This window comes from Armatimonadota bacterium, assembly GCA_016789105.1.
Taxonomy (GTDB): domain Bacteria; phylum Armatimonadota; class Fimbriimonadia; order Fimbriimonadales; family Fimbriimonadaceae; genus UphvI-Ar2.
Map to the genome: position 1 here is coordinate 338,849 of JAEURN010000006.1, position 41,418 is coordinate 380,266.

The 41,418-nt window shown below is 58.3% G+C and carries 45 protein-coding genes (1 of these 45 running past the window's edge); 27 read left to right on the plus strand and 18 right to left on the minus strand.

Features of this window, described 5'->3' with window-relative positions:
- The 5 genes from JNM28_07340 to JNM28_07360 all read right to left on the minus strand — a co-directional run.
- Positions 1-1,012, minus strand: the 5' portion of a protein-coding gene (locus JNM28_07340; protein MBL8068247.1) for a D-alanyl-D-alanine carboxypeptidase. It extends 353 nt beyond the left edge of the window; 1,012 of the gene's 1,365 nt are visible here — the first part of the coding sequence; its start codon is at positions 1,010-1,012; the stop codon falls past the left edge of the window.
- A gap of 74 nt (positions 1,013-1,086) precedes the next feature.
- Entirely contained in the window at positions 1,087-2,901 is a 1,815-nt protein-coding gene (locus JNM28_07345; GenBank protein MBL8068248.1) for an ABC transporter ATP-binding protein, read from the minus strand.
- 141 nt (positions 2,902-3,042) lie between these two features.
- Positions 3,043-3,201 carry a hypothetical protein gene (locus JNM28_07350; GenBank protein ID MBL8068249.1) on the minus strand — a complete coding sequence of 53 codons (159 nt, stop codon included), beginning with the start codon at positions 3,199-3,201 and terminating at the stop codon, positions 3,043-3,045.
- Positions 3,189-4,037 (minus strand): prepilin-type N-terminal cleavage/methylation domain-containing protein, encoded by an 849-nt coding sequence (locus tag JNM28_07355; GenBank protein MBL8068250.1) that lies wholly within the window; start codon positions 4,035-4,037, stop codon positions 3,189-3,191. Before JNM28_07355 ends, JNM28_07350 begins: the two co-directional genes overlap by 13 nt.
- 138 nt (positions 4,038-4,175) lie before the next feature.
- Positions 4,176-5,366 carry an acyl-CoA dehydrogenase family protein gene (locus JNM28_07360; GenBank protein MBL8068251.1) on the minus strand — a complete coding sequence of 397 codons (1,191 nt, stop codon included), beginning with the start codon at positions 5,364-5,366 and terminating at the stop codon, positions 4,176-4,178.
- A 152-nt stretch (positions 5,367-5,518) separates the two neighbouring features.
- Between JNM28_07360 and JNM28_07365 the strand changes: the two genes are divergently transcribed.
- Positions 5,519-8,077 carry a hypothetical protein gene (locus JNM28_07365; GenBank protein MBL8068252.1) on the plus strand — a complete coding sequence of 853 codons (2,559 nt, stop codon included), beginning with the start codon at positions 5,519-5,521 and terminating at the stop codon, positions 8,075-8,077.
- A gap of 138 nt (positions 8,078-8,215) precedes the next feature.
- Here JNM28_07365 and JNM28_07370 read toward each other — a convergent pair whose 3' ends face one another.
- The gene (locus tag JNM28_07370) at positions 8,216-8,665 is read right to left on the minus strand and encodes a DUF1801 domain-containing protein (protein MBL8068253.1); all 450 of its coding nucleotides are present in this window, start codon (positions 8,663-8,665) and stop codon (positions 8,216-8,218) included.
- A 15-nt stretch (positions 8,666-8,680) separates the two neighbouring features.
- A complete protein-coding gene (locus tag JNM28_07375; protein MBL8068254.1) occupies positions 8,681-8,911 on the minus strand; it encodes a hypothetical protein in 231 nt (76 codons plus the stop codon).
- A gap of 148 nt (positions 8,912-9,059) precedes the next feature.
- Here JNM28_07375 and ffh point away from each other — a divergent pair, with 148 nt between their 5' ends.
- The 8 genes from ffh (at position 9,060) to JNM28_07415 (ending at position 14,769) form a co-directional block, all read left to right on the plus strand.
- Positions 9,060-10,385 carry a signal recognition particle protein gene (gene ffh / locus JNM28_07380; protein MBL8068255.1) on the plus strand — a complete coding sequence of 442 codons (1,326 nt, stop codon included), beginning with the start codon at positions 9,060-9,062 and terminating at the stop codon, positions 10,383-10,385.
- 151 nt (positions 10,386-10,536) lie between these two features.
- Positions 10,537-11,007, plus strand: a complete 471-nt coding sequence (gene rpsP, locus JNM28_07385) for a 30S ribosomal protein S16 (protein ID MBL8068256.1) — start codon at positions 10,537-10,539, stop codon at positions 11,005-11,007.
- Positions 11,007-11,252 (plus strand): KH domain-containing protein, encoded by a 246-nt coding sequence (locus JNM28_07390; protein ID MBL8068257.1) that lies wholly within the window; start codon positions 11,007-11,009, stop codon positions 11,250-11,252. Before rpsP ends, JNM28_07390 begins: the two co-directional genes overlap by 1 nt.
- 9 nt (positions 11,253-11,261) lie before the next feature.
- A complete protein-coding gene (gene rimM, locus JNM28_07395) occupies positions 11,262-11,765 on the plus strand; it encodes a 16S rRNA processing protein RimM (protein ID MBL8068258.1) in 504 nt (167 codons plus the stop codon).
- Between the two features lie 35 nt (positions 11,766-11,800).
- Positions 11,801-13,033 (plus strand): GTPase ObgE, encoded by a 1,233-nt coding sequence (obgE, locus tag JNM28_07400; GenBank protein ID MBL8068259.1) that lies wholly within the window; start codon positions 11,801-11,803, stop codon positions 13,031-13,033.
- Entirely contained in the window at positions 13,020-13,622 is a 603-nt protein-coding gene (gene nadD / locus JNM28_07405; protein MBL8068260.1) for a nicotinate (nicotinamide) nucleotide adenylyltransferase, read from the plus strand. Before obgE ends, nadD begins: the two co-directional genes overlap by 14 nt.
- Before the next feature lie 19 nt (positions 13,623-13,641).
- On the plus strand, positions 13,642-14,031 hold the full coding sequence (gene rsfS / locus JNM28_07410) for a ribosome silencing factor (protein ID MBL8068261.1): 390 nt from the start codon (positions 13,642-13,644) through the stop codon (positions 14,029-14,031).
- A gap of 9 nt (positions 14,032-14,040) precedes the next feature.
- Positions 14,041-14,769, plus strand: coding sequence for a hypothetical protein (locus JNM28_07415; protein MBL8068262.1), 729 nt, complete (start codon positions 14,041-14,043; stop codon positions 14,767-14,769).
- Here JNM28_07415 and JNM28_07420 read toward each other — a convergent pair.
- Both JNM28_07420 and JNM28_07425 read right to left on the minus strand, forming a co-directional pair.
- The gene (locus JNM28_07420) at positions 14,766-15,989 is read right to left on the minus strand and encodes a 2-oxo acid dehydrogenase subunit E2 (protein MBL8068263.1); all 1,224 of its coding nucleotides are present in this window, start codon (positions 15,987-15,989) and stop codon (positions 14,766-14,768) included. The two genes, JNM28_07415 and JNM28_07420, sit on opposite strands and share 4 nt — an antisense overlap.
- Positions 15,990-16,084: 95 nt before the next feature.
- A complete protein-coding gene (locus JNM28_07425; GenBank protein MBL8068264.1) occupies positions 16,085-17,098 on the minus strand; it encodes an ROK family protein in 1,014 nt (337 codons plus the stop codon).
- Positions 17,099-17,213: 115 nt separating this feature from the next.
- Between JNM28_07425 and JNM28_07430 the strand changes: the two genes are divergently transcribed.
- From JNM28_07430 to holA, 4 genes are read left to right on the plus strand one after another with little or no spacing between them, the layout of a single operon-like run.
- Positions 17,214-18,173, plus strand: a complete 960-nt coding sequence (locus tag JNM28_07430) for a MoxR family ATPase (protein MBL8068265.1) — start codon at positions 17,214-17,216, stop codon at positions 18,171-18,173.
- A gap of 7 nt (positions 18,174-18,180) precedes the next feature.
- Complete coding sequence (locus tag JNM28_07435; protein ID MBL8068266.1) at positions 18,181-19,392, plus strand: DUF58 domain-containing protein; 1,212 nt, start codon at positions 18,181-18,183, stop codon at positions 19,390-19,392.
- Positions 19,389-21,455 carry a transglutaminase domain-containing protein gene (locus JNM28_07440; GenBank protein ID MBL8068267.1) on the plus strand — a complete coding sequence of 689 codons (2,067 nt, stop codon included), beginning with the start codon at positions 19,389-19,391 and terminating at the stop codon, positions 21,453-21,455. Before JNM28_07435 ends, JNM28_07440 begins: the two co-directional genes overlap by 4 nt.
- 11 nt (positions 21,456-21,466) lie before the next feature.
- Positions 21,467-22,525, plus strand: coding sequence for a DNA polymerase III subunit delta (gene holA / locus JNM28_07445; protein MBL8068268.1), 1,059 nt, complete (start codon positions 21,467-21,469; stop codon positions 22,523-22,525).
- Here the strand turns inward: holA and dnaB are convergent.
- The 4 genes from dnaB to JNM28_07465 all read right to left on the minus strand — a co-directional run bounded on the left by dnaB (position 22,522) and on the right by JNM28_07465 (position 26,593).
- Positions 22,522-23,946, minus strand: a complete 1,425-nt coding sequence (gene dnaB / locus JNM28_07450) for a replicative DNA helicase (protein ID MBL8068269.1) — start codon at positions 23,944-23,946, stop codon at positions 22,522-22,524. The genes holA and dnaB overlap by 4 nt on opposite strands.
- A 74-nt stretch (positions 23,947-24,020) precedes the next feature.
- Positions 24,021-24,668 carry a (d)CMP kinase gene (locus JNM28_07455; protein ID MBL8068270.1) on the minus strand — a complete coding sequence of 216 codons (648 nt, stop codon included), beginning with the start codon at positions 24,666-24,668 and terminating at the stop codon, positions 24,021-24,023.
- On the minus strand, positions 24,665-25,978 hold the full coding sequence (gene aroA / locus JNM28_07460; protein ID MBL8068271.1) for a 3-phosphoshikimate 1-carboxyvinyltransferase: 1,314 nt from the start codon (positions 25,976-25,978) through the stop codon (positions 24,665-24,667). Before aroA ends, JNM28_07455 begins: the two co-directional genes overlap by 4 nt.
- 15 nt (positions 25,979-25,993) lie before the next feature.
- Positions 25,994-26,593 (minus strand): N-acetylmuramoyl-L-alanine amidase, encoded by a 600-nt coding sequence (locus tag JNM28_07465; GenBank protein MBL8068272.1) that lies wholly within the window; start codon positions 26,591-26,593, stop codon positions 25,994-25,996.
- Positions 26,594-26,616: 23 nt separating this feature from the next.
- On the opposite strand from JNM28_07465, the gene JNM28_07470 reads away from it, so the two are divergent.
- Positions 26,617-26,961, plus strand: coding sequence for a VOC family protein (locus tag JNM28_07470; GenBank protein ID MBL8068273.1), 345 nt, complete (start codon positions 26,617-26,619; stop codon positions 26,959-26,961).
- An 11-nt stretch (positions 26,962-26,972) separates the two neighbouring features.
- On the opposite strand, the gene JNM28_07475 is transcribed toward JNM28_07470, so the two are convergent.
- Complete coding sequence (locus JNM28_07475) at positions 26,973-27,425, minus strand: peroxiredoxin (GenBank protein ID MBL8068274.1); 453 nt, start codon at positions 27,423-27,425, stop codon at positions 26,973-26,975.
- Positions 27,426-27,719: 294 nt separating this feature from the next.
- On the opposite strand from JNM28_07475, the gene JNM28_07480 reads away from it, so the two are divergent.
- From JNM28_07480 to JNM28_07530, 11 genes are all read left to right on the plus strand, one after another.
- The gene (locus JNM28_07480) at positions 27,720-28,709 is read left to right on the plus strand and encodes a prepilin-type N-terminal cleavage/methylation domain-containing protein (GenBank protein MBL8068275.1); all 990 of its coding nucleotides are present in this window, start codon (positions 27,720-27,722) and stop codon (positions 28,707-28,709) included.
- A 2-nt stretch (positions 28,710-28,711) separates the two neighbouring features.
- Complete coding sequence (locus tag JNM28_07485; protein MBL8068276.1) at positions 28,712-28,864, plus strand: hypothetical protein; 153 nt, start codon at positions 28,712-28,714, stop codon at positions 28,862-28,864.
- 75 nt (positions 28,865-28,939) lie between these two features.
- Positions 28,940-30,397, plus strand: coding sequence for a leucyl aminopeptidase family protein (locus JNM28_07490; protein ID MBL8068277.1), 1,458 nt, complete (start codon positions 28,940-28,942; stop codon positions 30,395-30,397).
- A gap of 4 nt (positions 30,398-30,401) precedes the next feature.
- Positions 30,402-30,893, plus strand: a complete 492-nt coding sequence (locus tag JNM28_07495; GenBank protein MBL8068278.1) for a YajQ family cyclic di-GMP-binding protein — start codon at positions 30,402-30,404, stop codon at positions 30,891-30,893.
- Between the two features lie 84 nt (positions 30,894-30,977).
- On the plus strand, positions 30,978-31,385 hold the full coding sequence (locus tag JNM28_07500) for a response regulator (protein MBL8068279.1): 408 nt from the start codon (positions 30,978-30,980) through the stop codon (positions 31,383-31,385).
- A gap of 111 nt (positions 31,386-31,496) precedes the next feature.
- Positions 31,497-31,871 carry a hypothetical protein gene (locus JNM28_07505; protein ID MBL8068280.1) on the plus strand — a complete coding sequence of 125 codons (375 nt, stop codon included), beginning with the start codon at positions 31,497-31,499 and terminating at the stop codon, positions 31,869-31,871.
- Positions 31,872-32,040: 169 nt separating this feature from the next.
- Positions 32,041-33,030, plus strand: a complete 990-nt coding sequence (locus JNM28_07510) for a LacI family DNA-binding transcriptional regulator (GenBank protein MBL8068281.1) — start codon at positions 32,041-32,043, stop codon at positions 33,028-33,030.
- Positions 33,027-35,114: a hypothetical protein gene (locus JNM28_07515; protein MBL8068282.1), complete on the plus strand. Its 2,088-nt coding sequence runs from the start codon at positions 33,027-33,029 to the stop codon at positions 35,112-35,114. The genes JNM28_07510 and JNM28_07515 overlap by 4 nt, the downstream gene beginning before the upstream one ends.
- A gap of 7 nt (positions 35,115-35,121) precedes the next feature.
- Positions 35,122-35,958, plus strand: coding sequence for a prepilin-type N-terminal cleavage/methylation domain-containing protein (locus tag JNM28_07520; protein MBL8068283.1), 837 nt, complete (start codon positions 35,122-35,124; stop codon positions 35,956-35,958).
- A 7-nt stretch (positions 35,959-35,965) separates the two neighbouring features.
- Positions 35,966-36,235 (plus strand): hypothetical protein, encoded by a 270-nt coding sequence (locus JNM28_07525; GenBank protein ID MBL8068284.1) that lies wholly within the window; start codon positions 35,966-35,968, stop codon positions 36,233-36,235.
- Positions 36,236-36,307: 72 nt separating this feature from the next.
- Entirely contained in the window at positions 36,308-37,237 is a 930-nt protein-coding gene (locus tag JNM28_07530; GenBank protein ID MBL8068285.1) for a phenylalanine 4-monooxygenase, read from the plus strand.
- Here the strand turns inward: JNM28_07530 and JNM28_07535 are convergent.
- The 4 genes from JNM28_07535 to hisB all read right to left on the minus strand — a co-directional run bounded on the left by JNM28_07535 (position 37,234) and on the right by hisB (position 39,363).
- Entirely contained in the window at positions 37,234-37,578 is a 345-nt protein-coding gene (locus JNM28_07535; protein MBL8068286.1) for a hypothetical protein, read from the minus strand. The two genes, JNM28_07530 and JNM28_07535, sit on opposite strands and share 4 nt — an antisense overlap.
- On the minus strand, positions 37,571-37,855 hold the full coding sequence (locus JNM28_07540; protein ID MBL8068287.1) for a hypothetical protein: 285 nt from the start codon (positions 37,853-37,855) through the stop codon (positions 37,571-37,573). Before JNM28_07540 ends, JNM28_07535 begins: the two co-directional genes overlap by 8 nt.
- Positions 37,856-38,060: 205 nt before the next feature.
- Entirely contained in the window at positions 38,061-38,765 is a 705-nt protein-coding gene (gene hisA, locus JNM28_07545) for a 1-(5-phosphoribosyl)-5-[(5-phosphoribosylamino)methylideneamino]imidazole-4-carboxamide isomerase (protein MBL8068288.1), read from the minus strand.
- 1 nt (position 38,766) lies between these two features.
- Positions 38,767-39,363: an imidazoleglycerol-phosphate dehydratase HisB gene (gene hisB, locus JNM28_07550; GenBank protein ID MBL8068289.1), complete on the minus strand. Its 597-nt coding sequence runs from the start codon at positions 39,361-39,363 to the stop codon at positions 38,767-38,769.
- A 104-nt stretch (positions 39,364-39,467) separates the two neighbouring features.
- Between hisB and JNM28_07555 the strand changes: the two genes are divergently transcribed.
- Both JNM28_07555 and JNM28_07560 read left to right on the plus strand, forming a co-directional pair.
- On the plus strand, positions 39,468-40,598 hold the full coding sequence (locus tag JNM28_07555) for an SPFH domain-containing protein (GenBank protein MBL8068290.1): 1,131 nt from the start codon (positions 39,468-39,470) through the stop codon (positions 40,596-40,598).
- Positions 40,599-40,618: 20 nt separating this feature from the next.
- On the plus strand, positions 40,619-41,418 hold an 800-nt coding region (locus JNM28_07560), incomplete at its 3' end, for a hypothetical protein (protein ID MBL8068291.1).

A 41,418-nucleotide genomic window follows, 5' to 3' on the forward strand; every position in this document is an offset into this window, starting at 1 on the left:
GGTAGGGTTGTGAATAAGCGTGGCGCAACAACTGTGCCAACGCAAAGGGAGTCGCGAGATTATGCCGGCTCATTCCACTGCCGTCCTCTGGCCGTATGGCCCCGGGACGCAGCTGTAACAGGTTTGTGTGGTACTCCGCCATAGATTTGGCGGCATCGGGCCAGTTCCCCTTGCCGCTTCCGGAGAGCAACAAGCTTTCGGCTAGCAGGTTGTCGGAAGGTTCCAGGCAGAGCCGGGCGTAGTCCCTCAGGGGCACGCTCAGGATCTCAGCATCGGGCTCGCGGTCTGGCACCTTTTGCGTTGGGACAAACTGCATTCCCAGGATGCGAGAAGCGGCTAGGTCGGGGTCGCGGAGGGCGAATGTGGCCAAGACCCCCGGTTTTTCGTCGATATTCCCGCGGATCGTCACCTCCGCATGGGTGCGGTCATATTCCACGGTGGCCGGCAGGGCCCCGCCGATGTGCCGGATCGTCACGCCGCACCAATCGGGAACTGTCGGGATGCCTCCGGAGATGCTGACGTCGAACTGCGCTCGGTCAACGCTAAAAGCCGTGCAAGCCGGTGCATACCGGAACGGCTTGTCGTCGTCTTCCCAACTCGGGCCGAAATCGAACCGGTATGCCTGGCGGACATGAACCACGCCCCTCCCCGAGACGCCAAGCCTTCGTTTGACATCAAACAACTGGCTTGATGTCATCGTTTGGTCGCCTGGCGCATCGACCCACACGTCGTCGCCATCTCGCCAAAATCGGGTCCGGAACCGGAAGTCGGAGCCCAACCGGTCGAAAGCCAAAACCGAACTCAAAATCTTTTCATTGCTGGCCGGGACGAACCGGGTGTCCGCCATTCGGCTATAGAGCACTTTGCCATCTGGTTGGCAAATGTAGATTCCCACCATCGTTCCATTTTCGACTTCGGCTTGAATCAGGGAATCGATGGCCATCCCCAAATCGGGTGCCGGGGCGGGCGCACGGAGGCCGATCAACGAGGCCAGAAGCACCGGGACGACCATTCCCCAAAGTTACCCGCCAAGCCAGGTACCGCGGGGAGCCTGCGGGTAAGCCGGGCCTGAATTCATCGAGAAACTCAAACTTCGAGCGGCTCTTGGCCCTCTTGGGTCTGCCGCGCGGCGATTTGCTCGCTGTAAAGCTTTGCGTAGAGCCCGCCAGCTGCCAGCAAGTCGGAGTGTTTGCCCGATTCGACGATCCGCCCATTTTCCAACACCAAGATTTGGTCGGCATGCAGGATGGTGCTCAGGCGGTGGGCAATCGCAAACGTCGTGCGGCCCGCCATGAGGGTGGCCAGAGAATCTTGGATGAGCCTTTCTGAACGGGTGTCCAAAGCGGAAGTCGCCTCATCTAGAATCAGGATCTTAGGGTTCTTCAGAATCGCGCGGGCAATTGCCAGACGCTGTTTCTCACCGCCGCTGAGCTTGTAGCCCCGCTCACCGACGATGGTCTCGTATCCGTTTTCAAGACTTGCCACGTGGTCGTGGATGGCCGCGAGTTTGCAGGCTTCTTCCAGTTCAGATTGAGTCGCATTCGGTTTGGCGACCCGCAGGTTCTCGGCAACCGTCGTGTGCATCAAGTAAGTTTCTTGCGTGACGGCGCCGACCACTTTGGCCAAGTCGTCGAGCTTAATATCCTTGACATTTTTCCCGTCGATCAGGACTTCGCCGGAATCCGCATCGTAAAGCCGGGGAATCAGATAGGTCAGCGTTGTTTTTCCCGCACCGGATGGACCGACCAAGGCGATGAGTTGGCCTGGTTCGGCTCGGAAGCTGATGTCCGAAAGCGTGTCGCGGTCAGACTCCAGGTCATATTTGAACCCGACATTCCGGAACTCAACCGCGCCCGGGGTGTCGGAGGAGATTGACGCCGCATTGGGCTTGTCTTTGATGTCCAACGGGTAATCGGTGTACTCGAAAATCCGTTCGAACAAGGCAAATGACTTCATGATTTCGATCTGCGCGCCAAAAAGCGCCGTCATCGGGAAGTACAGCCGAATTTGCAAACCCGTAAAGGCCACTAGGAGGCCGATCGTGATGTATTTATCCCCCTGCTTGATCAGCAGCCATCCGGCCAACAGATAAACGAGGGCCGGCGCCACTTGCGTGATCAACCGGATCATGCCGAAAAAGATGTACTGAATGACCGACGCTTTCACCTGCCAACCTGCAAGCTTCTGGTTTTCAGTATCGAATCGCTCCGAAAGCGTGTGGTGTTGGCCGACGGCCTTGGTCAACAAAATCCCGGAAACCGATAGGGTCTCCTGCATCATGGCGTTCAACTCGGCGGTTTGCTCCTGGGTGCCTTTGCTGACGTTGCGGGCAAAGTCCCCAACCGACTTACCAATCACCATGAACAAGGGCACCAGCACGATACTAAGCAGCGTGAGACGCCAATCCATCACCACCATTGCGATCAACGTGCTGATGACGATCCCGATGTTGCTGATTTGGTCGACCAGCGTGTTGCTGACCACCGTTTGCACTCCCTGCACATCGCTGATCAGTCGCGTTTGAATTTCACCCGTGCGTGCATTGGTGAAAAACCGCAACGACATCTTTTGCAAGTGGTCAAAGAGTTGTTGTCGCAGATCGCACATGATGCGTTGGCCAACAACCACGCCCCAATAGCCGTAAAGGAGAGTCATGCCGGCACCGGCCAGCACGGAAATCAGAATGTAGGCGGAATATTCGCCTATGATGGGGAAGTTCTTTTGGGCGATCCCCACATCGATAACCGTCTTGATCAAATACGGCGGCACGATGCCCAAAACCACCCCGAGCAAAACGGCCCCGCACGTCAGCCAAACCATCTTGGCGTGCGGTTTGAACAGACCGATGATCCGCCGAATCATGGCCCGGTCCAACTGCTTCTTGTCGGCGGTTTCTTCCACTAAGTTGCAGGATACCGCTGGTCAAAAGGCAAGCCAGGAGACTCGGTCCGTCCGCCGGTTGATTGCCGTTCCAACATGCCCGACAATAAAAAAGGGGCCAGGATCGTCACTTGCGCTTTGATCCTGACCCCGCTTGCGGAGTTACTTGCCGGTGTCGATGTCTCCAGCCGACAACTGCTGCTGGGCGGCATCCTGCTCAGACTTTTCCTTGCTTTGGGGTGCCTCGGAAGATGCCGAGCACCCCGCAAGGGCAAGGATGGCGGCCGCCAAGGCGATTGCTCCCAGTTTTAGTTTGTCCAAGTCCTGGCCCAGCCTTTGTTCGTCGCCGCGCTACCACTCCAAGACGGCGTGTTGTAACCGACCGGATAGAGGGTGCTGGTGGTGACGACCTTGACATGGGAGTCTGCGTAGCTGACAGCCGTCTTGGCGCCGCAGAGCAGCCTCATGATGTTGCCCGGTGCCGTAGAAGCGGTGTTGGCTTCGTTGGTGATCGGGGTTTTGCCAGACATGTCATAGGGGCCGTAAACCCCGATGTTCCGAGGGTCGCCACCCGGGAACGCCGTCCGGTACTGGGGCGGGCGGCTCAGCTGGGCACCGTCAGAAAAGACGATGGTCGACGCCACATCTTGCAATCCGGTCGAAGAGGCCGGATAGTTGTAAGCGGTGTCAGCGAACTCGCCATATTGGGCAACCGTGCGCGTTCCGCAACTTGCCGGAGGAACCGGTTGCGCACAGGTGGAAAATCCACCGAGCGACCAGTAGTTGTACGCCCAAGTGTTGCTGATGTTGGACAACAGCTCTTTGGACATCGGGCTGGCCCAAACTCCGTTCAATTCACCGGTTGTGGTGTTGACCCCGTTCTTGATATACGGGTTGATCAAACCGGGATACATGTATTGAAGGCTGAACAAAGTCGCTGAATTGGCCATGCTCGCCGACCAGACGGGGAGGACATCGTCGTAGTCACCCATGTAGAGCTGGGTTGCGGTGCCAATGTTTTTGAGGTTCGAAATAGATTGCGTCTTCTTGGCTGCCACCTTGGCCTGGGCGAAGACAGGGAAGAGGATCGCCGCCAGGATGGCGATGATCGCGATCACGACCAGCAGTTCAATGAGTGTAAATGCATGTTTCCGCATAGGAATCCCCCTGGCACAATTCGGGCCTAGGTTGGTTGACTTTATCACAAAACCCGCCCAACTGTCTCTAAACAGTTCGGATTTGACTCAAATGCTGGCGTCATCCCCGGCATGGTTCACCGGGGAATTTGCTCCTCGTCATTCGAACGGATAGGGCGGCAGCATATTGGCGATCGGCTTGTCCGACCGGTATCCCAGCGCATATTCCGCCTGGACGAGCGTGTGGATCTCGTGGGTGCCTTCGTAGATCATGGCCCCTCGCGAGTTGCGGAAGTACCGCTCAACCGGGAATTCGTCGCTAAATCCGTATGCCCCGTGAACCTCAATGGCCTTGTTCGCCGCATCAAAAGCCGCTTCGCAGTTCACCCATTTGGCCATGCTGACTTCCCGGGTGTGGCGTTGGCCGGTGTTCTTCATCCAGCCGACCTGATAGTAGAGCAAGCGCCCGATGTCGCGTCCCCGGGCCATGCTGGCAATGAGCTGCTGGACGAGTTGTTTCTTGCCGATCACCTCTTCGCCGACTTTACGCTCATTGGCGTACTTGACGCAGGCTTCCAGCGAAGCGGTGATGATGCCGACGGCACCGGCCGCGACGGTATACCGTCCGTGATCCAGCGCCGACATGGCAACTTTGAACCCGTCACCTTCGGCTCCGATCATGTCGGATGCCGGAACCCGCACATTTTCAAAGAAGATTTCTCCTGTGTTGCCGGCCCGCACTCCGAGCTTGCCTTTCAGTGGCCGGCTACTGAACCCCGCGGCTTCCCGGGGGATGATAAATGCCGCATAGGGCGCTTTGGCTTCGGTTTCGGCCAGCTTTGTGATCACCAAGAAGTGGGTGGCATAGTCGGCAAGGCTGATCCAGGTTTTTGAACCGTTGATCACGTAGTGGTCCCCATCCATGCGCGCCGTTGTTTTGATGTTCACGGCGTCGGAACCGGCATTGGGTTCCGTCAGCCCGAACGCCCCAAGGTGCTCGCCCGAGGCCAGCTTGGGAAGCCAACGCTGCTTTTGTTCTTCGGTGCCCCATTGCATCAACGTCATGCAGTGGAGCCCGCTGTGGACGCTCATTGCGACGCGGGCCGAGGTGTCGGCCTTTTCTAACTCCTCGCACACGATCCCAAGGGAAATGTAATCGGTGTCGGTCCCCCCGTATTTTGCCGGGATGGAGATCCCTAACAAACCGGCCTCGCCCATTTTCTTAAGTGTCTCAGGATTGGAAGTGTGGGCTCGGTCGAGTTCGCGAACCGTCGGGAGGATATGTTGTTCGGCAAATTTCGAAGCCGATTCCCGAATCAATTCGTGCTCTTGCGTCAGGGCAAAGTCCATGGTTTGGAGTGTACGGGCTTTGGGGAACCGTCCCATGGACACCCCATTTGGCATAACTCCCGTTCGACCCAGGGCATATCTCAACCGAGGTTGTTTCCGCCGGCAATGAAATTTCGGCACTCCCCGCATTCGGATTAAGTAAAGTCACCGGTATGGTTCTCACCCGAGCTCGCCAGGCCCTGTTCTTGGCCCTGGCTTTATCTGCTTCGGCCGCATTGGCGCAAACCGATCTGTGGGCCCCCCAGTTGCAGGCCCTCAAACCCCGCAACATTGGCCCGACATCGATGGGGGGGCGCACGGTCAACCTCGCCGTGTACGAAAAAGACCCCAGGATCTTCTACGTGGCAACGGCCGGGGGAGGGCTCTGGAAAACCACCAGTGCCGGCACGACGTTCAAGCCGGTTTTCCAATATGAAAGCTCGGTCGCCCTGGGCGCAGTCACGGTGGATCAAGAAGACCCGAACACCGTGTATGTCGGTACCGGGGAAGAGAACAGCCGGAACTCCACCAGTTGGGGCGACGGCGTCTACCGATCCAAAGATGGTGGGCTGACTTGGCAGCACCTTGGCCTTGCCAAGACCCGCCAAATCTCGTCGATCCGCATCAACCCAAAAAGCAAAGACATCCTCTACGTCGGCGCACTCGGCGATCTCTGGGGGCCGAGCGAAGACCGCGGGGTTTACAAATCTACGGACGGCGGCAAGAGCTGGAACAAAGTGCTTGCCGGCGCCAACAACATGACGGGATGCATCGAGCTGCTGATGGATCCGCGGAACCCCGATGTCCTTATTGCCGCCATGTGGGAAAAATCACGGACCGCCTACAGTTTTTCCAGCGGCGGGCCGGGGAGCGGCCTCTTCAAATCAACCGATGGGGGGAAGACCTGGAAAAAAATCACCAAGGGCTTGCCTGCCAGCACAACGGGTCGGATCGGCATCTCCAGGTTTGCCGCAAAACCAGATGTCTTGATCGCTTCTGTTGAAAGCCAAGACGACCGCGGGATCTACAAGTCCACTGACAACGGGGAAAGCTGGACCTTCCTCAACAACCTCAACCCGCGACCGTTCTATTTCAGCACCCCGATGATCGACCCGGTCGACGAAAACCGGATCTACCTTCCGGCTGTGAACTTCCACTACTCCGACGACGGCGGAAAAACGTGGAAAGTGATGCAATCGGACATCCACGTCGATTACCACACAATCTGGGTCAACCCGAAAGACAACAATACGATCTTAGTCGGTGAAGACGGCGGCTTGGCGGTCACCCGCGACCGCGGAGAGACCTGGGAACACCTTAACAACTTGCCGATCGGCCAATTCTATGCCGTGACGGCCGATATGCGCCGCCCCTATTACGTCTACGGCGGATTGCAAGACAATGGCACTTGGGGCGGCCCGACCCAAACCGACAAGGGCACCGTCACATTCGCCGATTGGCGGTTCATTCTGGGCGGCGACGGGTTCCACGCCCAAGTCGACCCCAGCGACTGGAGGATCCTCTATTGCGAAAGCCAAGGAGGGGCCATTTCGCGACAGAACCTGGAGACTGGGGAGCAGGCGTTCATTCGGCCCCGTGCCCCCCAAGGCGAAACCTACCGGTTCAACTGGTCGGCACCAATCCTGCTGAGCCCGCACAACCCCAAAACGATCTGGTTCGGGGGTAACAAGTTGTTCAAGAGCGTCAATATGGGCGATTCGTGGATCGAAGCCAGCCCAGACCTCACCACCAACAATCCGGCCAAGATCGGTGTCAAAGCCGGCGTGAGCCCGGAAAGCACCGGGGCAGAAAACCACTGCACGATCATCACGATCGGGGAATCCCCGATGAAGCCAGGCGTCGTATGGGTCGGAACCGACGACGGCAACGTTCAACTCACCCAAGACGACGGCAAGAACTGGGAAAAGATCACCGTGCCGGGCGTGCCGGAGTTCACCTGGGTCAGCCGCGTCATGCCCTCGCGCTATGTCCTCGGCCGGTGCTATGTCACATTCGACGGGCATCGCAACAACGACTACTCCAGCTATGTCTTCGTGACGGAAGACTTCGGCAAAACTTGGAAGAAGCTCAGTGACAGCTTGGGCGAAAACCGGGTCGCCTACACGATCGTCGAAGGACGGCAAAACTCAAACCTCCTTTTCCTCGGTACAGAAATGGGCCTGTTTGCCAGCCTGGATCGGGGTGAGAACTGGACACCGATCCATAAAGCCGTTGGATTCCCAACCGTGAGGGTCGATGACTTGCTCATCCACCCGCGCGAGCTTGACCTGATCGTCGCCACCCACGGCCGCTCGTTCTGGACAATCCCCGTCGGGGCCTTGGAACAACTGACCAAGGAAAACCTGGATAAGGACGTGTACCTTTGCAAGCCGGCCGACGCCTACAGCTTTGGCCGTGTCTTTGACGGTTGGTTTGAAGGGAACCGGATCTGGGGCAGCCCCAACACCCAACCCGGAACATCGGTCTACTACCACCTGAAAGCGGCAACCGATCAGAAGGTGGAAGTGACCATCACGACCGTGGATGGGCAAGAACTAGCTCGACTCAGCGGGACCGGCAAGCAGGGCCTGAATGCCGTGGATTGGCAAGCTCGGGGTCGGCGTGGCGTCACGCTCGTCACCGGAGACTATTTGGTGACCCTCAAAATCGGTGATCAAGAGTACAAGACCACCCTCCGTTACGAAGACCTTTCCAGCCGAGCCAAGGGGTAACGCGCAAAAATTGGATCGGGCCGCCGCACTAATTATGCGGCGGCCCGATTTTATTCAGCATGCAAGGGAACACCGTGCTTCAGTTCTAATTTGTCATAATATTGATTATCAGAAAATAGGAATCCGCTTCCCCGGGGATTACTTCCGGATGTGGGCCTCGTAATGGGCGATCCACTTTTTCACGGGGATTTTGGCGATGAGTTGTCCGATTAGCTCAAACGGGATCTGTTCCGGCTTTTTGAATCGGATGCACGATTTGCCCATGTCCAGCTTGCGGCCCGTCTTGGCAAACTCCTCAACAAACCACGTCCGTAACTCCTCGTCGCCGGCAAAGTTCGCATAAAAGTTGATCGAGTTCTTTTGGCTCGCGACGGCCGTGTAATACAGCGGGAGTTTGGGATCGCAGTGGTATCCGGCCGGATAGAGGGATTTGGGGACGAACCAAGACGGCATGCCGTAAAGCATCCCTTCTTCAAACCCAGCCGGAAGGTTGCTGTTGATCGCCTCCCTCAGTCTTTGGACGGCGGCCCTGCGGTCGGGGGGGATCTCGGCCAAGTAGTCGTCCACGGTAGCGGCGGCACTCGTCATGCCCCCATTATGAATCTAGCCGGCTTGACGGGAATGCTCGGCGAACAGGATTTCGTCCAAACGCGCGGCGGCGGCATCGCAAGCCTGAATGATGCGTTCGGGATCCAAAGCGATTTTTGCCTTGTGGCGGCGGGTCAGGAACCAAGCAGCGGCCCCCAGACCAATGGCGAGTCCGGCCGCCCCCATCACCCAAGTAGTCGGTGCGGCGGTATTGGTGCCCTTATCGGCGATAGATCGTTTGGACATTGTTTGGACTCCTATCAGTTCTTTCGACTCGCAATATTTATTCTTGGTTTGTTAAGAACAGAGTTTCAGGTCGAAATACCGGGTTTTCCACCGACATGCCTGCGCCCGGCGGGGCTAGTTCCCAGGCGGTATCCTGTCCCCTTCCCCCATGCTCGACAACCTGACCCGCCGGCTCGGAAGCATCTTTTCTGGCATCCGCAAAAAGGGGCGCCTGACCGAAGACGATGTCAAAGAGGTGATGCGGGAGATCCGGGTCGCCCTTTTGGAGGCCGACGTGAATTTCCAAGTCGCCAAGGAGTTTATGGCCCGGGTCAAGGAAAAGGCCGTTGGCGAAGAGGTGTTCGGGAGCCTGACGGCGGATCAGACCATTGTCAAAATCGTCCGGGACGAACTGGTCGGGTTGCTCGGGCCGGAAGAAACTCCGATGAACTGGGGGTCTTCCCCACCCGCTGTCATTTTGATGTGTGGACTGCAAGGGAGCGGGAAAACAACCACAACCGCCAAGTTGGCCGTTTGGATGAAGGCGCGCGGCAAGAAGCCGCTCCTTGCGGCATGCGACCTGCAGCGCCCGGCCGCAATCAAACAACTCCAGGTTTTGGGCGAGCAGGTCGATTGTCCGGTATTCGCAGGGGAGCCCGGAGGCGACCCCGTGCAAGTCGCCAAAGACGCCCTGGCCCGGGCCAAGCACCTGTTCTGCGATGTCCTGATTTTGGACACCGCCGGACGCCTGGCCATCGACGAAGCATTAATGCAGGAGTTGGCCCAGGTAAAGAAGGCCGTTCCGCCCAACGAGGTTTTCCTCGTCGTGGATTCTACAACCGGCCAAGAGGCGGTGAATGTCGCCCAAGCGTTCCACGAACGGCTCGGGGTCACCGGGGCCATCTTTACCAAGATGGATGGCGACGCCCGGGGCGGGGCCGTCCTCAGCGTGCGCGAGGCGACCGGGGTTCCCGTGCGATTCCTTGGGGTTGGTGAGCAAACCGAGGCCCTCGACGCCTTCCAAGCCGTCCGCATGGCCGAGCGGATCATCGGCATGGGCGACGTCATGGGCATCATCGAAAAGGCTGAACAGGCCTTTGCCAACGAAGACGTCGAAGCGCTGGAATCCCGGATGCGCACCGGCAAACTGGACTTCCATGACTTCTTAGACCAAATGCGGATGGTCCGCAAGATGGGCCCGATCAAGAACGTCATGAAAATGATCCCTGGCGTGGCCAGCCAGATCCCGGAAGAGGCGCTAGATTCGATCGACGATCGGCAGGTCGACCGGCTGGAAGCCATCGTGCTCAGCATGACGCCAAAAGAACGGTCTAATCCGGACATCCTAAACGGTTCCCGGCGCAAGCGGATCGCCCTTGGTTCGGGGACCTCGGTGCAAGAGGTCAACAAACTGGTCGAACAACTCTATGGGATGCGCCGGGGCATGAAAGAAATGGCGAAAATGCAAAAGCAGTTCAAAAAATTCCGCCGCTGAGTCCGCTCAATCCCGGGCCATTGGCCCAATTGCCGCCCCAGTCCCTCACCATGGCAAAGGCTCGGGCTATAATTGCTAGTCCGCGTCCGTTCACGTGCGCAAACCCCCGCTGCCGGTACCGGCGGCACCCCAAAAGGAATTCCAAACAACCGTGGTCAAAATCCGTCTGAAGAGAATGGGCAACAAGCACCGGCCGTTTTATCGGATCGTCGTTGCAAAAAGCGCCAGCGCACGAGATAGCGCGGCGATCGAATACCTGGGTTCATACAACCCGATCAGCAAGCCCTCCACCGTCGAAATCAAGGGCGACCGCGCGTTGCATTGGTTGCTCGAAGGCGCCCAGCCAACCGAAACCGTTGCAATCCTGCTGAAGCGTCAAGGCATTCTCGACGAATTCTTTGCCCAGCGCCCCGCCGCCAAAAAGAAGTACGGCTTCTTGGATAAACGCACGCGGGCTATGACTGTCGAATCTGCCGTCAGCCAAGTCGCCGCCGCGCCGGCGGAAGAAGCCCCGGCGGCTGAAACCAAGGAAGAACCGGTCGCTGCAGCCCCGGCCGAAGAAACCACCGAGTCCATTGCTGTCGAACCGGCCGCCGAAGAACCCGCAGGGGAAACCGAATAATGGAAACCGTTGTCGCCTTTGTCGAAGAAGCGGTCAAGCAATTGGTCAACGAGCCCGGCCAAGTCAAAGTCGAAACCGTGGCGGATCGCCATGGCAAGATCATCAAAGTCACCGTCGCCCCGGGAGACGTGGGACGGGTCATCGGCAAAGATGGAAGGGTGATCACTAACCTCCGGACGATGTCCAATGCCGTGGCCGCAAAAGCCCGGGTCAAGGCCGTCGTCAAAGTCCAGTCGGAAGACTAAACGAATTCAATGCCGGGCCGGCGAACCCGTCCATCGCACGTTACGATCGGAAGGGTTGTCGGCCCGCATGGCATTCTGGGAGGGTTGAAAATCGTCCCGGCAACCGACTTCCTCGAGCGGTTTGAACCTGGACGCACGATCTACCTGAATGGGCAGCCGGTCACCATCAAAAGGTTGGGATTCCACAAGACACAAGTGAGAATTGAAACCAACGAAATCCGCGACCGCAACCGGGCTGAAGAATTGAAATGGGCGGAAGTCACCGTGCCAAGCGACGAAATGCCCGACTTGGAGGAAGATGAATTCTATACAGCCGACCTCATCGGCCTCGAAGTGATGGATGGATGCGGAAACAAACTTGGAAAGGTTGACAGCGTGTTTGCCAGCCCCGCCCACGATATCCTGGTTGTTGGAAAGGCGATGGTGCCAGCCGTGAAAGAATTTGTCAAGGAGATCGATTTTGACCGCAAAGTCGTGGTGATCGCCCCCATTGCGGGGATGTTTGAGGATTAGACGTGCAATTCATTGATGAAGCTGAAGTCCGGTTCATGTCTGGACGCGGGGGCGACGGCGCCGCGACATTCCACCGGGAAAAGCACGTCCCGAGGGGCGGGCCGAACGGGGCCAATGGGGGCCGAGGCGGTGATATCGTCTTATTGGCAGACCGCAATAAGCGCACGCTCTACGACTTCAAACTCCGCGACAACTACAAAGCCAACGACGGTGAGCGCGCCCACGGCAACCAAACCGGCAAAGACGCCAAGGATGTCGTGATCCGCGTCCCCGTTGGCACGGTTGTCACCGATGCTGAAGATGGCGAGACTGTTGTCGACCTCTCGGTTGAGGGGATGAAGTACGTCGTTTGCCGGGGAGGGCGCGGCGGGATGGGCAACCTCTACTACACAAACAGCGTCCGCCAAGCCCCGACGTTTGCCCAGCGCGGCGCCCCCGGTGAAGTACTGGAGGCCAAGCTTGAACTCAAACTCATCGCGGATGTCGGACTCATCGGGCTTCCCAACGCAGGGAAATCCACTTTGTTAAGTGTCCTCAGCGCAGCCAAACCCAAAATTGCCGACTACCCGTTCACGACCCTTGCCCCAAACCTTGGGGTCGTTACCGTCGGCGACCATTCGTTCGTCATCGCCGACCTCCCGGGACTCATTGAAGGGGCAAGCGAGGGAGTTGGCCTGGGGCACCAATTTTTGCGGCACGCCGAAAGGAACAAGGTCTTACTGCACGTGGTCGATGCCTACCCGCCCGACGACAGCGACCCGGTCGGAAATTTCCAGTTGATCGAAGAAGAGCTCCGACGATACAGTGAAGAGCTGAGCGCCCGCCCCCGGATCATTGCCTTGAACAAATCCGATCTGGGTATCCCCGAAGCTGAAGAGGAGATCGTTGCCAGACTTCAGGAAACCGGGTTCCCGGTCTTCATCATCTCTGCCGCCACAAACAAGGGGCTGGATCCGCTCAAGTGGGCGCTATGGAAGGAGATCGAAGTCAGTTCGCAAGAAGAGGCCGTGCCGATCTTGATCCCAACCTATCGCAATGAATCCGACTCAGCATGGGATATCGAGGCCGTCCACGACGGGTACCGGGTATCCGGTAAAAGGATCGAACGTTTGGTCGAGATGACAAACCTCGGCAACCGTGACGCCATCCACTACCTTTACCGTAAGCTGAAGCGGATCGGCGTGATCGAAAAATTGGAAGAACTGGGGGCCGGCCCGGGCGACAATGTGTACATAGGAGAATTCGAGTTCCAATATGAAGAGTGGTGAATACCGTTATGCGCTGTTCGGGGGCTCCTTCGACCCTCCCCACTTGGGCCATCTTGCCGTTGCCAAAGCCTGCCTTTCGGCACTGGACTTAAAGGAAGTCGTGTGGGTGCCCAACTTCCGGAACCCCTTGCGGCGGAAATCGTTCGCCACCGCCACCAACCGACTGCAGATGTGCCAATTGGCCATCGAAGGCCACCCAGGCATGGCCGTCAGCGACATAGAAGTCACCCGGGGGACGAAGAGCTACACCTATGAGACCGTGGAAGAGATCCTCATGGTCAAGCCCGGAAAGTTGTGGATCATTGTTGGGGCGGACGCCTTGGAGCACTTCCGGGAATGGAAGGAGCCGGCAAAACTAGTCCGCCTTTGCCGCATCGCCGCCGTCGCCCGGCCCGGGCACGAGATCGAAAGGGCGCTTGCCTATTTGGATGAGGAAATGCGGGATGCCGTCGATTTTGTCCGGATGGATCCCAGCCGCGCCAGCAGCTCAGCCGTCCGGGACGACATTGCCCGGGGCCACTCTCCCGAGTTGATGATTGAACCCAAAGTATGGGAATATATCCAAGAACGTGGACTCTACAGTGACTGAAATGACCGCCAAAAGCCCAATGGACTCGCAAGAGAAAGCCGCCCTCATTATGGAGTTCGCGGACGATATCAAAGCCCAAGACATCCAACTCCTCGATGTCCGGGCAAAGACTTCGATCGCCGACTTTTTCGTCGTGTGCACGGGCACCAGCGACACCCACGTTCGCTCGATTTGCGAGCGCGTCGCCGAAAAACTTCGGGAAATCGGCATCCGGCCCCTCCGGCAGTCGGATAACGGGCGGGCCGGCGGCGGGTGGGTGTTGTTCGATTACGGGGATGTTGTCCTGCACGTGATGTTGGAAGAAAAACGGCAGTTCTACGATTTGGAGAGTTTTTGGTCGAACCTGCCCAGTGACCCCAACCTGATGTTTGGGTCGGATGCACCGGCAACGCCAGAAAACCCGTCCTAACAACTACTTGTGAGTGACCACGACCATGAACCGTCGGCACCCCTCCCTGCCGGACAGGATGCCGAATCCGAGTTGACCGGCGAATCGGCCCAACCGGCCGTTGCCGACGACCCGGTCAAGGTGGAGCAGGCCGAACGCATGTTGCGCGAAGCAAACCTGGCCAGGGTCAGGGGCAACGCCACGGTCGCCGACCGGTTGCTCAAAGAAGCGGCAGATCTCGCCCCCAACACGCCTTCCGTCCTTGCCGCTTTGGGCGACGACATGGTTGCCCGGGGGCAATTCCGCCGCGCCAAAGAATTTTTTGCCCGTGCCCACCAATTGGATCCCACCAATGCCGTGATCGAAAACAAATTCGGCGAGATGGTTCTCAAGGTCGATCTCCACATCGACCCGTTCGCCCACAATCAGGAGTTCGATTCCTTTGCAAGGCCGGGGATCCTCATGTTCCTCAGCGCAATCCTGCCTGGCACGGGGCAGATGATCGTCGAACGGTACGTCAAAGGCGGGATCATGTTGGCCATCTTCGCCGCTTGCATGGGAGGTATCGCCATGCTGCCAGGTGGGTTCAAGCTCATCGGGACGCTGTTCACCGGAAAAGGCGAATATGACCCCATGGCTGCGATCCTGCTTGGCGTATCGGGGATCGATGCCATGTGGTCGGTCGTCGACCTGGCTTCACTCAAAAAGGCGCACGAGAAAAAGATTGGCCGGCCAACCCCTCCGGTCGATGGCTTTTAGCTCAGCAACCGCGTTGGGTTTTCCAGGTACGAGCGGACAACGTTCATGAACTGGGCGCCCACCGCCCCGTCGACGACGCGGTGATCGAACGAACCGGTGATGTTCATGCGCCACCGGATCTCCAGTTCGTCGGATTCGTTGACCACGACTTTCCTTTGGGCCGTGCTGATGGCGATGATGGCGGCATTCGGCTCGTTGATGATCGCACTGAAGACATCGACGTTTAGCATGCCCATGTTGCTAATGCTGAATGTGCTGCCTTGCATCTCGTTGGGCGTCAGCTTCCCTTCCCTGGCTTTGGCGACCAGACGCTTGCTTTCTTCGCTGAGCTGTCTCAAGGTCATGTTTTGCGCCCCATGGATCGTGGGCACCAGCAACCCGTCATCGACTGCGGCCGCAACCCCAATGTTGATGGATCCATGTTGGAGGAGGTGGTCGCCCTTGAACGAGCTGTTGACGACCGGCATATCCTGCAAGGCCAACACGCAGGCCCGGATCACGAAATCGTTGACGCTGACTTTGCCGCCGTCTTCCTCCTTGAACATCTCGCGGATGGCATGGATTTTTTCAATGTCCACCTCCAGCGTCACATAAAAATGCGGCACGGTCGATTTGGCATGTTGCGTCCGTTCTGCAATGATGCCGCGCAAAAAGTTGAGCGGAACCTTGACGTCTTCCGCGCTGGCCACGGGGGCAAATGCCGGTGCCGGGATCTTTGTGCCTTGGCGTTCGATCGCCGCACGAACATCTTTTTCCACGATGCGGCCACCGGGCCCCGTTCCCGCAACGGTGCCAAGGTCAACGCCGGCTTCTGCGGCGATTCTTTTGGCGAGCGGGCTGGCTTTGACCCTTTGGCCCGATGCCGGGGCAGGCTCGGCAGCCGGCGCGGGGCTCATTGCGGCGGGTGCTTCGGATTCGGCGGGCGCGGCGGACGTTTGGGCGGGTTTTGCTTCCCCGCTGCCCCAATTTGCCGGCAGTTCTTCCCCGCTCTTGAGGATAGCGGCAATCGGTTGCCCGACGGGCACGGTTGTCCCAGGCTGGATCAAAATGCCGGCGAGTTTGCCTTTGCCTGGTGCTTCCAACTCCAGGATCGCCTTGTCGGTTTGGATGTTGCCGATCACCTCTCCCGACTTAACGTCGTCGCCTTCTTTCTTAAGCCATTCGAGGAGCGTCCCCTCTTCCATGCCGTCGCCCATTTTGGGCATGATCACTTCCGTCATATCCGAAACTTCCGTTGGGTGGGAAACGCCCTTGTCTCCAGCCGCGTTAGTCTACGCGGAAATGCACTTTGAATTCCCGGCCCGTCCCGGATCGGTCACCGAATGGCTTCGAGCGCCAAGGCGGCTCCGCCAAGGATCCCGGCGTTCTCCACTTGCTCCGCGATCATGATTTCACAGTCCCGGCCCAAAGTCGGGGCGGCAATGTTCCGAGATTCCGCCAATAGGTGCGGCATAAAGTGCTTTCCGGCCTTGCTCACCTGGCCACCGATCGCCAAAACGTCGGGAGCGAAAATGTTGATCAGGCTCCCCACCGAAATCCCCAGGAATTGCCCGAACTCCCGCCAGATCTCCAAGGCGAGCCCATCCCCATGGTCGGCAGCTTGGCTGATGGTGGCCGGCGTGATCTTGCCCCATTCACCCTCAACTAATTCGCCGATGAGGGATTTGTATCCCCGGTTCAGCCGGTGTTGGGCCCGGCGGATGATCGCATCCCGTTGGCAATACGCCTCCAGGGTGCCATAGGCTCCACCCGAAGAATCCAACCCATTCATTGAGAGGATTGTGTGGCCCAACTCGGCCCCGCCAAGGTTGCCCCCCAGCATCAGCAGCGGCCCCTCGGCTTTCCCGAAAACCGTGTCGCCCGACATCACGATCCCCCCGCCGATACCCGTTCCCAGGGTCAGCATCACCAGGCATTTCGCCGAGTTGCGGCCAACCCCGAACTTGTATTCGCCCAAGGCAGCCGCGTTGGCGTCATTGCCCATGGCCACTTTCAGGCCAGATTGCTCTTCTATAGGCCGCTTGAGTTGCACATCCTGCCAGTAACGGAAAACGCCATCAATCGTCTGGCCGAAGTTGGGAGCCCACTTGACCAACCCGGATCGGTCGTCGATGTGTCCGGGAACGGCCAGACCGACAGCAGACACGTCGGCGCCGCAATTAGCGGCCGCCTCGGCAATCACATGGGAAACCGCTTGGATGACGGGATCCACCCCGCTCTGGGCATCCGATGGGTGTTGGACCCGCTCACCCAACAACTGACCGTCTTCCAAAACCGCCTGGGCCCGGACATTCGTCCCGCCCAAATCCACCCCAATGACACATTTCATCGTCCGGGAGCATTATGGCCTGCCATTAGTGGCTGTATTGAAACATCTGGACCTACGGGTAACGTAGTGAAACCAAGCCGCGCTGCCGGCTTCATAAAAGAGGAGTCTGAGCGTTTTGTCACCGCAACCCATCCGTAAAACCGCCGAGGCTGTCATCAGCGAGATCGGCAAAGTCATCGTTGGCAAAGACGAAACGATCGAACAAGTCGTCCTCGCCCTGTTTTGCGGGGGGCACGTGCTGATTGAAGACGTCCCCGGGGTCGGCAAAACCACCTTGGCAAAGGCCGTTGCCAAAGCGATCGGCGGGGATTTCCGGCGAGTCCAATTCACACCAGACCTGCTCCCAAGCGACATCACAGGATCTTCCATCTTCAATTCAGAAACGCGGGAGTTCGAGTTTCGACCTGGCCCCCTGTTTGCCAATATCGTGCTCGTCGATGAAGTCAACCGGGCGACGCCGAAGACTCAATCCGCCCTGCTGGAAGCCATGGAAGAACACCAAGTGACCAGCGACGGGGTCACCCGGCCCCTCCCCGAGCCATTTTTCGTCCTCGCTACCCAGAACAACATTGAAATGACGGGCACCTACCCGTTGCCCGAGGCCCAACTCGACCGGTTCTTCAGCCGGGTCGCCATCGGCTACCCGGGCAAGGAGTCCGAGACCGACATCCTCCGCAACCAACAAACCAGCCATCCGGTCGACAACATGGTTCAAGTCACATCGCTGGATGAGATCAGCACCGTTCAGGCGGCGGTTCGGCAAATCCACGTCCACGAAAGCATTCGGGAATACATCGTCGATGTCGTGAGGTCTACGCGGGACAACAACCAGTTGATCATCGGTTCCTCTCCCCGGGGCAGCCTCTATCTCATGCAAGCGGCCCAAGCCCAGGCCGCCCTCCATGGGCTTGATTACGTCCGGCCCGACGACGTAAAGGCCGTGGCACCGTTTGTTTTGGGGCACCGGCTGATCTTACGGGGCGAGGTCCGGGCAAAAGGTGTCACAGGGCCTGATGTGATTCGTCAAATCTTGGCTTCCGTCCCTGCACCCAACGTCAGCGTCGCCACCGCTTAGGTTCACTGTGAGGATCACCCGCTACGCAGGAATCGCCCTCACCTGGTCTGCAGTGTTCCTGTTGGTCATGGCGGTTTTGGTGTATTCGCCCATGCTGTTTTACATGGCGACGGCGATCATCGTCACGATCGCCGCGGCAAGGTTGCAAGCCTGGCTGGCTGTCCGCTATCTACGGTTTGAACGGTATGCCCCGCCTGCCGTCCGAGTCGGGGAACCCGTCACGGTGGAAATCATCGTGTGGTCCGAAAGGGAGTTGAAACGGCCGCTGATCACCGTGCGCGACCATTTGCCATCCCGGCTTGTCGTCAAGAACCGCACCCACAGCCTGCCCGTCGCGCCAAGCTTTGACCAACCGATCCGGACGAGGTATTCGTTCATCCCCACCCGCCGAGGGAGGTATTCGTGGGAGCGCCTCACGGCCATTGGAACCGACGCCCTCGGGCTCGTGACCATGGAACGCAGCTACCACACGGACAAGGTCGAACTCGAGGTGTATCCAACTCCGTTGCCGGTCAATATCGAGTTGCAACCTCTGCTCGGCTGGGGGGCCAGTGACTTCGACAGCGGGGCCAGCATGGGTGCCGGTTTGGATCCGCGCGGCGTGCGTGAATTCTCATTTGGGGATCCGCTCCGATACATCCATTGGCGGACAAGCGCCAAACGCGACAAGCTTATGGTCAAGGAGTTCGAAACGGGTTCCGGCGTCTCCATCAACCTCATCCTCCAACGGACTGAGGGCACCGACATCGGCGACACAGAAACGAGCACCTTTGAAGCCATGTGCAGCCATGCGCTTTATTTGGCGGCGACTTACGCCGAGCGGGGGGCGACGGTCGCCTTCCCGGTGCATGAACCAATCGAAGCCGCGGCGCTAGACCACCCAGAAGCCCGGGTGAGGAACATCCGCAGCCTGCTCACTGACCTTATCCCCAATAGCCGGACAACCCTCAGCGAAGATCTGTTTTCGCTCCGTGGCCGGCTCCGGGAAGGGGAGACGGTCGTCCTGTTCGTCAGTTGCCAAGACCCGGCCCTGCCTGATTCGCTTTTGGGATGGCCCGGAGTGCAATTTACGGCCTTGGTTTATAACCCGTCCGAATACGCTGGGACAGTCGCGAACCTGCGTGGGTCGGCCCCAGCCAGCGATCCCGCCTACATTGCCCAGCTTGAGCGGGCCGGAGCCCGGGTCTGCTTTTTGACCAGGGAGGAGAAAGTCCGGTGAAACGGATTCCGGTTGAACGGTTTTGGCTTGACCACTTGCTTGCCACGGCGGCAGGTGTGATGGCTGTGTTCTCGGTTGGGAGGTCGGTCGGCGACGGCAATCTTCCTCTTGTTTTGGCGGCGGCCGTCTTCCTCGCCGGGCTCACCGGGTTCGGGCTCTCGTTGATTGTCGAAGACACTCCTTTCCAAAAGGCCGATGCCTGGCTGTTTGCCATTGGGGCGATCGTCGGAGTGCTGCAAACCCGGACGGTCAACGGGATGTTGCCCGAAGAGGGGTTTCCATTTGCGATCATCGCGGCGACCATGATGTTCATCCTCCTGGTGGTCGGAGGGGTGTTTTCGTGGTCGGACCCGACCCTTCTCTTCACAAGTCTGCCGTCACTGGTCGTCTTCGGATTGGTCGGCACAATCGATTCGTGGCGGCCGGGGCTGTTCCTGTTTTGCGGGTTGATCCTTTGCATCGCTTTGCTCTATGCACGGGTTCACCAGCGGACGATGGTTCGATGGGCGGAAGAGGGGGGAGCCGACCGCCGCACCCTGAATCGGGATGCCTGGCGGTGGGTGGCTGGTCCGGAATATGCCTTTGCGGCGGCAGGGACGATCATTTTGCTGAGCTTCGTCGGGGCACCCGTCGTTCAGACCTCCCTCAGCGGGGTCTCCGACGCGGTTCGGGTCAACGTCCGGCAACAGATCCCTACAAATCCAAACCGCAGCCAGGCGTCAAACAGTCAGAAATCTGATTCGCCCATTGGGACCGGCCCGGTCGAACTTTCGGATAAAGAGATCGCCCGGGTGTCTATGCCCCGCCCGCTGTATTTGCGCAAATCCACCTACATCCAATATTCCGGGAGGGGTTGGAACACGGGTTCGCAATCCGGAAACAAGCCTTATGCTTTTGAACCCGGGGGCAAAACCCTTCCGTACCGGCGAACAAGCCCGCTATCTCTGGAGGATTCCGCGAAAACAGAGGAAATCCCTTACCGGTACCTTGGAAAATCCTGGATCGGCGCGGTGGTGCCAACTCCGGGCCAGGTTGTTGAGGTGAAGTCGAACCAGGGCAACCCCACCGAAACCCCAGCGGGATCTTATGTCCTCCAAACGGACTCGGCGGCCAGCAATCTGGATGCCGTCGTCCGGGTGCCCAAGGAGATTGCGGTCGATTCCCAGGCGCGGTTCCCGGGCCTCAATCCAGATGACCCTTCCGTCCGCGGATACTACGCGTTGCCGCAAAGGGCCGGTTGGGATTCAAATCCCGCCTTGGCCAGGGTTGACCTCAGCGACTACGAACGCCTTGCGCTACTGGCTCGGTCAATCGGCGGATCGTGCAAATACAACACCCAAACACCGCCGGTGCCCCAAGGCAAGGATCCGGTCGATTACTTTTTGAACACATCCAAGGTCGGTTATTGCGACCTTTTTGCCTCATCCTTTGCCCTTGAAGCGCGGAGGATGGGATTTCCCAGCCGGTACGTGACCGGGTACATCGTCGAATCCGGCCAACTCCAAAAAGACGGCACCTACTTGATCCAGGAAAAGCACAGCCACGCCTGGGCTGAAGTTTATTTTGAAGGCTTTGGCTGGATCCCGTTCGATGCGACATCCGGGGCGGAGGACATCACCCCCAAGGACAGCTCCGACCCGGGCGCGGGACTGTTCCAAAAAATCCGCGCATGGGCAATCAAGAACATGGCCGGGATTCTGGCTGCCTTGGCCGTCGGTCTCATTGCTTCGGTCTACCTCCTTGCCAAGTCGCGCGGGGTCGCGCTGCTTGGGGCCGATGCTAACCGCCCTCTGCGGTTAGCCGCCAACCGGTTCCAAATGGGCATGGAAAGACTGGCCGGGACGCCGAGGCGGTTCAGCCAGACCCTGCGAGAGTTCGCAGAGATCCACGCCGATGCCCTCCACCCGGTGAAAACCGAAGTGGAAGGCCTCCTAACTGTGATTGAATCGGCCATGTTCGGGCCGGTTGCCCCCGATGCCGAAACCATGGCGGCCATCTCGAAGCAAGCCGTCGCTTTTGACCAGGAAACCCGGCGGATCGCCAAAGCCCGCCGGAAGCCATAATCGGGGTGCCCATGCCTTTTGATGCCGTCGCTGCGCTCAATCACCGGCTGATCTTGATTGAAGGGGACTATGCCTCCGAGAGATTGCGCGCATTGGAAGCCATCATCGCTGCCGCCGGCCTGGACGAACCCGACGCGTTTGACCGGGAAACCGTGATTGCGAGTGAAAAGCCGTTCGCCGAATGGGTTGCCGCTGTCGAAACCGTTCCATTCATGGCCGAGCGGCGGTGTGTGGTTGTCCGCAACGTCAACCGGGTTTCGCCAGAAGATGCCAGTGAATCCCTGAATCTGGACTGCCTCAAGACGTTGCCAGAAAGTGCGCTTTTGATTCTTGTTGCCGATGACGAAACGAAGGTCAAGGATGACAATAGCCGAGCAGAAAGGGCCTCGCCATGGCGGAAAATCGTCCAGGCTTCCAAGGGGATGGTGGCCATTTTCACGGTCAAAGAGGGCGCATCCTCCCGGAGCCTCCCGGAATTAGCCAAGGCGTCAGGCAAGAAACTGTCCCCAAGGACGGCCAGCCTCCTCACCGAGATGGTGGCGGGTCGCCACGACCGGGCCGAAGAGGAACTCCATAAATTGATCCTTTTCGTTGGCGATGCACCGGAAATCACCCCAGAACACCTCAAACTATCCGTTTCCCCAGAACCGGAGCACAACGTCTTTCAAATGCTCGATGCCTGTTGGTTTGGCGACGCCCGCGGCGCATTGACGCAGCTCCACCGGTTGCGGGACAGATCCCGCGATTTCGATGGTGAGGCCCGCCGGCTGCTTGGACTGGTTGCCAGCCAACTCCGGGTGCTTTGGCAAGCCCGCAATTCGGTAGAAAAGGCCAGCCCCGAATGGGAACCCGAGGAACGGAATCTCACCAAGATGAAGGACTACCCCCGGCGACTTGCCTTGCAAACGGCTCGGAGGCTCGATTTTCCTACATTGCTCGAGTGCATGGAGGCAGTGCGGGAAGCCAACCGGCTTTTGACGGCCGGATCGCAGGGGGTGGAACCGGTTGAAATCGTGGAGCAAGCGGTTTTGAAAATATGCCAAACCGCCCGCAGCCGCCGGTCAGCCTAATCGTCGTTCGGCTGCTTCCGTAAGTTCCGCTGATACTCTTCCTTGCTTTGCTCATCCAACAGGGTGAACCGGGTGTATGCCGGTTGAAAGCCCAATAGCACGGTTCCGGTCGGGCCGTTCCGGTGCTTGCCGATGATCAGCTCGGCAACTTCTGCAGAATGGGGGTTGAATTCGTGCTCCTTGCCGGCTTCTTTCCGCTGATAGTATTCGTTGCGGTAAATAAACATAACCATGTCGGCATCGGCCTCGATCGAACCGGATTCGCGGATATCGGCAAGCATGGGGCGCTTGTCGTCCCGCGATTCGACACCGCGGTTGAGCTGGCTGAGCGCGATGACGGGAACATCCAACTCCTTGGCCAGGACTTTGAGGCTCCGGGCGATCTCACCAATTTCTTGGGTGCGGTTCTCGTTCCGCTTCCCGCTCCCCCGCATCAACTGTAAGTAGTCAACAATGACCAAGCTCAGTCCGTGCTCAGCCTTGAGCCGGCGGCATTTCCCGCGCATTTCTAATGGGGAGACATCGGACGTGTCGTCGATGTAGATCGGGAGGTTGTACATGTCCTCACAGGCATCGGCGAGCTTCTGGTAGTCGTTGGGGTGGAGGTTCGCCTGTTTGAGGGCCCCCATCGGGACTTGGGCCAAGGTCGCAATCATCCGCCTGGCCAATTGCTTGCCGCTCATTTCCAGGTTGAATACGGCAACCGCCCCCTCTTCGGCCCGCGCGACATTGATCGCGAAGTTCATTACCAAAGACGTCTTGCCCATCGCCGGACGGGACGCCACGATCACCAGGTCGCCGCCATAAAATCCGGTTGTCACGCGGTCCAAATCCGTGTATCCCGTCAATGTCCCCAAGGCCGGTTCCCCACCTTCGAACAACTCGTCGACGTCGATGAAGAATTCCTTTGCCAGCGAGCGGACGGATTCGAAATACTTGCCCATCCGCTTGCGGCCGACTTCAAACACCTTGCTTTCCGCCAGATCAACCTTCTCGTCCGCCGAATGCTCCGACTCGCGGGCGATCTTAACAATCTCGTGGCCCGCTTCTTCCAAGTTGCGCAAAGTCGACTTGTCTTGAACGATCCCTGCGTAATAGGCCGCATTCGAAGCGCTCGGCACGGTCTCGGCAATTTGGACCAGATACTCGATCCCGCCGACCTGCTCCAGTTTTCCCCGGACGGTCAGTTCATCCCGCAGCGTCACTAAGTCGATGGCCTTTGAATTGCGCATCAACTGGTAGGCGGCCTTGAAGATTTCCCGGTGCGCCGGTACATAGAAATCCTCCTCGCTGACGGTCTCCACGACTTCCATCGCCGCTTTCTCGCTCAAGAGCATTGCGCCGAGCGCAGACATCTCCGCTTCCGTACTTTGAGGGGGGACGAAATCGTCCATTGTCGAAAACCGGCTTTTGACAGACATTTGAGGGTTTCGATTATCTCCCTTCTGCACCAGAGTGAGTGGGATATTGCCCACCGGTTTTCAACCTGGCAAGACTACTTGGCCAAAGCAGCGATCCGGTCGGCCACTTCAATCGGGGTCAGCGCAAAGGTCTCGACGATAACGGCATCCTCGGCCAGCATGAGCGGGCTGTCTGCGCGGGTGTAGTCGCGGTGGTCTCGCTCCACCACCTCCTTCACCACTTCCTGCAGGCTAGGGGCTGAGGGGTGCACTGCTAGGTCGACCCAACGGCGGCGAGCGCGTTCTTCGATGCTCGCGGTTAAAAAGACTTTGACATCCGCGCCCGGGGCGACAACGGTTGTGACATCCCGACCTTCCAAAACCCAATTGCCCTCCCGGATGATCCGCTGTTGCGCGGCCACCAATTGCCGCCGGACTGGCGAGAAGGTGCTCAGCCGACTGGCCAACTGAGAAACTTCCAAGGTGCGGATCAATGAACCAACTTCCTCGCCATTCAGCAAGATTTCTGGCGGGCGGCCAGGCCCGAACCCGATTTCAATCTCATCCATCAACTGATCAATAGCCGAATCGTTTTCTGGGCTGACAGAACTACGCAATGCGGCTAAGGCGACAGCTCGGTACATCGCCCCCGTGTCCAAAATCTCCAGCCCCAAGCGGTCGGCAACCAGCCGCGCCACGGTTGATTTTCCTGCCCCAGCCGGGCCATCTATCGCAACAATCACCCTTGCCCCTCCAAGACAATCCCGCTGAGCTGCTCGAAATGGCGAGCAAACCCTGGGTAACTGGTGTCGATGGCGTGCGCGTTCTCGATCACCGTCTCTCCATGCGCTAGCGAACCGGCAATTGCAAACGCCATGCCGATCCGGTGATCGCCGGCACTGTCGACTTCGGCCCCCTGCAGCTGGGTCGGGCCCCGCACCACCATTCCGTCCGGCATGGCTTCGATATCGGCCCCCATGGCCGAAAGATACTGGGTGACCACGGCGATCCGGTCTGTTTCTTTCACTCGCAATTCCTGTGCGTCGCGGATGACGGTTGTGCCATCGCATTGCGTCGCCAAGACGGCGAGGACGGGGATTTCGTCAATCAAGCGCGGCACTAAGTCGCCTTGGATTGTGAACGCTGGCAACCGCCCGGGTGACTGGATTTTGAGGCGGCACACGGGTTCCCCCAATTCCTCGGTTTCTCCCGTAATGTCGATTGGTGACTCATTTCCAAACATGGCGCCGAGCAAATCCAAAACGCCCGTGCGGGAGGGATTGACCCCAAGCCCCTCGAATACGACTTCGGAACCTTCGTGGGCTAGAGCGGCGACCATCCAAAATGCCGCGCTGCTGATATCCCCGGGCACATCGAATTCAAATGCATCCCACTCTTGGCCCCCTTGCACCGAAGCGCTGTTCCCAACGCAATCGATTTGCACACCGAGGGCGGTGAGCATCCGCTCGGTGTGGTCTCGGCTCGGGAAAGGTTCCGTGACAGTGGTCTGGCCCGATGCCCGCAATCCCGCAAGCAAGATTGCGCTCTTGACCTGGGCGCTGGCCACCGGGCTGTGGTAGTCGATTGCCTCTAACCGGCTTCCCCGGATGCGGATCGGGGCGGTTTCGCCTTCGATTTCGGCCCCCATGCGGCGGAGTGGTTCGGCAACGCGTCCCATTGGCCGTTTGGCCAAGCTCGCGTCGCCAACCAAGGTGGCTTCGACGCCATCTCGACCCGCGAGGATCCCGCACAATAGCCGCATGGTCGTCCCACTATTGCCGCAATCCAAAGTGACGGGATGGCCAACCCAATCGTTGACCGCGCCAATGCGGACTTCGGTTTCCGATACCCGCTGAATCGATGCGCCGAGTGCCTCCAGGCAACCCAGGGTGGATTCGCAATCTTCGCCGGTCAGCGGGTGCTTGACGATTGAAATCCCTTGCCGCGCCAATGCAGCGAACATATAGGCCCGATGGGTCAGGGATTTGTCGCTGGGGGGGCGGATCGTCCCGCGAAAAGAACTGCAGGGTCGGACACTCAACCGGTGGGACATGGGATAGCCGCCCTTTTACCCTCCGACGGCCCGCTGAGACTTGCGGCCAAAGACCAACGGCACCCCCAAATCCTCAAACCGGGACCACGGGAAATCGATGGGGTCGTCCTTGCGGCCCTCTGGTTCGGCAATGAATTCGTGGCTTGTGATCTGGCGGATCGGATAGAAGTCGATGAGGGTCTGGCACAGGGCCCGGACGGCAGAAATCTGCTCGGGCGGATAAGGATCCTTGCCGTCGCCGACATTGACGATCTCAATCCCGATAGAGAAATTGTTTACGTTCTCGCGCCCCTTGTAGTCCTTGCTGGCCCCAGCATGCCAAGCCCGGTTCACACAGCTGACCATTTGCACGATCGATCCATCTTTGCCGACGGTGAAATGGGCGCTCACCTGGCTTTCCGGCATTGTGAACCACTTCACCGTTCCCGCCAGGTTCGGGCTGGCCGTGTGGTGCAAGACGATCGTATCGACAACGGCATCCTCTGGTCGGGCGTTGAAGTTCGGCGAATCCACCCAGGCCACGTTGTTCCGGCCTGGTGCGGTGAATTCAATCTGCTGGCTGAGGGCATTCCAATCGATCATTGCGACCCAAGCGAGTGCGGTAAACGGCACCATCTCCGCAGTTTATACTCATTTCCATGGAGATCGTCCGAACGCAAGTGATCCATTACGTGGAGGATATGGCGGCGGCCAAACGGTTCTACGTTGAAATCCTGGGGCTCAAAATCATCCAGGATGGGGGCCCCCACTGGCTTGAGCTCGATGCTGGTGGGACTTCCATCGCCTTGCACCCTGGTGGGACCCCAAGAGGGAGGGGGCGGACCGGTTTGTCTTTTGCCGTTGAGGACTTGGAGTCGGCAAGGGATGAAGTCAATGCGAGGGGTGCTGGTTTTGGCGAGGTCACCAACCCCCATCCAGGCGTCACCTTTTGCGAAGCCGCCGACCCCGACGGGAACCCGGTCTTCTTAAAACCTTCCCGTTGAAAGCCGGCTCATCACCGATTCAGTGCGGCCAAGACCTCGGCAGCATGGCCCGCTGGCTTGACCTTGTTCCAAACTTCTAGGATCCGGCCATCCGCGCCGACAAGATAGGTTGTTCTCTCCACACCCATGTACTTTTTGCCGTACATCGACTTTTCAACCCACAGTCCACAAGCCTCGATCAGAACTCTTTCTTCGTCGGCCAGGAGCGTCACGGCAAGGCCGTGTTTTTTTGCAAATTTTTGGTGGCTGACAACGCTATCGGGGCTGACACCAACCACCGGCACATCACCAAAATCTGGAATCGCGGCCGTGAACTCGCAAGCTTCCGTCGTGCACCCGCTGGTGTCGTCTTTAGGATAGAAATACACAACGTACGGTTTCCCTTCAAAATCCTTGTTCTGTTTTGTCGCGCCATTTTGGTCGGGAAGCGAAAACTGGGGGAATTGGTCGCCAGGTGCGGGCATGCTTTACTTTACGCCGCGCGGGTCGGCAAGGTCGTCAAATTTCGCCGATAAGGGGGCGTCCAACCGGTCTGACCCGTATCTCCGAGCCGACATGGAAACCGGATTGCGTCGAAACACCGCACTTCAGACACGCTCAACCCGATGCCAAATACCTCCATAACCAGGGCATCGTGCCCAATATTGGGGAAAGGTCAGGAAACAAGTCGCGGTCCTTAACTTGTTCTTAACAGTCCGACTATCATATACTCTGATTTGTGGGCCAAAGCCCGCAAAATCCTTTGTTCGAGCGATTCCATGAAGAAAGCGTTTACCCTCATTGAGTTGCTGGTCGTCATCGCGATCATCGCGATCCTGGCCGCAATCTTGTTCCCTGTCTTTGCGCAAGCCAAAATGGCCGCCAAAAAGACTCAATCCATCAGCAACACCAAGCAAGTGAACCTCGGCCTGTTGCTCTACCTGCCCGATTACGACGACCTGTATCCCCGCAACGACGACTGCATCCTGAACAGCTCGCTGAACGCCAAGTTCAACGGCCAGCCTGCAGGCACCAACCCGGCACCGTGGTGCAACGGCACCGGTTCGCCGGCCGGCCAAGGCACCTTTGCCTTCCGCGTCAACCACTACGGGTGGCAAAAGTGGGTTCTGCCCTACATCAAAAACATCGAGATGCTGCAAGACCCCGTCTTCACCAAAGACGCGTTCAGCTGGGATCCGATCGGTGAGCTCAATGGCGGCTACCAACTCAACGTGGCCATCACTGGTGCGTTGAACACCTGGAACACCCCCGCCCCGCACACCGGCAACTTCGCCTTCCGCGATAGCTGGCTTGGTGGTTCGCAAACCGCTGTCCCCAACACCGCCGGCGCCATGATCTTGATGATGGGCCCCTACAACCCGATCGTCCCGGCTTACAGCGCGGCTCCCAACGCCTCCAACCTCAACCACACGACGTACTACCCGCTCGCCCTCCAAGAGCACTGGTACGGGTACTTCTACAAAGCAGGCGGCACCGGCCCCTGCAACACCACGACGACCCTGCAACCGGCCGTCTCGCCCTACGGTAACGTGATCCCCATCGGCTACGTCGACGGCCACGTCAAGGTCATCGCCATCGGCGACTTCCTCGGCAAAACCCCGACGGCTGCCCAATTCGGCGCGACCACCACGGCATGCTTCGGCTACCCGACCCCCAACGGCGGCGTCCTGTCGAGCATCAACGGCACCAACGGCACCACCCCCAACCTCGGGACTGTCGGTTCCTGGCCGCTCTGGGGTCTGGAATAACCATGAAGAAACTCCTCCTGTTCGTGATTGCCTTGGGAATCCTCGGTGCCGCCATCGGCTGCACCGGTGAACCCACCGAAAGCGACAAGAAAGCGGCTGCCGACAACTTTGAGCAGCGCAACAGCACCGCCAAAGAAGGCGAAATCGGCCGCTAAGGGTCGGAGTTGAATCGACGGGGAGCCATCTGGCTCCCCGTTTTTTTTGTTGCTTCGGTCGAGTATCGTTCACCTATGATCTTGCAGGTCGACCACGAAGGGCACCCGCACCCCGACGCCTTGGTCTATTTCATTTTTGAAGGAGGCAACCTTCCACTCGAACTCCCTCTTGAAGCTGCGGCGGCGGCCAAACGGCCGGAATTCGGCGGAAAACTTGGGCAGGTCGCCGACTGTTTCCCACCCGAGGGGCCACGCATCGTTTTGGTGGGCTTGGGGCCGGAAGAAGGCCGCTCCGTCCTCTCCGTCCACAAGGCGGCTCTCAAACTTTCGCAATATGTCAATCGGGCCGAAGTGGATGCGACCCTCGTGACTGTCCCAGATTCCTTGGCCACCGCTTATTGGGGGCAAAATGTGGGCGTCGCGCTCAAACTTTCCAGTTTCAGTGCCAAACAGTTTCCTGGTACCCGGACCCCGTCGGATACAGCTGTGCGCTTTTCGATTAAATCGATGCAGGAAGATTTCGATAAGGGCCTCGGCCGGGGGATCGGCATCGGCGACGCCGTGAACTTTTGCCGGCGCATGGTAGGGACGCCGCCAAACATTGCCACACCCAGCTGGATGGCTGAAGAAGCCCGGCAACTCACCGACCGGGTCACGGGATTAACGCTCCGGGTCTTCCAAGGTCAGGATCTCATCGACGAGAGGCTTGCCGGGTTGACCACCGTTGGCAGGGCAAGCGCATCTCCCCCTTGCCTGATCCGGCTGGAATGGAACCCACCTTCGGCAACGGGTCAGAAGCCCGTTGTCCTGCTTGGGAAAACCATTACCTACGACACCGGGGGCCTCAGCATCAAAGGCAAAACCGCCATGCCCGGCATGAAGCACGACAAGGCCGGCGGCTGCGCCGTCCTTGCGACAATGCAGGCGGTTGCCGAAGTCATCCAGCCCCCGTTCCCCGTGGTTGCCTTGCTAACGGCTGCCGAGAACGCCGTCGATGCCAATAGTGTCCGGCCCGACGACGTCATAACCTATCGAAATGGCGTCACGGTCGAAATCACAAACACCGATGCCGAAGGCCGGTTGGTCTTGGCGGACGGTTTGTGCTGGGCGTGCGATGAAGAAGACCCAGACTGCATCGTCGACATCGCCACCCTAACCGGGGCCGTTGTCACGGCATTGGGGTGTGTATATGGTGGGATCTTCAGCGAAGCACCGGCGTTGGTTTCAGAACTGGTCGGCGCCGGCACCCGCAGCGGCGAAGAGGTTTGGCACCTTCCGGTCAACGATGCCTACCGGGAAATGATGAAAGGCACCGTCGCCGACCTGGTTAACAGCAATCCGAGCGGCATGGGGCCTTCCAGCATGGCGGCTGCCTTCCTCACCTGTTTCTGTCAGCCGCAAATTCCTTATGCCCACATCGACATGGCCGGCCTTGCCAGTTCAAAAAGGGACGACTTCACGACCGAGGGCCCAAGCGGATGGGGCGTTCGGCTATTGACGGAGTTCTTGTCGGCCCGGTGCGGGGCAAACTAGGGCCATGGCCACAGAATTCTCATTCGACATCGTCAGCGAAGTCGACCGGATGGAAGTCAAAAACGCGTTTCAGCAAGCTGTGAAGGAACTTGCCAACCGGTACGATTTCAAAGGATCTTCCGCCGCGATCGAGGAGTCCGGTAACGAAATCATCCTGACCGCCGAAGACGATTTCCGGCTCAGCCAAGTTCGCGACATCCTTTTCAGCAAACTGGTCAAACGAGAAATCAGCGCGAAAATGGTTGAATATGGGACGGTTGAACCAGCCAAGGGGATGACCGTGAGGCAGGCCGTGAGTTTCAAAGAAGGCCTGAAAATGGAAGAAGCCAAAGCCCTGAGCAAGATGATCAAGGATGAGAAGTTCAAAGTGAACTCCCAGGTGCAAGGGGAACAAGTCCGGGTTTCTGGCAAATCCAAAGACGACTTGCAAAAAGTCATGGCCTATGTCAAAGGGCTCGATTTGCCCTACGCCGTCAAGTTCACCAACTTCCGATGATGCAGAACTTGGCCTCAGGCCGTGGTTTCGCGCAAATGGTTGGGGTAGGATTCGGTTTGCCCCTGCGGGGGCGGTGACGACCCTATGCCTCCGATGAAGATTTTGGTCTGCGACGACGAGCGGCACATTGTCCGCTTGATCCAGGTGAACCTGGAGCGGGAAGGATTCAACGTGGTCACGGCCTACGACGGCAAAGACGGCCTTGAAAAAGTCAAGGCGGAAAAGCCGGACATGCTCGTCCTTGACGTCATGATGCCGTACATGGACGGATTCGAGGTCTTAAAAGCCTTGCGCAAAGACCCGGCTACAGAAAGCCTGCCCGTCATCATGCTCACCGCCAAAGCCCAGGATAAAGACGTTTTTGAGGGCTACCACTACGGCGCGGACATGTACCTGACCAAGCCGTTCAACCCCAAGGAACTGATCAGCTTCGTCAAGCGGATCGCCCACGGTGGCAACGATGGCGGCGGCGGTAGCCGATACGACCTCTAAGAAAAATATTCCAATGAAACGGCGGGGCCATAATGCCCCGCCGTTTCTCTTTGTCACGAGCACTGGCACGCGCCTTGCGGATAAGATAAGTCCCAAGCCTTGGGGAAACCGATGATCTACCTGCTCACACACCTGGATTTCGGCATGATCGACACCGCCAAAAACCTTTTTGAGCTTTTTGGCAAGGCCACTCCGGCAGTCTATGCGGCCGTACCGTCCATTTTGGGGATTGTCTTGTTCCTTTGGCTCCGCAAGGGTTCCCAGCCTCATTTGCGGTGGATTGCCACGATTCCGCTCGTCATCGGCCTTATCCTCGGCATCTTTGCGTGGATGCTCCTTGGCGACACGGTTTATATGGCGATGACCTTGCCGGGGCCCAAGACCGAACTGATCTATCGCGCCGTCCCAATCATCCCCATCGTTGCCGGGATTGCGATGTTTATCATGGATCGGTTTGTCGGGCAAACGGCAAAATCCGAGCTCTAACCCAATCCATGGGCCGGGCCGGGCCGCAGTTGCAGACTATTCACGAAAATTATTCCAACCATATTCACAAATCTGTGATATGATGACTGACATCTTGTGATTACGAATTCACAAGCCGGATGAGACGCCGTACAGGCCAATGAGGGTCACGCAGCAAGATATCGCAAGAATGGCTGAAGTCAGCCAGGCCACGGTGAGCCGGGTGCTCGCCGGGGATGAGCGTGTCGAACCCGATACCCGCACCCGTGTCCTGGCCGTTATGCAAACGGCCAATTACCGGCCGGATGTCCGCGCCCAGTCCCTCCGCAAAAAGCGCACGCAACTCATAGGGATCGTGCTCAAGCGCGAGTCGGGCGACATCTCAGACGACCCGTTCGTTTCTGCCCTCATCACCGAAATCACGCAGTCGCTTGCGGACACCGGATACCACCTGTGTATCGACGTCGCTTCTTCTTCAGACCATCAAAGCCGGGTTTATGACGACCTCTTGCGAACTCGCCGGGTCGATGGCTTGGTCTTGCTGGAGCCTGAATCTGATGACCCCCGTCTGGCCAGGCTAAATTCGGACAAATTCCCGTTCGTCGTGATCGGCAACCCACGGGTGGCCGCCTGGCACAGTGTGGACAACGACAACGTAATGGCCGGGCGGATGGCCACGCTCCACCTGATTGATGAGGGGCACCGGGACATCATGTTCCTCAGCGGTCCCCAAGGGGTCGCCGTTTCGCAGGATCGGATCACCGGTTACGAAATGGCCATGCGCCAACACAACCTTTCTCCACGGGTTGTCACCAGCAACTTTGGCCATGAGGCGGCCTATTGCCAAACCACTGAGATCATCGATTCCGGACGGATGCCCGAAGCCATGCTCGTCATGGACGACTACATGGCAACTGGGGTGATCCGCGCCTGCGTCCAGCACCAAATTCAAATCCCTGGCGATTTGGCCCTGGCTTCATTCAACAATTCCATGGTCTGCCAGCTCTTGCCCCATGGGCTCACAAGCGTCAACATGAACCTGCCGATCCTGATCGCCCAGGCCGTCAAGAAGCTCATCCACCTGATTGAGGCTAAGGATGCTGTCGAGCCGAGCCGCTATGTGGTGCCGTGCGAACTCGTCGTAAGGGGTTCTTCCCGCCGGAGGGCACACCTCTCATGATCGCCCTCGCCCTTTCCGCCATCCTGGCTTCTTCCCAGTCTTTTGGGCATGAATTCGTATACACGAACAGTGCCGCCTCCAAGGTCAATTTAGCTGGGAGCTTCAACGGCTGGAACAAAGAGACCGACCCCATGGCGCGAGATGCCGACGGCAAAACCTGGCGCATTACCAAGCAACTGGGGATTGGAGAGCATCAATACAAGTTCGTTATTGATGGCGAAACGTGGGTTACAGATCCTAACGCCAAGAGTGTCGATGACGGCAATGGCCACACCAACTCCCTGCTCCTGCTGGTGCCAGACGATTTTTCCAAGCCGGCCAAATACAACGACAGCATCATCACCAAAAGCGTTTTGGGGCACGACGCCGGCAAGGGAGGATTAGTTTACGACCCCGCAACTAAACGCGCCAGGTTCTTGTTCACCACCCGAAAAGGGGATGTCGCTTCCGTGCGTCTTTTGATCGAAGGGAAAAGCGTTGCGATGTACCGCGTTGGCGGAGATTCGATGACCGACCTCTTCTCCGCTTCTTCCGTGGTCAAAACCCCGCAAGCCGTGACCTACAGCTTTTTGGCTGTCGATGGCCGGGAGTCACGGGCGTTCAAGCCGGTGACCCCGGTCGATGCCCGCCAATATTCCGATGTCCCTGTCCCCAAATGGGCTCAACGGTCGGTCTTTTACCAAATCTTCCCTGATCGATTTGCCAACGGCAACCCGGGGAACGATCCTGCCGGAACAATCCCGTGGGGTGGCAAGCCGGAATATTTCAACTTCATGGGTGGCGACTTCGCTGGAGTCCGCCAGCATATGGATTACCTGTCTCAATTGGGCATCTCGGGAATCTATTTCAATCCCGTGTTCAAAGGGCCGAGCAACCATGGCTACGAGACGACCGACTACAAGCTCATCGAACCGCGGCTCGGCACTAACGAAGAATTCTCGTCCCTGACCCGCGACCTCCGCAAGCGCGGCATCGCCACCGTGCTCGATGGCGTGTTCAACCATACATCGGTCGACTTTTTTGCGTTCAAGGAAATCCGCGACCTCGGCGCCAAGGCAAAAACCCTCGATTGGTACACAATCCGGTCCTTTCCCGTAGAAGTCAAAGAGAACCCTAACTACGAAGCTTGGTTCGGTTTCCCTAGCATGCCAAAGCTCCACGTCATGAACCCGGACACGACCAAATACCTCCTGTCCGTTTTGGACTATTGGAACGACAACGCCGATATTGCCGGCTGGCGACTGGACGTGGCAAACGAAGTCCCCCAACCTTTCTGGCGGCTCTTTAGGAGCCATCTGAAAGAAATCCGCAGCGATGCATGGGTGATCGGGGAGAACTGGGGCGACAGCTCCCAATGGCTCAAAGGCGACCAATGGGATAGCGCCATGAACTACCCGATGCGCGAGGCCATCTTGCAACACATCGCGTTGGGCAGCAACAAGCCGAGCCAGTTTTTGGATCAAATCATGCGGGTGTATCTGCTTTATGGGCCAAATGTGAGCAACAACATGCTCAATTCGCTCAGCACCCACGACACCCCGAGGTTTCGGTTCCTTGCCAAAGAGAGCGATGCCCTTGCCCGCATGGGAGCGGTCGCATTGTTTTCAGTTCCGGGAGTCCCGTGCATCTACTACGGCGATGAAATTGGCATGACCGGGGGGCCCGACCCCGACAACCGCCGGGGAATGGACTGGGGCAAAGCCGTTCCCAGTAACCCAACTTTCCTCCTCTATCAAAAGCTTGCGGCCGCCCGCACCGCATGCCCAGCCCTTCAATATGGCGAACCAATCCCCTTGTTCGCCGACGATCCCAAACAGGTTTCCGCATTCGCCCGAGTGGCGGGAGCGGATGTCGCCATCGCCTGCTTCAACCGGTCCGACAAGATCCAAACGGTGGAATTTGTCGTCAAACCGGGGGGGCAAGCCCCGTCCAAACCGCTGGTCGATGTTGTTTCCGGAAAGGCTTTGAATGTCTCACGGAACGGCCGCCTTCGGATCAGCCTTCCTGCACAAACCGCCATCTTGGCGGTTCCGCAGGGGCAAACCGCCCCAAAAGGGCGGCCGCAAACACAAAACACCTGGTGATTCCAACATGAAACAACGTGCATTTACATTGATCGAACTGCTGGTGGTCATTGCGATCATCGCCATCCTCGCCGCCATCCTCTTCCCCGTCTTTGCCCAAGCCAAATTGGCGGCCAAAAAGACGGCGATTATCAGCAACATGAAGCAAAACGGGACGGCCCTCATGATCTACCTGTCGGACTACGACGACATGATCCCCTTGAAGGCCATCATCGGCTACGATGCAACCAACCCGGCACTGACCTGGGATAAGCAAATTCAGCCCTACATGAAGAACTATTCCCTGTTGAATAGTCCAGAAGACAGTCGGCCGAAATATGACACGCCCTTCGGAAAGACCCGGCGGAGCGTGGCCATCGCCCACAACTACTTCCGCGGCGTGCAAGTCAACGACGCCTGGGGCTGGGGCACCACCCTTCACCGCGCCGGGATCAGTGGAACCTACGCTCCAGATCCGGCAGGCACCGTCATGTTTGGCTTGAAACCGCAACCGGCCTACACCGACCCCACGATCTACAACAAGATCGAATGGCAAGATGGGCACGGGATGTACACAACCCGCCGCAACAACATGAAATCTTCGGACCCCCGCGCACAATACGGGGAAATCATGGCCACTTATGGTGAAGGCACCGTGTGGACATATGCCGATTCCCACGCCAAATTCATGAAAGTCAACGGCTTTGCCGGAGACGGTACGCCTCACGGTTACCTGATCCCCGGATACAAGGAAGGGGCGTTCGGTTCGGTCAACGACCCGTACTGGGATAAAGGGATCGTTTGTCTGGACTGGCCCTGGAGCGTCAACGATCCAGAAGGCGCTTGCAAGATCCCGGGTGAATGAGAAGGATATGAAGAAAGAACTGCCCCCTGCAGCCATCGTTGGAATCGCCATTGTTGCGCTGGTGGCGATCGTCGGCGGAGGATTGGCGTACTTCAATAAAACAACGAGCACCTCTGAAGATCCAACCCTAGTCCAAAAGCAGTTGGAGTTCGAACGCTCCAAACGCCCGGGTGGTGGAGCAGAGACACAAAACTCCGGCAACGGGTCGATTGCCCCCCAAGGTTTCTCGCCGGGGCGGGAATCGGAAATGGAAGCCCGCCAAAAGGGGCACAACTAATCGCAAGGAGGGGCCGACACCAAAGTCGGCCCCTCCTTCGGTATTGCCGTTCGCAAGGCGTACAATAAAGGTATGTCCAGCCTGGTCGAAGCCGACTTTGCCCCTGGGATCGGGATGACCACCACCCAGGCCCCGTTCATTGAAAAGGCCCGCGAACAGGGCGAGCTCTACATCGTCCAGCCCTATTCTCTTTATTCTGAAGAAAACCACGAGACTTGGCGGCAGCTTTACCACCGCATGCTTCCCCAATGGGAAAAGTATGCGAACGAGCACTTCTTGAAAGGGATCGCCAACCTGTGCTTGAACCCCGACCGCGTTCCCCGGTTGGATGACGTCAACAAATTCCTTAACCCGCTTACCGGGTTCAGCGCAAAGCCGGTTAGCGGCTACGTTCCGGCATTCCAATTCTTCGACTGCCTGCGCAACCGCGACTTTCCCACCACCATCACAATGCGGATGCTCTCCAAGCTCGACTATCTGCCAGAGCCGGACATCTTCCACGACATTGCCGGGCATGTACCCATGCACACAGACAAAGCCTTTGCCGACACGCTGGTCAAATTCGGCGAATGCGCCCACACCGCCGCGATGATCGCCAAGGACATCAAGGACAAAGAAACCCAGCACCGCAAGCTTGCCAGCATCATCAAGGCTATGGCGCGGTTCTTTTGGTTCACCATCGAATTCGGCCTGATGAACGACAGCAAAGGCGGTGGGCTTAAAGCCTACGGCAGCGGGCTGCTCAGCAGTTTCGGCGAGTTGGAATACAGCCTGACCTCACCCGAGGTCCAGCGCTACCCCGTTCAACTGGAGTGGGTGGTCAACCAGTATTTTGAAATCGATTCCTACCAGCCGCTGCTGTTCGTCGTCGACAGCTTCGACCACCTCTTTTCACTGGTCGACGAGTTGGAAAAGTGGATGAAAGAGGGCAAGCTCGACAATGTAGCCTTTGGCGAACCCGGGGTGGGTGACGAGGACATCGACAGCTTTTTGGAAAGCTAAACCCGTTGCTTGAACTCTGGGGGCGTGAACCGCTCGCTCACGTCTTGCGTGGAAGGACGTGAAAATTCGCTTTGGAGGACAACGTCGTTGACGACCTCTTTCAATTGGGCGACTTCACCCTTCAAGGCTTGGATTTCCGCATGGGTCTGCCGGGCGTTTGCGTCAACCCACTGCGCCAGTTCCGGGTTCCCGCCCCGGTGCCGGGCTTCCACAATCCGGCGGACTTGGCTCAAGATGATCCATGTCATCAGCACAAGCGTGCTACCCCCGAAAAAGACGACTCCCATGATCCAGTCGTTGTCTTGAACCTGGGCCAACAGGAACGGCATTCGATCATCCATTTGCATCAGACTCCCCGATCCTTTGTTGGAGGTCGCGTCGGGCGAGCGGCCTCAAATCGTCCAAATCCAGGGCCTGCTGATGCATTGAAGCTCTCAACTGCGCCACTTCCGCCCGCAGCGACTGCAACTCATGCATGAGTGCGGCTTGTGATTGGTGGTCTCCCTGCCCTTGGTGGATCAACTCGGCCATTTTCCGTTGGTGAGAGGTCAGGATCGCCACAATGGGGATCCCAAACGTCAGGGCGATTGCAAGCAGGGGGATGAGTTCTCCAGGCACGATTTGCTCCAATAGTACCGGGAATGGCGACCCCTGCGGTCCCTGCTGGCCAATATCGAAGGCGCTTGCGGTCGCCACTCTGGCCGGGGTCGCCGTTGTTTGCCCGTTGCCGATACATTACACGAACTACTTGATTTCCTGAAGCCTGTTGGGACTATTTCTAATTTTTTCAGATTAGTTTTTCAGAAATTTTGATCTCTTTTGCTCATTTCCATATGGTTTCTAATTTAACCCGACCCTCATAAATGGCCTTGCCGACGATCACCGCCTCACAACCGGTTCCGGCCAGTTCTGCCAAATCCTCTGGGCCGGACACCCCTCCGCTTGCGATGATCGGCACCCGCATCTGATCGACCCATTCCCTCACCATTCCGATATTGGGGCCCTCCAGCATCCCATCCGTGGCGATATCGGTCACCACGAACCGCCGGCACCCGAGCCCAGCCAACTGGTGCCCCAAGTCGAGTCCTCTGATTCCGGAAACTTCCCCCCAACCGTGGGTGGAAACGAGGCCGGACTTCATGTCGATCCCGGCTACCAAGGCTTCGCCGAATTCGCCGATCCATCCGGCCGCCTCCTGCAGGTTTGCCACCAACCGCGAACCGACCACGACCCGGTCTGCCCCCCACTCCAGGGCCTTCAGGAAATCCTCTCGGGTACGGATCCCCCCGCCCCACTGGATTCTTAGGTCAGTTTTTTGGCGAACGCGCCGCAGGATTTCCAAGTTGCGCGGACCGCCGGCTTTGGCCCCGTCCAGGTCGACCATGTGGATCCAGGGCGCCCCGTGGGTTTGGAATCTCTGCGCCATGTGGGCCGGGTCGGGGTCATAAATGGTCTTTTGAGCATAGTCGCCCTGGCGCAACCGAACCGCCTGGCCATCGATCAGGTCGATTGCAGGAATCGCCAGCACGTCAGATCACACCTTTGGTGCTGCTGACCCCGGGGCGCTCCACCGCGCGGGTTGCCCGGTGGAGCGCAACGCCAAAGCCCTTGAAAAGGGCCTCGCACAAATGGTGTTCGTTGAAACCGGCCTCTTGGCGGATGTGCAGGGTGATGCCCGAATGCGCCGTCAGCGCGCGGAAGAACTCCCGGATGCATTCGGTGCTGAGTTCTCCCAGCATTTCCCGCATAAAAGTGGCCTCAAATCCCAAAAAGGCACGGCCGCTGATGTCCATGGCGACGAGCATCAAAGCATCATCCATCGGGGCATGGAGGCTGCCAAACCGTTCCACCGGGGACATACCGAGGGCCGACTTGATTGCCTGACCCAAGGCTATGCCCACATCTTCGACCGTGTGGTGGTCGTCAACGGCCAGGTCGCCTTGGCAACTGATCTGCAAGCCAAACCGGCCGTGGAAGGCGAACTGCTCCAGCATGTGGTCCAAAAACCCGATCCCGGTTTCAATCTGGGTTCCCGTTGCCCGGTCGAGGTTGAGGGCCACGCTGATCTGGGTTTCTGCCGTTTCTCGCCGGATCTCTGCCGTACGGTCAGGGTGGGTTGCCGCCATCAATCCAGTTTAGTCCCCCCAGATCGTGGGTCTAGGTTCAAATCCGTGCATCCCCCACCAACGACCCCGCGTATACTATTCGGCACGCGAGGCCACAAGAAACAATGGGTATCTGGGACAAGATCAAAGGCGAATTCATCGACATCATCGAGTGGACGGACGATTCAACCGACACGATGGTCTACCGGTTTGAACGTCATGGCAATGAGATCAAGTACGGAGCCAAACTCACGGTCCGGGAAAGCCAGGTGGCGGTTTTTGTCGACGAGGGCCAGTTCGCCGATGTGTTCACCCCCGGGATGTACACGCTTGAAACAAGCAACCTCCCCATCCTCAGCACTTTGAAAGGCTGGAAGTACGGCTTCAATTCGCCATTCAAAAGCGAAGTCTATTTTGTCAACACCAAGCGGTTCAACGACCAGAAATGGGGGACGATGAACCCCATCATGATGCGCGACGCCGATTTTGGCATGGTTCGGGTGCGGGCATTTGGCACCTATGCCATGCGCGTCAAGGACGCCAAGACCTTTTTGCAAGAGGTTGTGGGCACCAATTGGCAGTTCACAACCGATGAAATCGCGACGCAAATCCGCAATTACATCGTCAGCGGATTTGCCGAAGCGGTCTCGCAAACCCAGATGCCGGTTCTCGACCTCTACAGCCACTATGACGACATGGGTTCGAACCTGACCAAACTCATGTCGCCGAAAATCGAGGCTCTCGGCATCGAACTCATCGACCTCATGATCGAAAATGTTTCGGTCCCGCCCGAAGTCGAACAGGCGATCGACACTCGGTCCAAGATGGGTGCAGTTGGCAATTTGGACAACTACATGAAGTTCCAAGCCGCCGACGCCATGGTCAAGGGGGCCGAGAATCCGGGAGGGATGGGCGGGATCGGCGCCCAAATGGCCGCAGGCATGATGATGGGGCAACAAATGGGTGGGATGATGGCGCCGCCGGCCGCCCAGGCCCCAGCACCTCCACCCGCAGGAGCCGGGGCCCCGCCTCCAGCCCCGACAGGCCCGCAGTACCACATGGCGGTCAACGGCCAACAATATGGCCCCTACGGTTTGGAACAGATCAGCCAGTTTGTCAAAGAGGGCCGTATCCAGCCGGATTCCATGCTGTGGACCAATGGAATGGCGAACTGGCAAGCCGCTTCGACCATCGACGGGATCAAGGATCTGTTTGCCGCTACCCCGCCCCCGCCTCCAGCCCCACCCGCAGGCTAAGGCGAGGATAGCAGCACCTTATGGCCGACCAACGGTATCCGTGCGCCCAATGCGGGGCGCAATTGGTGTTCACGCCCGGCACAACCCAAATGAAGTGCCCCTATTGCGGGCATGAAGAAGACGTCCCAGCCAGTCTGGAGCAAATCGAAGAACTGGACTTTCACCAGTTTTTGGCAACGCACCAGCCGGTTTCTTCCCTCGAGCCAGACCGGGTCCTCCACTGCAACCAGTGTGGGGCCCAGTTCACGTGGCCCGAAAACCGGGAATCTGGCTCCTGCCCGTTTTGCGGCAGCAACGTGGTCGTCCCGGCCAACCCGGAAAGCCGCATCGAACCCCGGTCGGTGCTTCCCTTTGCCATCGACCTGAAGGCGGCAAGGGTCAAATTCAAAGACTGGATCGGTAGCCGGTTTTGGGCACCGAACAATCTCAAAGCGTTGGCTTTGGTCGAAAACGGCCTCAACGGTTGCTACATCCCCTATTGGACATACGACACATTTGCCACCACCGCCTACACCGGAATGCGGGGCGAACATTACTACGAAACCGAATACTACACCGACTCAGACGGAAACCAACAAAGCCGCCAAGTGCAGCGGACGCGGTGGTATCCGGCAAGCGGCGTTGTGTTCAACGATTTCGATGATGTCTTGGTCTTGGCCAGCCAACACCTCCCACCCCGATACGCCCAGGCCATGGATAGCTGGAACTTGGGCAGCCTAGCCCCCTACGATGCAAAGTTCTTGAGCGGCTTCGTCGCCATGCGATACGACATCGGCTTGGAGCAGGGGTTTGAAGTTGCCAAGCAAATCATGGATCCAAC

Excerpts from the sequence above, each read along its gene's own strand:
- JNM28_07355 (MBL8068250.1), bottom strand. The coding sequence starts at position 4,037 with ATGCGGAAACATGCATTTACACTCATTGAACTGCTGGTCGTGATCGCG.
- JNM28_07360 (MBL8068251.1), bottom strand. The coding sequence starts at position 5,366 with ATGGACTTTGCCCTGACGCAAGAGCACGAATTGATTCGGGAATCGGCT.
- JNM28_07365 (MBL8068252.1), top strand. The coding sequence starts at position 5,519 with ATGGTTCTCACCCGAGCTCGCCAGGCCCTGTTCTTGGCCCTGGCTTTA.
- JNM28_07370 (MBL8068253.1), bottom strand. The coding sequence starts at position 8,665 with ATGACGAGTGCCGCCGCTACCGTGGACGACTACTTGGCCGAGATCCCC.
- JNM28_07375 (MBL8068254.1), bottom strand. The coding sequence starts at position 8,911 with ATGTCCAAACGATCTATCGCCGATAAGGGCACCAATACCGCCGCACCG.
- ffh (MBL8068255.1), top strand. The coding sequence starts at position 9,060 with ATGCTCGACAACCTGACCCGCCGGCTCGGAAGCATCTTTTCTGGCATC.
- JNM28_07390 (MBL8068257.1), top strand. The coding sequence starts at position 11,007 with ATGGAAACCGTTGTCGCCTTTGTCGAAGAAGCGGTCAAGCAATTGGTC.
- rimM (MBL8068258.1), top strand. The coding sequence starts at position 11,262 with ATGCCGGGCCGGCGAACCCGTCCATCGCACGTTACGATCGGAAGGGTT.
- obgE (MBL8068259.1), top strand. The coding sequence starts at position 11,801 with ATGTCTGGACGCGGGGGCGACGGCGCCGCGACATTCCACCGGGAAAAG.
- nadD (MBL8068260.1), top strand. The coding sequence starts at position 13,020 with ATGAAGAGTGGTGAATACCGTTATGCGCTGTTCGGGGGCTCCTTCGAC.
- rsfS (MBL8068261.1), top strand. The coding sequence starts at position 13,642 with ATGGACTCGCAAGAGAAAGCCGCCCTCATTATGGAGTTCGCGGACGAT.
- JNM28_07420 (MBL8068263.1), bottom strand. The coding sequence starts at position 15,989 with ATGACGGAAGTGATCATGCCCAAAATGGGCGACGGCATGGAAGAGGGG.
- JNM28_07425 (MBL8068264.1), bottom strand. The coding sequence starts at position 17,098 with ATGAAATGTGTCATTGGGGTGGATTTGGGCGGGACGAATGTCCGGGCC.
- holA (MBL8068268.1), top strand. The coding sequence starts at position 21,467 with ATGCCTTTTGATGCCGTCGCTGCGCTCAATCACCGGCTGATCTTGATT.
- dnaB (MBL8068269.1), bottom strand. The coding sequence starts at position 23,946 with ATGTCTGTCAAAAGCCGGTTTTCGACAATGGACGATTTCGTCCCCCCT.
- aroA (MBL8068271.1), bottom strand. The coding sequence starts at position 25,978 with ATGTCCCACCGGTTGAGTGTCCGACCCTGCAGTTCTTTTCGCGGGACG.
- JNM28_07465 (MBL8068272.1), bottom strand. The coding sequence starts at position 26,593 with ATGGTGCCGTTTACCGCACTCGCTTGGGTCGCAATGATCGATTGGAAT.
- JNM28_07470 (MBL8068273.1), top strand. The coding sequence starts at position 26,617 with ATGGAGATCGTCCGAACGCAAGTGATCCATTACGTGGAGGATATGGCG.
- JNM28_07475 (MBL8068274.1), bottom strand. The coding sequence starts at position 27,425 with ATGCCCGCACCTGGCGACCAATTCCCCCAGTTTTCGCTTCCCGACCAA.
- JNM28_07480 (MBL8068275.1), top strand. The coding sequence starts at position 27,720 with ATGAAGAAAGCGTTTACCCTCATTGAGTTGCTGGTCGTCATCGCGATC.
- JNM28_07485 (MBL8068276.1), top strand. The coding sequence starts at position 28,712 with ATGAAGAAACTCCTCCTGTTCGTGATTGCCTTGGGAATCCTCGGTGCC.
- JNM28_07490 (MBL8068277.1), top strand. The coding sequence starts at position 28,940 with ATGATCTTGCAGGTCGACCACGAAGGGCACCCGCACCCCGACGCCTTG.
- JNM28_07495 (MBL8068278.1), top strand. The coding sequence starts at position 30,402 with ATGGCCACAGAATTCTCATTCGACATCGTCAGCGAAGTCGACCGGATG.
- JNM28_07500 (MBL8068279.1), top strand. The coding sequence starts at position 30,978 with ATGCCTCCGATGAAGATTTTGGTCTGCGACGACGAGCGGCACATTGTC.
- JNM28_07505 (MBL8068280.1), top strand. The coding sequence starts at position 31,497 with ATGATCTACCTGCTCACACACCTGGATTTCGGCATGATCGACACCGCC.
- JNM28_07510 (MBL8068281.1), top strand. The coding sequence starts at position 32,041 with ATGGCTGAAGTCAGCCAGGCCACGGTGAGCCGGGTGCTCGCCGGGGAT.
- JNM28_07515 (MBL8068282.1), top strand. The coding sequence starts at position 33,027 with ATGATCGCCCTCGCCCTTTCCGCCATCCTGGCTTCTTCCCAGTCTTTT.
- JNM28_07520 (MBL8068283.1), top strand. The coding sequence starts at position 35,122 with ATGAAACAACGTGCATTTACATTGATCGAACTGCTGGTGGTCATTGCG.
- JNM28_07525 (MBL8068284.1), top strand. The coding sequence starts at position 35,966 with ATGAAGAAAGAACTGCCCCCTGCAGCCATCGTTGGAATCGCCATTGTT.
- JNM28_07530 (MBL8068285.1), top strand. The coding sequence starts at position 36,308 with ATGTCCAGCCTGGTCGAAGCCGACTTTGCCCCTGGGATCGGGATGACC.
- JNM28_07535 (MBL8068286.1), bottom strand. The coding sequence starts at position 37,578 with ATGGATGATCGAATGCCGTTCCTGTTGGCCCAGGTTCAAGACAACGAC.
- hisB (MBL8068289.1), bottom strand. The coding sequence starts at position 39,363 with ATGGCGGCAACCCACCCTGACCGTACGGCAGAGATCCGGCGAGAAACG.
- JNM28_07555 (MBL8068290.1), top strand. The coding sequence starts at position 39,468 with ATGGGTATCTGGGACAAGATCAAAGGCGAATTCATCGACATCATCGAG.